The sequence below is a fragment of the Acidimicrobiia bacterium genome, assembly GCA_036271555.1.
Classification (GTDB): domain Bacteria; phylum Actinomycetota; class Acidimicrobiia; order IMCC26256; family PALSA-610; genus DATBAK01.
Genome location: DATBAK010000010.1, coordinates 230,687 through 287,603 on the forward strand (window position 1 = coordinate 230,687; position 56,917 = coordinate 287,603).

Sequence of the window (56,917 nt, forward strand, 5' to 3'; positions counted from 1 at the left end):
TGCCGTCGCGATCGTGCCGCTCGTCGTGATCCTCGCTTCGTTCTGGGTCGCGGTCGGCGCGTCCGTCGCGCGCTTCACGAGCCGGGGACTGCGCAACCCCGTGCTGCTGGCCGCGATCTGGGTACTCGCCGAGGCGCTCGTCGCCCGGTGGCCTTTCGGCGGCTTCTCCTGGGGTGAGGTCGGCTACGCGCTGCACGACTTCGCGCCGGCGCGGTCGGTCGCCGCGCTGGGCGGGCTCCCGCTCGTGTCGTTCGTCGTCGTCGCGCTCAATGCCGCGATGGTGGAGCTGCTCGCACCGCGGATGCACGTCGACCCGTCCGTCGCACGGCCCGCGCGCGCGGTCGCGGCCGCGACGATCGTGGGAGTGGTCGTCGTCACGGGCGGCGCGAGCGCGTTCGCGCTGCGACCCATCGCGACGGGACACCTCCGCGTCGCGATCCTGCAGGGCAACGATCTCGACCGCGATCTCACGAAGCGCGAGCTCGATGATCGCTACCTCCCGCGCAGCCACTTCCAGCTCGCGTCTCGGCTCACCGGTCACTACGACCTCGTCGTGTTCCCCGAGTCGAGCCTCGACGCCGACCCACGCAAGAGCCCGTACCTCTCGTCGAACCTCGTCGCGACCGCGACGCGACTCCACTCGGCCGTGCTCGCCAACGCGATCGCGGACGCGCCCGACGGTCGCGCGCTGAACCTCAACCTCCTCTATGGCCCCGACGGCCGGCTCGAGTCGACGTACGCGAAGCGCCACCTCGTGCCGTTCGGGGAGTACGTCCCGTTCCGTGACGAGCTGCGCTTCATCCATGAGATCCAGCAGCAGATCCCACGCGACTTCGCGCCCGGCGACCGACCGGGACTCGCGACCGTCGCCGGTCATCGCATCGCCGAGGTCATCTGCTTCGAGAGCGCCTTCGGCTACGAGGTCCGGCCGCTCGTGAAGGACGGCGCCCAGCTGATCGTCGTGTCGACGAACAACCGCTCGTACCGGACGTCGGCGAACTCGGCGCAACACGTCGCCATCGGCCAGATGCGCGCGGCCGAGACCGGGCGACCGGTCGTGCAGGCCGCGATCTCCGGCATCAGCGCGTTCATCGACGCGCACGGCAACGTCCACGACCCGACCCACCTCTTCCAGCGCACGACCGACGTGGCGACCGTGACGACGACGCGCGGCGAGACGCCGTATGTCCGATTCGGGGAGTGGGTACTGCTCGCGAGCATCATCGGCGTCGCCCTCGCGTCCGTGCGGGCCGCCATCGGCCGGCGGCGCGCCGGACCCGTAGACTCCGCGCCGGTGGAGGCACGCGCATGACCACGCCCGAGCACCTGGAACCGCCCTCCGGGTCGAGCACCGATCCGATCGCGCGTGCGCTCGAGCTCGCGATCTACGCGCCCATCGGGGTCACCGCGCTCGCGGTCGAGATGGCGCCCGACCTGCTGCGCATGGTCGTTGCGCGCGGGCGGGCCGAGGTCGAGGTCCGCCACGAGCAGGTGGAGCAGCGGGTCCAACACGCCAAGGGCGCGGGACAGGTCGCGATCGCGTTCGGTCTGCCGATGCTCCGCCGCAAGGTCGAGGAGCGACTCGCGTCGATGCGCCCGTCGTCACCACCGGCCGCGCGAGCCGAGCAGGAGGCGCGCCCGGCGCCTCGCGTGGTGTCGATCACGCCCGAGCCCGCCGCGCCGACCGCGTCGGTCGCGCCGGCGAGCGAGAACGGCCGCGGCGACTCCGACACCCTCGCCATTCCCGGCTACGACGCGCTGTCGGCGTCGCAGGTCGTGGAGCGGCTCGCAGGACTGAGCCGCGACGAGCTCACCGCGGTGCGTGAGTACGAGACCGGGCACCGCCGCCGGCGCACGATCCTGGGCAAAATCGAACAGCTCTCCGCGTAGGTATTCGCCACCGGTGGAAAGCGCACGCGTCGCGACCGACGATGACCTCGAGCAGATCGTGCTCCTCGCGCGCCGAGGCGTCGCCGAGCTGACACCGATGCGCGGCGGCGCGACCTGGGCCGCGCGCGACGCGCGGCCCGAGCCGCTCGACGAGGCGTTCGCGGCGTTGCTCGAGCGCGACGACGTGAGCGTCGTCGTCGGCACGATCGACGACGTGGTCATCGGCTTCGGTGTCGGCCGCGTCGAGCGGCTGCGCGACGGCCGCGACCACGGCGTGGTCGACGAGCTCTTCGTCGAGCCCGACGCCCGGTCGGTCGGGGTGGGGGAGGCCGTCGTCGAGCAGCTCCTGGTCTTCTTCGCGGAGCGGGGCTGTTCCGGGGCCGATGCCCTGGCGCTGCCCGGTAACCGGGCGACCAAGAACTTCTTCGAGCAACAGGGCTTCGTCGCCCGCGCGATCGTGATGCACAAGCGGCTCTCGGATGCCGATACCGAGAGTGGACCTCCATGAACCCGCCGAACCCGCCGAGGTGCGAATGACTGCAACCGATCTCACCGCCGAGGACGTCGCGTGGGACCTCGAGACGTTGCTCCCCGCCGCGGGTGACGCGGGCGTCGACGCGCTGCTCGCCGAGGCCGACGAGGTGACGACACGGGCCGCGAAGTTCCGCGGCCGCATCGCCGACTGCAGCACCGACGAGATCGTCGACCTCGTCGCGCTGCTCGCGTCGCTGCAAGATCTCGTCGGGCGCGCCGGCAACTACGCGAGCCTGCGGTTCTCGACCGACACGGCCGATCCTGCGCGCGGCGCGCTCATGATGCGCGTCGAGGAACGCGCAACCGCGATGAGCACGCAACTCGTGTTCTTCGAGCTCGAGTGGGCCGCGCTCGACGACGCCGCGGTCGACGCGCACCTCGCCGACCCGCGCCTCGAGTACGCGCGCCACCACCTGCGCTCCGTTCGCCGCTACCGCCCGCACCTGCTGAGCGAGCCCGAGGAGGTCGTGCTCACCGAGAAGACGGTGACGGGCACGAGCGCGTGGGTGCGGCTGTTCGAGGAGCTCGACTCCGCGATCACGGTCGAGCTCGACGGCGAATCGCAGCCCCTCGAAGCCGGGCTCTCTCGACTCGGCTCACCCGATCCCGATGTGCGGCGGACCGCGGCCGAAGCCGTGACCGCGGGGCTCGCTCCGGGCCTGCGCACCCGCGCCTACGTGTTCAACACGTTGCTCGCCGACAAGGCGATCGACGACCGGATGCGCAAGTTCCCGTCGTGGATCGCGGGGCGCAACCTCGCGAACGAGGCGAGCGACGAGTCGGTCGCGGCACTCGTCACCGCGGTGCAAGGTCGGTATTCGATCCCGCAACGCTGGTACCGGCTGAAGGCCCGGCTGCTCGGTGTCGATCGTGTCCGCGATTACGACCGCATGGCCTCGATCGCGTCGTCGGAGGCACAGTTCGGCTTCGGTGACGCGCGTGAGCTCGTGCTCGACTCGTACGCGTCGTTCTCGCCCGACCTCGCCGACATCGCGCGCAAGTTCTTCGACGAGCAGTGGATCGACGCGCCGGTGCGACCGGGCAAGCGCGGGGGAGCGTTCTGCGCGTACACCGTCCCGTCGCACCACCCGTACGTGCTCTTGAACTGGACCGCGCGCCGCCGCGACGTGCTCACGCTCGCGCACGAGCTGGGCCACGGCCTGCACGCGTACCTCGCGCGCCCGCAGGGCGTGTTCCACCAGAGCACGCCGCTCACGCTGGCGGAGACCGCATCGGTGTTCGGTGAGACCGTCACGTTCGGCCGGCTGCTCTCCGCGACGACCGATCCCGCAGAGCGCCTCGCGCTGCTCGCCGAGAACCTCGAAGGTCAGATCGCGACCGTGTTCCGCCAGGTCGCGATGAACCGGTTCGAGGACGCGGTGCACAACGCGCGTCGCGACTCGGGTGAGCTCGCGGTCGACGACTTCAACGAGCACTGGATCGCGACCCAGTCGGCGATGCTCGGCGACTCGGTCGAGCTCACCGAGGGCTACCGCACGTGGTGGTCGTACATCCCGCACTTCATCGCGACGCCGGGCTACGTGTACGCCTACGCGTACGGCCAGCTGCTCGCGCTGGCTGTGTACGCGCAGTACGAGGAGCGGGGCTCGGAGTTCGTGCCGCGGTACCTCGAGCTGCTCACGGCCGGCGGCTCGATGGCGCCCGAGGACCTCGGCACGATCGTCGGCGTCGACCTCTCGGACCCCGCGTTCTGGGACGGCGGTCTCGACATCGTCGAGCGCCAGCTGGCCCTCACCGAGGCGGCGGCCGCGGAGACCGGGCGGCTGTAGGCGCCATCCCTGCGGCTCCACATCGGCCACGGGAGACAACACCATCCACGTGCGTTGACGGGGGCCTCGCTACCGTTGCTTGGCGTGTCCCAGGCGTGCGAGCCGGGGGAGCGCTCGACGACTGCGGCGAGCGGATCCCCGTGCCGTTGGTGCGGCCGACCCTTGCCGCCCGCGGCGACTCGTGGACGGCCGCGGCAGTACTGCCGGCAGAGCTGCCGGCAGCGCCACTACGAAGCCCGCCAGCGCGCGGTCGAGCTGGGCCTCGGCGAGGACGAGCTCGTGCTCGCGCGCGCCGAGCTCGACGTACTGCGCGACCGGATCTACGTGCTCGAGTGCGCGGTCGGCGACGTCGAGCGTGACCTCGCCGCGGGGCTCGACCCGGTCGAGGTGCGTGAAGCGTTGTCGTGGCTGCTCGACGCGGCGCGCCCGCTCGTCCACGTGTGATTCCGGGACGCCCGGCCACGCTGGCTAGCGTGCCGGCATGAGCAGCATGGGCGACCTTGGTCGCGAGATCAACGAGATGCGCGACCACCCGAAAGCGGCGCCCGCGAACAACGAGCTCGAACAGCTCGAGGCGCGCTTGCACGAGTTCTTCGACTGGGCGCGTGGACGTGAGCACCCCGAGATCCGTGAGAAGTTCAAGGATGCGTTCTCCGCCGAGCCGCTCCACGACGACGTCGTCGACGCGCTGACGAGCGGGCGCGGCGCCGAGGTGCGCGCCGACCTGCCGGTGCCGCCTCCGGAGCCTTCCGAGTCGCCCGACGCCAACAGCTGACCCGCGATCGAGACCGCTCACCCTGACGCGGAGTCACTCTCCGTTGTATTCTCTCCGCTGAGAGTGGCACGGGAGGCCGCTCCACGGCACGGCGGGTCAGGCGGCATGGTCGGGGCGGACCGGTTCGACGAATCGGCAGGGGAGCGCGGCACGGTGACGTCGCTGCCGGACGACTCGTACTGGTCGAACATCGACTATCCCGAGCCGCGGCCTCGTCCGCCCGCGGCGGTCGGCTCGGTGGCGCGTGACCGGGGGAGCATCCGCCGTCGATTGAGCGCCGGGTTCGTCGCCGCGTTGCTCGTCGTCGCCGGCGGTGCCTACGCCGTCGGGCGCGCCAACGGCCACGCACCCGTACCGGGGTTGCATCGCCAGGTCGAAGCGCAGCGCTCCGAGCTCGAGCGGCGCGCCGCGACGATCGCGACCCAGGCGCGCGAGCTCACAGCCGACGAGGCTCGGCTGCGCGCTCTCCGCGCGCAGGCTTCGCACTCAGCCGCAATCCAGACCGCGTGCCAACACGCGATCAGCGTTGCGAATCGCGCGTTCGGCACCGAATCCGACGCGCTGCACGCGCTTGCCGCGACCGACTTCGCGGCCGCGAAATCGCTGACCGACCTCTTCGGCACCGAGCTCGACGAGTTCGCCGGCGCGCGCTCCACCTGTCTCGGCTCGACGACCGCGGTCTGACGCACGTCGACTCGGCGCGTCGCGGCGGGCAGACTTCCCCGTCGTGGGCAGGCGTGCCTGATCGCCCGAATCGGGGCCGAGACGTACCGGAATCGGCACGCTCGGGCGAGTGACTCGCAGTGAAGTCCGAGGGAACAGTGGGGCGCGAGGAGGTCGCCGACTTCAGCGCGTTCTTCGCGGCCGAGTACCGGACCGTCGTCGGTCTGGCCTTCGTGCTCTGCGGGCGACTCGACGCGGCCGAGGACCTCGCGCAGGACGCGTTCGCGGCGGCATTCCACGACTGGAACCGCATCGCCCGCTACGACGACCCCGGCGCGTGGGTGCGCCGCGTCGTCGCGAACCGGGCGGTGTCACTGCGACGGCGCCGATCGTCGGAGGGCCGGCTCGTGGAACGGCTCGCGTCGCTCGCGCCGGGCGCGGCCGCGGAACCACCCCTCATTGATCCCGAGCTCGGGCGCGCGATCCGCTCGCTGTCGCGCCGGCAGGCGCAGATCGTCGCGCTCGTCTACTTCGAGGACCTCAGCGTCGCGCGGAGCGCCGAGATCCTCGGGTGCAGCGAAGAGACCAGCCGCACCCATCTCCGGCGCGCGCGAGCTGCACTCGCACGGCGGCTCGGTATGCGTCAGGAGGAGGAGCCGGCATGAACGAGCTCGACGACCACCTGCATCACGAGTTCGCGGCGCTGCGCGAGCGTGTCGCGCAGCTGCCGCTGCCGCTGCCCGCATTCGACGACCGGCGATCCGCGCGTCGCCGCGTGCCGCTTCCGGTCGCGACCGTCGTGGCGTTCGCGGTCGTGCTCGCCATCGTGCTCGCGACGATCACGATCACGAACTCGTCGACGCACGCGCCGACCGCGACGACGCCGACGACCGCCGCGCCGGCACCGGCGCGACCGCCCGTTGCCGGCTTCCTCACGCTGCCGTTCCCGAACGACAAGCACACCATCGACGTGTGGAACTGGGCCGGGCAGCACATCGCGACGGTGCACCCGCAGGGCATCGCCGACTGCTGCACGACGGTGTTCCTTTCGCCCGACGGGACGCGCATCCTCGTGCTCGGCGTCTCGGACTCGGCGATGAAGCAGGGACAGATCCTGGACCTCCGCGGGCGCGTGCTCGCGCAGGGCGACTTCGAAGGCGTGTGGGCCGACGACAGCCGCCACCTCTGCGACATGCAGCCGCACGCGGGCACGCACGGCCTCTACAACGGGAAGACCCACCTCGTGCTCTTCGATCCCGGGCACGGCAGCCGTACCGTCGCCGCCGTCGGCTTCGCCGGGTCACACGGAGGACCGGAGATCCTCGGCTGCAGCGTCACGAGCGAGAACGCGTTCGTGATGAACGTCGAGATGGCGTTCCTCACCGGGCCCGTGATCCAGGTTCGACTCACGACCGGGCACACGTCGACCGCGGCGTGGTCGCCGGCGAACGGCGACGCGCGGCCGGTCGCGTTGTCGGGAAGTGGTCGGTACGCACTCGAGTTCGGCGCCGGGCCCGCGGGCCAGGTGGTCGACACGACGACGGGTCGCACCGTGGCGACGGTGGCGGGCCAGCCGCAGAGCGTCTCCTGGGACGGTCACCTCGTGGTATCGACACTCGAGACCGGCGACCTCGTCGTCACCGACTGGCGAACCCACCGTGTCGTGTGGCGCAGCGGCCACCACACCGGCGCACCCGAGATGTTCGCCGACGCCGCGGTGCGCGTGCGTCCGCACTCCGACGATCTCGCGGTCGACGTGCGCGAGCTCGCCGGGCAGCCCGACGGGTCGGGAGCGCTCTGGCTCGTCACGCCGGACGCACCGCCGCGACGCATCGCCGCGCCAGTCGTCGAAGGGATCGGCTGACCACCGTCACTGCAGTTGCGCGAGGTCGCGCCGTGCGTAGCGGTTGTGATGGAACTCCTCTTCGAAGACCGTGAAGAGGCACTCGCGCACGGGGTTGGGCCCGTTCTCGAGCACGACGACCTCGCGGTCGAGCTCACCCGAGTCGAGCCGGTCGACGTAGTCGCGCAGCTTGCCGGCGCGGTCGGCGCGCACCGCGAGCACCTCGGCGAAGGTCGGGTCCGAGGCGAGGTCGAGCCCGGGAAAATCGAAGTCGAGCGAGCCGGTGTTCGGGAGGCCCATCGGATCGAAGGGCTCGCCGAGGATCGGCGCGGTGAACCACTTGTCGATCGCCATGACGAGGTGCCGCAGGGTTTGCACGAACGAGAACTCGCCGGCGACCGACTCGTGCAGCTTCGGCTCCGGGAGTGCGCGCGCGGTCGCCATCGTCGTCGACCACGCGGCGTCGAGGGCATCGAGCGCGCGGCGCATGCCTGCGGGATCGTCGGGTCGCAGCATCGCCCGCAGCGGATACCAGGCGTCGTGCTCGTTGACGAAGTCGGTGACGTCGACACCGTTGATCGTCACGCGCTCGACGAGCGCGTCGATGTCGACGTCGACGAGCCACGCGTGCGACACCCGCACGCCGGTGAGGTTCACGTCGCGGAGCGTCGACCGGCTCAGGTCGGCGCCCCAGAAGACCGACTCGGTGAGGTCGCCTTCGAAGTCCTCGGGCATCACGGTCCTCCTCGTCGTTGTGCGGTCCAGCATCGCAGCCCAGCACGCGGCGCCGTTTCCCGGCGGCCTTCTCCCCGGCCGCCGATAATCCTCGTTATGTAAACTGCTCTGGGTTTGGCTCCGGGTGCACCGGCACGGATGCCGCGAGCCGCACCGGTCTCTACGATCCCCTGCGGTGAGCACGGCGGAATGGCGCAGAGCACGCATCGAGCACGACGGTGAAGTCCTCTACTACGAGGTGACCGGCGCACCCGACGCCCGCACGGTCGTGTTGACGCACGGCGCCGGCGGCACGCACGCATCCTGGTTCCAACAGGTTCCGGCGCTTGCGGCGGCCGGCTATCGCGTCGTCACGTGGGACAGCCGCGGCTTCGGTAACTCGACGTGCACGAACGGCACGTTGGGCGCCGACGGGGCGGCCGCCGACATCACGCGCATCCTCGACGAGATCGGTGTCGACCGCGTCGATCTCGTCGGTCAGTCGATGGGCGGCTGGTGGGTCAGCGCGTTCACGATCGCCCACCCCGACCGCGTCCATACGCTCACGCTCGCCAACACCATCGGCGGTCTGTACACGCGCGAGCTGCACGATCACTTTCGTCACGTGACACAAACGCTGCCGGCCGGACCACCGACGATCGGATCGCACGCGGCGGTGAGCACGAGTCTCGTCGCGCGCGATCCCGCGCTTGCGTTCCTCTACCAACAGCTCGACTCGTTCCACGAGCCGCCGTTGATCGCGGTCGCACGCGCGCTCACCGGTTGGGAAGTGACGCACGAGCAGATGAACGCGACCGGTGTGCCCGTGCTCGTCATCACCTCCCCCGAGGATCAGCTGTTCCCCGCCGGGCTCGTGCGCGACGGCGCGCGGCGACTGCGCGATGCGCGCGTCGTCGAGATCGACGGCGCGGGTCATTCGTCGTACTTCGAACGCGCGACGGAGTTCAACGCGGCGCTGCTCGCCTTCCTCGGCGCGCACCTTTTCCACAACCCGTCCACAGGTTGATCCTGCTTACGATCCACAACCTCTTCGTCGTACGGTGACCTCCCCCGACGAACGGAGCGCGCGATGGTCTTCGAGATCGTCACCACCGACGGAACGATCGAACGGGTCGACGGCGCCGACGCCTACGAGCTCGAAGGCCCGTTGACGACCTTCTTCACGACGAACAGCGGCATCCACCGGCTGTCGAGCTGGAGCGAACGCGTCGCGAGCTACCGCACCGACCGCGTTCTCGCCGTGCGGACGGTACCGGCCGTGCCCTTGGTACCGGCCGAGTCCTGAGCGACGACGGACTCGGAGCTCTGGCCGGAACGGGCGGTTCGCGTTGCGGGCGGCCCGACTTCTCGCGTGAGGCGTGAGGAGCGGCGAGCGCGCGAGCGCGACCAGAAAGCTCAGCGGCGAACGAACGGAGTCTCGACGACGGTCGCGTCGAGCGTGCGTCCGCGCACCGACAACTCGACGCGCGTCCCGATCTCGACATCGGGCCTCAGGAGTCCGAGCGCGATGCCGTGCCCGAGGGTCGGCGAGAAGTTGCCACTCGTCACCGTGCCCACCGCCTCCCCACCGCGCAGCACCTCCGCACCCTCGCGCGGGGGCTGCCGGCCCGTCGTCGCCATGCCCCGCAGCACGCGCGCGACACCTCGATCGCGTTCGGCTTCGAGCGCGGCGCGGCCGCGGAAGTCGCCCTTGTCGAACCGCACGACCCACCGCAGCCCGGCCTGCAACGGCGTGATGCCGGGACCGAGATCATGGCCGTGCAGCGGCAGCGCGGCCTCGAGCCGCAGGGTGTCGCGCGCACCGAGTCCTGCGGGCACGACGCCGGCGCCGAGCAGCGCATCCCAGAGTGCGGGCGCGTGCTCCGCGGGAACCTGGATCTCGACGCCGTCCTCGCCGGTGTAACCGGTTCCCGCGGCGACGCACCCGACGCCGTTCCAGATGAACGGCGCGACGTGAAACCGCTCCACCGCCGCCGCGTCGGGCGCGATCGGCGCGAGCAACGCGCGCGCTTGCGGGCCCTGGATCGCGAGCACCGCGCGGCCGCCGGTGACATCGTCGACCGTGTCGTCGGCCGCGCCGAACTGCGCGATCGCATCATGCAGCGCGGCGGCGAGCGGCGCGGTGTTCGACGCGTTCGGCATCACGAGCAGCTCCGTCGGCTCCAGCCACCACACGATGAGGTCGTCGACGACGTGCGCATCGCGTTCGTCGAGCAGATGCGTGTACTGCGCGCGACCCGGTGCGATGCGACCGAGGTCGTTGGTCAGCGCCCACTGGAGCGCATCGACCACTCCCCCGCCCGCGCACCGCAGCGTTCCGAGGTGCGAGACGTCGAAGACGACCGCGCGCTCGCGACACGCGCGGTGCTCCTCGAGCACGCCCGCGTACTGGAGTGGCATGTCCCACCCGCCGAACGCGGCGAAGCGTGCTCCGAGGGCGCGGTGGGCCGCGTCGAGTGGGCTGTGCCGGAGTGCTTGGTCCAAGACGGCGGAACTTAGGCGCTCTCGGCCGACGGCTGCTCGAAGGGTCGCGGGTCGGGACCGAACCGCAGCGCGGTACCCGCGCCGACCCCCGCGATCGCGAGCTGCGACGGCGGTTCGAGCCCGTACTTCACGAGCAGGTCGAGGTAGTCACGCTGGTAGAGGACGCGCACGTTGACGCCGTAGAGCTCCTGCACGAGCCGCGCCTTGCGGTTCTTCTTCGTGACGAGCTTCTGGTTGAGCGTCGTGATCTCGATGAAGAGGTCGTACGCGGGAAGGTAGAAGTCGGGGGTGAACGCCTGCACCGGGTTGCCGTCGCGGTCGGTCGCGAGCACGAACGTGCGCGGCTCGTAATCCCATGTGATCGCGTAGAAGTCGAGCAGCTTCGCGAACTGTCGCTCCGAGTTGTGCGCGAAGCGAACCTGTTCGTGCGGGAGCGGCGCGTCGTCGATTGCGCTATCTCCCCTGGACCGCGTGCCGTGCCGGCGCGTCGGATAACGACAGCTGTGGTTGCTGCGGCTCGGCGACGCGCGGCGCGAGCGCAAGGATCTCCGCGTCGAGCGCGTCGACGACACGCGCGAGCGGCACGATGTTCAGCACGCCCTGACCCCGGCGCACGAGGTCGACGATCTGCTCGCCGTCGAACGCGAGCACCGAACGGCTGCCGTCGAGCACGAGGCTCGCCGACGCGAGGTCTTCTCCGAGGTGCTCGCGCAGGTAGTCGATCGCCTTGCGCGCGGTCTGCAACGAGACGCCCGCGTCGAGGAGGCTCTTCACGACCTTCAACTCGACGAGGTCGCGGTAGGTGTAGAGGCGCTGGGTGCCGCTCCCCTTCGCGTCGTGGAGCGACGGCCGCACGAGGTCGGTCCGGGCCCAGTAGTCGAGCTGCCGGTAAGTGATGCCCACCACCGCACACACCTGCGGGCCCCGGAACCCTTCGGGATGCTCGGTCTGGCTCATGTCCATCGGGTTACGCACCGTTCGCCGGCGGCACCGGAGACCGGGCCGAGCGCGGACGAGGGCGACTCACACCCTCGTAACTACAGCGGTGACGGTAAACACCGGCCCTCTCGACGTCAACGTCAAGCTGCGGTCGAGGGTGCTCGACCACTGATCGAGGGTTATGCCGGGAACGGCGTCATTGTGCGAAATCCTCGGGCCGAACGTGCTCGATGAATTCGCGAAATTCCTCGACCTGCTCCTCTTCCTCGAGGGCGTCCTCGTCCTGATCGAACAGGACTCCGGCCTCGTCGAGGACCGCTTCGTCGGCGAAGATCGGCACCGTGCCCTGGTAGCGGACGGCCAGGGCAATGGCGTCGGAGGGACGGCTGTCGACCAGGGTGCGCTCACCGCCACGGTCGAGCGAGAGCTTGGCGTAGAAGGTGCCGTCGTGGAGCTCGGTGATCTCGACCCGCTCGAGCGTGACCTGCTGCTCGTCGAGGACCTGCTTGAACAGGTCGTGAGTCATCGGCCGCGGCGTGTCCATGTTCTGGAGCGCGTAGACGATCGCGGTCGCCTCGGGCGTGCCGATGAAGATCGGCAGGTAACGCTGACCTTCGTCCTCACGAAGGAGCACGATGGGCTGCGGCGGGTTCGTTCCCACCTCGACACGCACCCCGACGAGCGAAAGTCGGATCACGGCACCCTCCGCATCGGCCAGCAAGACCCTACCACCGGGTCACGCGCCGTTATCCCCGTCACGACGGCGTATCGACGCCGAGTAGAGGTCCTCCACGTACACGTCGGGCCGGCGCCGAACCTCGTCCCGATCACCCACGGCGACGAAGGGAAGATTGCGGTACAGGTCGCGATAGTGCAGGCCGTAGCCGAGCACGAACGCATCCTCGAGCCGCACACCGCGGTAGCGCACGGTCTCGGGCACGATGCGCCGCGACTCGCGATCGAGCAGCGCGCACGCGTCGAGCCGGCGGGGATCGCGCGCGCGGAGCTGCGTCGAGAGGTACGCCAGCGTGAGACCGGTATCGACGAGGTCCTCGACGATCACGACGTCGCGACCCGCGATGTCCATCTGCACGTCCTGAGTGATGCGCACGCGTCCGGAATCGGGCGCGAAGCGGGAGATGCTGATGAAGTCGACGGCGACCGGGATGTCGGGGATCGCGCGCACGAGGTCGGCGAGGAACAGCAGCGCACCCTTGAGCACGCCGATGAGCACGACGCCTTCGGGATGATCGGACGCGATCTCCTGCCCGATGCGCGTCAGCACCGCGCGCAGGTCGTCCGGGTCGAGCAGGATCGAGCGCGACACGGTCAAGCGACGGAGACGGTCGCGCGCGTCAGGGTCCGAACGAGCGGCGGACGTGCTGCTGCAACAGCGCCGCGCGCAGCTGGCGGCCGAGACCCGCGAGCTCGCCGATCGCTTCGATCTCGCGCGCGCGTGCATCGGGATTGCGCTGGCGACGGTATTGCAGCAACACCTGCTCGAAGAGGTTCGCCTCGCGCTCGACGAACGCGTAGTACATGCGGAGGTGGCGAGGCTCGATGCCGAACTTGAGGAACTGCTGCGCGACACGCGCGATTGCGAGCGCGTCCTCGTCGAAGAGCGCGCGGTCCCCCGTCGTGACCGACGCCTTCAGGAACCCGTACGACTCCAGCTCCGCGAGCCCGGCATCGTCGAGGCCCGCAAGGTGCGCGAGCTCGGCCCGGGTGAGGATCGCGTCACCGTTGTCGGCGAGGAACGGTTCGTCGCCATCGTCGGCGAGCGAGTCGGCGACGTCGTCGGCCTCACGGCGCACCGGACGGTCGTGCGCGCTCGCGAACAGCGCGTTCACCGCTTCGGTCGCCTCGGCCTTCGACTCCGGCGTCTCCTCGAACCCGCCGCTGCGGTCCATGTCCTCGAGCCGGTCCTTGATGACCTTCAGCGGCAAGAAGTGCTCGCGTTGCTCGCGCAGGATCCAGCGCAGGCGCTCGACGTCGTTCGCGTAGAACTTCCGGTAGCCCGACGGTGTGCGCTCGGGGTCGACGAGACCCTGGCTCTCGAGGAACCGGATCTTCGAGATCGTGACCTCGGGGAACTCGTCGCGCAGCTGGTTCAGCACGTCGCCGATCGAGACGTGCGCGCGCGCCATCGTGCTCACCGGGTCTCACCGACGAGGAAGCTGAGACGGAAGCGACCGATCTGCAGCTCGTCGCCGGTCTTGATCTTGGTCCGGTCGACCCGCTCGCGGTTCACGTACGTGCCGTTCAGCGAGCCCGCGTCGCGCACGGTGAAGCCCTCGGCGTCGCGATCGATCACTGCGTGCCGACGCGAGACGGTGATGTCGTCGAGGAAGATGTCGGAATCGGGATGCCGGCCCGCCGTGGTGCTCTCGGACTCGATGCGGTAGGAGCTGCCCGCGACCGGGCCGTCGCGGAGCACGAGCAGCCCGACGCCGGGCGGGAGCTCTTCGAGGTACTTGGCGAGATCCTCCTCGACGTCGGCGGCCTCGACGGCGCTCAACGTGAGGGTGGTCTCTTCGGGCGCGACCAGCGGCGCGCCGCACGAGGAGCAGAAGTTCGCACCCTCGGGATTGGGATGCCCGCAGCGGCCGCAGATCACAGTGGCGAGGCTACCGACGCCCGTGAGCAGCGGCAACGCCCGATCGAAGCCTCCAGTTGAGGTTCACACCCGGGCGGTTCGAGGTCACGCCTCGACGAGCGCGCGGTAGGCGGCGGCGTCCATGAGCGTGTCGAGGTCACCGGGGTCGGAGAGCTCGAGGCGGAAGATCCATCCGTCGCCGTAGGGCTCCGCGTTCACGAGCTCCGGCGTGTTCACGAGCGCCTCGTTCACCGCGGTCACGGTCCCGGCGACCGGTGCGTAGATGTCCGAGACCGACTTCGTCGACTCGACCTCCGCGCAGGTCTGGTCGCGCGCCAACGTCTCGCCGACGTCGGGCAGCTGGACGTACACGATGTCGCCGAGCGAGTCCTGGGCGAAGCTCGTGATGCCGACGACGGCGCTCGTGCCGTCGACGCGCACCCACTCGTGCTCCTTCGAGTACTTCAGATCGTCCGGGAAGTTCACGGCGGGCAAGTTAGTCGCGTGACCGGCCGAGCCCGCGAGCGGAGCGAGCGACCGGAAGCGCTACCTCGCGATCTCGGCGATGCGGCCGGCCTGCACGGCGACGAGGCGACGGGCCTCGCGCTCGGTGTCGCTCTCGGCCCACACGTGCGTGATCGGCAGCTCGGGATCGGGCAGCACGAGCACCCAGCCCTCGGGCCGGATGATCTTCACGCCGTCGACGAGCAGCATGTCCTCGCCCTTCGAGCGCTCGACGATCTCGCGCATCACCGCACCCTTGGCGTCCCACGACGTCGGCACGGTCTCGTGGACGACGAAGCTCGGCGGGATCGCGCCCACGACCTCGGAGAGCGTCTCCTCGGCACCCGCGAGCAGGTCGAGGAGATGGAGCAATGTCGCGATGGCGTCGTGGGCGGGGATCACGTCGGGCCAGATGAACCCGCCGTCGGGGGACGCGGCAAAGTCGACCTCGCCGCTGCCCGCGATCTCCATGAGGTGCGCGGCCGAGAGCTTCGTCCAGACGATCGACGCGCCGTGCTGCTCGGCGAGCCGCTCGGCCTCGCGACTGACCGAGACCGGGAGCGCGAGGCGTGCGTTCTTCTTGGTGCGACACACCAGGCTCACGAGCGCGAGCAGCACGCGGTCCGACGGCAGCACCTCGCCGCGGTCGTCGATGAAGGTCGCGGTCTCGCCGTCGGCGTCGAACACCACGCCGAGGTCGCTCCCCGACGAGCGCACGAGATGCGCGAGGCGCTCCGTCCTCGGGCCGTGCTCCTCGGCGGCCTCCGCCGCATACGCCGTGCTCGCGTACGGGTTCACGGACAGGACCTCGGCGCCGATCTTCGCGAGCACGTTCGGCATGACCGACGCGGTCGCGCCGAACGAGTAGTCGAGCACGACCTTGAAGTGGCGCGCGACGACCGCGTCGATGTTCACGCTGTCGACGAGCGCGCCCGTGTAGTACTCCATCGCACGCGGCGGGAAGACGATCTCGCCGATGTCGCCCGCGAACGCACGGCGGAAGTCTTCGCGGTAGTGCAACCGCTCGACCTTGCGCTGCGTGCCCTCGTCGATGTCGGCGCCGTGCGAGTCGAAGAAGCGGATCTCGACCGAGTCGGGATCGCCCACCGCGAGGCGGACGGTCATGCCGCCCTGTGCGCGTTCGGTGCGGACCTGGAAGCGCGTGAGGGGCACGGTCGCGAGCTCGAGGTCCATCACGTGGACCGAGGAGAGGTTGAGGCCGGCCATGATCGCCCGCTTCAACGCGCGCGCCGTGCGGCTCGTGTCGCGGCTGATCGTGACCATCGAGCCCTTCGGCAGCGACGTGCCGTACGCGAGGGCGAGGCGCACCGCGACCTCGGACGTGATGTCGACGTTCGCAAGCCCGCGCACGCCACGGCGTCCGAACAGGGTGCGCGCGCCGCGCGTCTCCCACACGATCGACGACGTGACCGCGGCGCCGGCCTCGACGCTCTTGAACGGATAGATCTTCACGTTCGGGTTGACGGTCGCGCCCTCGCCGACGAAGCAGTCGTTGCCGATGACGACACCCTCGTCGAGGTAGACGTTGCTGCGCAGGTCGCTCGCGCGCCCGACGACCGCACCGCGCACGCGCGACGACTCGCCGACGTAGACGTGGTCGTGCACAACGGTGCGCTCGATGCTCGCGTTCGCCTTCACCACGACGTCGCCACCGAGCACGGTGTAGGGCCGCAGCTCCGCGCCGGCCTCGACGCGCGTGTTGTCGCCGATGAGGACCGGGCCTTCGACGCGCGCGTCGGGCGAGATGTCGGACCCTTCCCCCGCCCACACGCCGTCGCGCAGCTTGAACCCGGGGATCTCGAGGTCCACGCGCTCCGAGAGCACGTCCTCGTGCGCGGCGCGGTATGCCTCGAGCGTGCCGACGTCCTCCCAATAGCCGTCGACCACGGTGCCGAGCAGCGGCAAACCCTGCTCGAGCACGGCGGGGAAGACGTCGCCCGAGAAGTCGACGACCTCGTCGGGCGGGATGAAGTCGAACACGCGCGGGTCGAGCACGTAGATGCCGGTGTTGATCGTGTCGGAGAAGACCTGGCCCCACGTCGGCTTCTCGAGGAAGCGCTCGATCGTGCCGTCTTCGTTCGTGATGACGATGCCGAACTCGACGGGGTTGGGAACCCGCTTCAACGCGATGGTCGCGAACGCATCGCGCTCCATGTGCGCCTTGACCACCGCGGCGAGATCGATATCGGTGATGACGTCGCCCGCGATGACGAGGAACGGCTCGTCGAGCTCTTCCCGCGCGTTGCGCACGGAGCCCGCGGTGCCGAGCGGCGAGTCTTCGGTCGCGTAGCGCATGCGCACTCCGAACTCGGCGCCGTCTCCGAAGTAGTTGCGGATCTGGTTGGCGAGGAAGGCGACGGTGACGACGATGTCGTCGAAACCGTGCTCCGCGAGCAATCGGACGACGTGCCGCATCATCGGCACGTTGGCGATCGGCAGCATCGGCTTCGGTTGGTTGCTCGTCAGCGGCCGCAGGCGGGTGCCTTCGCCGCCGGCGAGGATGACTGCCTTCATGTGATCGCCTCCCTCCTTCGTCGCGCCGGCCGCATCAGGTCGCGACCTTCGCCAGGCGCGCCGAACGCCCGTCGCGCAGCGCGAGCCTCGCGGCGGGCACGTACTTCGCGGCCGCGTAGTACCCGAGGGCGGTACCCGGGACACCGAAGCCCCAACCGCCGACGAGCAGCACCGCGTGCCAGAACCCGTCGACGTGCGCCGCGAGCAACAGCATCGGCAACGAGAACATCACCGCGAGCGTTCCGGCCTTGCCGACCCACAACACGTCGATGCGGCGCGCGCCGGCCGCCGCGAGCGCAAGCGTCGCCGCGGCGACGACCGCTTCGCGCACGAGCACGATGACGACGAAGATCTTCACGATGCCGGGCATGTCGACCGCGAGGATCGCGACCGTCGCCGCGAGCAGCATGAGCCGGTCCGCGGTCGGGTCGAGCACCTTGCCGAGCTCGCTCCCCTGGTGCAGGTGACGCGCGAGATACCCGTCGACCCAGTCGGTCGCGCCGAGCGCCGCGAGCAACCACGCCGCGATCGCGAAGTGGTCGGTGCCGACCACCAACCAGAGGAAGAGCGGCACGCAGAGGAGCCGGACGAACGTGACGACGTTCGGAATCGTGAGGACCCTCGACGATCCGGGGCTGAGGCGCTCCGGCTCGGACGCGGAGTCGGGCATGGGGCGCAGCGTAGTAACCGCGCGAGCGGTCGGGTCGCTTCGCGGACCGGCCGACCTGGGGCTGAGGCGTCAGGAGCGCCGGGCGCAGCGCGCGCCCAGAAAGGTCAGAGGCCGAGAACTGCGCCCTCGGCACGAGGGTCGGTGGCGGCGACGTAGCCGCCCGGGATGAGCTCGATCGCGTGAGCGTGACCCATGGTGTCGTCATAGTCACGGACCGAACGCAGGTCGTGGCCGCGACGACCGAGGTCGTCGACCCAGTCGGCGTCGAACCGGGGCTCGATCGCCACCCGCCACCAGTCGGGATCGACCATCCAACGGGGGGCGCTGATCGCGGCCTGCGGGTCGGCGCCGTCGACGACGATGCGCGTGAGCACCTGCGCGTGGGTCTGGATCTGCCCCTGCCCACCCATGCTCCCGAACACCAGCCACGGCTTGCCGTCGCGCAGGCTGAGCGTCGGGACGAGCGTGTGCATCGGCAGCTTGCGCGGCGCGATCACGTTCGCGCGTGCGCGATCGAGCGAGAACGACGCGCCGCGGTTCTGGAGATTGATGCCCCAGTCGGTGACGTGCACGCCCGAACCGATCGCGGAGAAGTTCGACTGGATCAGGCTCACGAGCAGGCCGTCGGCATCGGACGCGCACATGTACGCGGTGCCGCCATCGGGACCGGGCTGGCGCGGCAGGGTCGCGGCACGCCGCGGATCGATCTCACCGCGGCGCTTCGCGGTCCATTCGTCGGAGAGGAGCGACGCGGGGTCGATCGTCATCGCGTCGGGATCGGTCACGAACTCGTCGCGATCGACGAGCGCGAGCTTCACGGCCTCGATGATGAGGTGCTGACGGTCGGCACCGTCGACGCCGAGGTCGCAGCCGTCGAGGATGCGCAGCGTTTCGAGGGCGTTGACGCCCTGCGTCGGTGGCGGGAGCTCGTAGACGTCGACGCCGCGAAAGTCGACGTGCAACGGATCGACCCACGCGCTCTGGTGCGCGGCGACGTCGTCGGCGGTCATGAGTCCACCGTGCGCCTGCAACGTCTCCGCGATCGCGGCCCCGATCGGACCGCCGTAGTACGCCGCGGGGCCGTCGTCGCGCAGCGCCGCGATCGTGCGCGCGAGGGCGGGCTGCACGAGCGTTCCGTTCTCCTCCGCGGCGCGATAGCAGGCGTGGAAGGCATCGAACGTGCCCGTGAAGCGAGGCTCACGACCGAAGTACTCGTACATCGCGTGACAGCCGGCGAACGTGTTCGCGCCGCGACGCGTGAGCGGGAAGCCTTCGGCCGCGTAGCGCAGCGCGGGCTCGCACAGCTGCGCGAACGGGCGCGTGCCGAAGCGCTCGAGCAGGTCGAACCATCCGTGGATCGCGCCCGGAACGGTCACGGTGTGCGGACCGACGTGCGGCATCGTGTCGCTACCGCATGCGGCGAGCACCGCGTCCGCCGTCGCGGCCGCGGGCGAGCGGCCGGCCGACCGGTAGCCGAGCGGCTTCGCGTTCGCGTCGCGACCGTCGTACACGATCGCGAAGAGGTCGCCGCCGAAGCCGCAGAAGTACGGCGCGACGACACCGAGCGCGAGGTTCGCGGCGATGATCGCGTCGATCGCGTTGCCGCCGTCGGCGAGCACGCCGAGCCCGACCGCGCTCGCGAGGTAGTGCGGCGTCGCGACGGCACCCCGGGCGAAGCGATGACCTTCGATCGTCACGAGCGCTCCTCCGTCGAGGTCACAGCAGCTTGCCGGGCGGCGGGATGTCGACGCCGCAGGTGTGGTGGAGGTAGTTGTCGACCCGCTTCGTGCTCGTCGCGTACGCGCGCAGGAGCGACGGATCGGCCACGATCGACTTCGGATCGTCGGCGAGTCGCCGGCGGAAGCTGCTGATCGTGTGGAGGTCGCTCGCGACGGCCGGCGGGGCCGCGTCGGCAACCTTGTCGAACGCGGCGAGCGCAGTGTGCAGGTTCGACGCGTCGAGCGAGTTGAAGGCCGGGTCGCCCTGCTTGATCCGCGCGCAGAAGCCCGAAGCCTTGCCACTCGACCCGCACGCGGTGGCCGCGACGCTCGCGATCAGCGCGAACACGAGCGTGCCGACGACGCGGGACCGGGCCACGGATCGACGGTAGCCGAGCCGGCTGGCGACAACCCCCGGGACGTGCTGCACTGCACCGCCATGACGGAATCGACCGACGTCAACCCGATGCAGTTCAACCTCGCCGACCTCTTCGAACGGGTGGTCGACACCGTGCCCGACCGGCTCGCGCTCGTCGCCGGCGACCACCGCTACACCTACGCCGAGCTCGACGCGCGCGCGAACGCGTGCGCGCACTGGCTCCTCGACGCGGGCGCGGTCGCGGGCGATCACGTCGGTATCCACGCGCACAACCGCGCCGAGTGGGTCGAGACGATGATCGGTTGCTACAAGGCGCGCGTCGTACCGATCAACGTGAACTACCGGTACGTGGTCGACGAGCTGCGCTACCTGTACGACAACGCCGACCTCGTCGCGTTGTTCTTCGAGTCGCAGTTCGGCTCCCGCATCGAGCCGGCGATCGACGGACTGCCGCGACTGCGTCACGTCGTGCGGATCGCCGACGGCACCGACGTGAGCGACGGACTCGACACGGTCGCGTACGAGGACGCGATTGCCGCGGCGTCGCCGGAGCGTGACCTCGGGCCCCGTTCTCCCGACGACCGCTACATCCTCTACACGGGCGGCACGACGGGCATGCCGAAGGGCGTCATCTGGCGCCAGGAGGACATCTTCTTCGCCGCGATGGGCGGCGGGAACTACGGCGGTCCCGGGATCGAGACGCCCGAGGCGATCGCGCAGTCGGTTGCGCCGAATCCCGCGGTGACGCTCGCGCTCGCACCGCTCATGCACGGCAACGCGCAGTGGACCATGTTCAACAGCTTCTTCGGCGGCGGAACGCTCGTGCTCTCGACCGATCGCCGTTTCGAACCCGACCACATCTGGAAGCTGGTCGCCGACGAGGGCGTGAACACGATCAGCCTCGTCGGCGACGCGATGGCGCGCCCGCTCGTCGACGCGATCGCGGGCAAGGGCGCGCCGCCGTCGCTCTTCGCGCTCGTGTCGGGAGGCGCGATCCTCTCCCCCGCGATCAAGGACCAGATGCACGCGCTCATGCCGCAGGTGCTCGTGCTCGACTCGTTCGGTGCGTCGGAGACGGGCGCGAACGGCGTCGTCGAGACCACGCAGTCGGGACCGAAGTTCCACATGCAGGACACGACGACCGTGATCGACGACGACCACCGTCCGGTCGGGCCCGGTGAGACCGGTTGGCTCGCGCGCCGCGGTCGAGTGCCGCTCGGCTATTACAAGGACGAGCAGAAGTCGGCCGCGACCTTCGTCGAGGTCGACGGCGTGCGCTGGGCGGTGCCCGGCGATCGCGCGGTCATCGAGCTCGACGGCACGATCACCGTGCTGGGACGCGGATCGCAGAGCATCAACTCGGGCGGCGAGAAGATCTTCCCCGAGGAGGTCGAGGCCGCGCTCAAGAGCCACCCCGCGGTGTTCGACGCGCTCGTCGTGGGGGTGCCCAACGAGCGGTGGGGCGAGCACGTCGCCGCGGTCGTCGCGTTCCGCGTGGGTGAGGAAGCGACGCTCGAGCAACTCGTCGCGCACTGTCGCGAGTCGATCGCCGACTACAAGGTCCCGCGCGCGCTGTCGGTCGTCGCCGAGGTCGAGCGCCAGCCGTCGGGCAAGCCCGATTACAAGTGGGCGAAGGCGATCGCGCGGGCTTGACCGACCGGGGTCGAGACCGATGACGGAACCGACCGCGCCGCCGGGTCGGCGAGCGCTCCGCGGCGCGGCACCGACGACCGACCGGTTCCCGTGCATCGACGGCCTCCGGGCGATCGCGGCGCTCGCGGTGGTCGCGTTCCACTACCTCTTCGTCGGAGGGCCGGAGCCGCTCTGGTTGCGAGGACGGTTGCAGGCCGTGGCGTGGGCATTCGGCGGCCAGGGTGTGGCGATCTTCTTCGTCATCTCCGGCTTTCTGCTCTACCGGCCGTTCGCGATCGCACACTTCGCGGACCAGGCCGAGCCACCGTCCGTGCCGTTCTGGACGCGCCGAGCCGTTCGAATCTTCCCGGCGTATTGGGTCGCACTCTCGTTCGCGCTGCTCACGCTCGGCGTCGGAACCATCCGTGGGTTCGGCCGGTTCTTCGCCCTCTACACGTTGACCCAGGGCTACCACCGAGGGCTCGAGCTCGCCGGCCTCGGCGTCGCGTGGACACTCGTGATCGAGGTCTCGTTCTACGCGACCCTTCCGTTCATCGCACTCGGTTTGCGCGCGCTCGGCGGCGCCGACACTTCGCGCACGCAGCGGCTTCGGCGCGAGCTGCTCGCACTGGCGCTCTTGTTCTGCGTCGGCGCCGGCGCACGCGGGTGGTGGCTCTGGTCGGCGAACCCGCCGAAGTTCGTGCTCCAGTACACGATGATCTGGTATCTCGACGTTTTCGCGCTCGGGTTGCTGCTGGCGATCGCGAGCGCGTGGTGCACGGCGACTGGCCGCATCCCTCGCCTGCTCGACGCCGTCGGCAGGGTTCCGTGGCTGTGGTGGACGACGGCGCTCGTCGTCTACGTGTGGTCGTGTCCGTTGGCAGACGGCAGACCCGGGCACCCGCCGGTCTCGCGGCTCGTCGCGTTGACGCTGCCGATGCTGCGCGGTGCGATCGCAGTGTTGCTCATCACACCCGCCGTCCTCGGAGACCAGCATCGCGGCGCGATCCGCGCGTTGCTCCGGAGCCGACCGGCGACGTACCTGGGCACGATCTCCTTCGGCATCTACCTCTGGCATCTGACGATGATCAGGTTGATCGCCCGGTGGATCTCGCACGGTTCGTTGACTCCCGACCCTTGGGTCAGGTTGATCACGACCGCTGCGTTGACGGCGACGGCCGCAACCGCGAGCTTCTATCTCGTCGAACGGCCGGCGATCGCGCGGGGCCGACGCTGGAGCGCACGGGCGGAACGGAGCCGCGCGCTCGTGTGACCACGGCGCCCGCTTCAGAGCTCGTGCTGGACGGCGGCGCGGGAGGCGAGGATCGGGCGGATGAAGCGCGCGATCAGGTCCTGGTGCACGGGGTGGTCGCGGTAGACGGCGTAGTCGGCGACCGTGTCGAAGTCGGCGACGATCGCGAGGTCGGAGTTGCCGTCGCCGCCGACACCCGCGTCGACGCCGAGCGCGTAGCTGCGGATCTCGGGGATCGCACCCGGTAGCTCGCGCAGGGCCGCCGGCACCGCGACCCGCTGCTCGGGCGTCGACTCGTCGGTCCAGCGCAAGAGGACGATGTGTCGGAACATCGGGCGGCCTCCTCGGCTACATCAAGGCGGCGTCGGAGCCGCCGTCGACCGGGATCGCCGCGCCGGTGATGTAGCGGGCGTGCACAGAACAGAGGAACGCGGCGACCGCGCCGAAGTCGTCGGCGGTGCCGAGGAAGCCGACCGGAATCCCGTTCGCGAGGCCGTCGAGCGCGGCGCCATCGCTCAAACCCGTGAGGCGCTCCGTCGCGTGCAGACCCGGCTGCAACGAGTTGACGGTCACACCGTCGCGTGCGACCTCGCGCGCGAGCGTCTTGAGGAAGCCCGTCACGCCGGCTCGCGCGGTGTTCGAAAGGATGAGGTTCGCGATCGGCTGCCGCACCGCGATCGACGTGATCGCAACGACGCGGCCCCACCCCTGCTCGCGCATCGCGGGCAGGGCCGCCTGGCACATCGCGATCGTCGAGCGGCAGTTGAGGTCGAACGCAGCCGCGTACTGGTCGATCGTCGCGGTCTCGAACGTCGCCGGCGGCGGTCCACCCGCGTTCGCCACGAGGATGTCGACGCCACCGAGCGCGGCGCGCGCCGCCTCGACGAACGCCGACGCGCCCTCCGGCCCACCGACGTCGGCGACGATGCCGACCGTGTCGCCACCCAGCTTCGCGACCGCGGCGTCGACCGCGTCCTGCCGCCGCGCGCAGATCGCGACCTGCACCCCGGCCGCGACGAGCGCCTGCGCGGTGCCGAAGCCGAGCCCCTGCGACGCCGCGGCGACCGCGGCCCGCTTGCCCGAGATCCCGAGGTCCATCCGTCAGACACTACGGCCGGTTCGCGGCGACCACGACCACACGCGAACATGGAGGCGTGTTCCTGGAGGTACCGATCGGACGGCGATGCGCCCGCCGTGTGGGCACGACGATTGCGCTCACCATCCTCGCGCTCGTCACCGCGGCCTCGCTCTCCGTCTGGGCGTCGTTCGCGTTCGGCGTCACGGCGTCAGTGGATCGGGCCCATCGCATCGCGTAGTGACGGCGCGGCCCGTCCGGTCCTCCGGGCGATGATCTCGGCGCAGATCGACACCGCGGTCTCCTCGGGAGTGCGGGCACCGAGGTCGAGGCCGATGGGCGACATGACGCGCGCGATGTCGTGGTCGTCGAGGCCCGCCTCGCGCAACCGCACGACCCGCTTGTCGTGGGTGACGCGCGATCCCATCGCGCCGATGTAGCCGACCGTGGTCGCACACGCGGAGACGAGCGCGGGCACGTCGAACTTGGCGTCGTGCGTGAGCACGCAGATCGCGTCGCGCGGGCCGAGCTGGTCACCGACCTCGTCGAGGTAGCGGTTCGGCCAGTCGTTCACGACCGCGTCGGCCATCGGGAACCGTGCGCGCGTCGCGAACACCGAACGCGCGTCGCAGACGGTGACGTTGTAGCCGAGCAGCTTGGCGTTCTTTGCGAGCGCGGCGGTGAAGTCGACGGCGCCGAAGATGATCATGCGCGGCGGTCGCACGAACGACTCGATGAACACGGAGACCGTGCGCTCTCGCGCCTCGCCGTGCTCGCCGTAGTGGCGCGTCGACGTGAGCCCGGCTTCCAGCTCGCCCGCGGTGTCGCGGCCGACGACGCGGTCGAGGTCGGGATCGCCGAGAGTTCCGATCGAAGCCTGGCCCGGTTCGACGAGCAGCTTCGCGCCGACGTGCGGGCCGCTGACGACGGTCGCGAGCGCGACCGGTCGCGTCTCGCGCAGCGCGTCGCGCAGTCGCTCGTAGACCCCCGCCATGGTCGCCGACCGCTACCAGTCGAGCGGCTCGACGAAGACGTGGATCGTGCCGCCGCAGGTGAGCCCCACCGCGAAGGCCTCGTCGTCGGAGTAGCCGAACGTGACGATGCCGCGCTCGCGCGCACCGCTCAGGACCTCGAGCGCGGCGCTCACGACGGCACCCTCGACACAGCCGCCCGACACCGAGCCCGCGACCTCGCCCGCGTCGCTGACAACCATGGTCGCGCCCGCATCGCGAGGGCTCGAGCCTTCGGTACCGACGACCCGCGCCACCGCGACGCGCGAACCCGCGGCACGCCAGCGCTCGATGTCGTCGAGGACTTCCTTCACCGGCGCGCTCCCTTCTGCATCCGCGCCGGCGACTCGCCGACGACCGCGACGAGCTCCTCCAGCGCCGCGAGTGAGTGACCCTCGACGAATTCGTCGACGTACGGCAGCGCCGCGGCCATCCCCTGGGCGAGGGGCGCGTATCCCGGCGACGCCTTGAGCGGGTTCACCCACACGATCGCGTGCGCAACCCGGTGGAGTCGCTGCATCTGCTCGGTCAGCGCTTCGGGTGCACCCCGGTCCCATCCGTCAGACAGGATCACCACGGTCGCGCCGCGCGCCATGCCCCGCACGCCCCACGTGTCGTTGAACTCGCGCAGGCACGCACCGAGTCGCGTGCCACCCGACCAGTCGACGACGCGCCGCGCCGCGGCCGCGATCGCGGCGTCGGGGTCGCGCGCCGCGAGCTCGCGGGTGACGCGCGTCAACCGGGTGCCGAGCGCGAAGGCCTCGACGCGTGTGCGACCCACGACGGCTGTGTGCAGGAAGCGCACGAAGGCGCGCGCGTACGGCTCCATCGAGCCGCTGACGTCGAGCAGCAGCACGAGCCGTCGCGCGCGAGTGCCGCGCTCGCGCGTCGGACGCGCGATCGGCTCGCCACCGGTGCGCAGCGCGGCGCGGACCGTGCGCCGCAGATCGGGCGTGCCGCGCGGGCGGTGCGACGGCCGCATCCGGCGCGATCGACGCAGCGCGGCCGCGAGCCGCAGATCGGCCATGAGCCGTCGCGCTTCGTCGAACTCGGCCGGCGAGTAGGCCGCGAAGTCGCGGCGGCGCAACGACTCGGTCGCACTCCAGCGCACCGCGATCGTCGGCCCGTGGGCGCTCTCGCCCCCATCGTCGGCGGTGTTCGCGTCACCGGCATCGAGCCCGAGCGCGATGTCGACGACCGGCGCGACGCTCCGCAGCTCGACCCACGCGCCCGTGAAGAAGGTGGCGAACGCGCGGTCGTAGGTCGCGAAGTCCTCCGGACGCGTCACGAGCGTGGCGCGACCCGCCCAGTAGACCGCTGCGGGTCGCGTCAACCCGACCGCGGCCAACGCGCGCGCGTAGTCGACCACCGAACCGACGGGCACCGACAGCCCGCTCCCCCGCAGGATCCGCGCGAACGCGACCGCGATCCGATCGGGCTCGTGTTCGACGTCCGGCGCGACCGCCGATTCAGGCACTGCGCGCGACCGCCGCGTCGACGAGCTCGGAGACACCGTGCGCGCGCACGCGCTCTTGGTCTTCGCGGTACTTGAGGATCGTGCCGAGCGTGACGTCGACCGAGCGCTCGTCGAGGTGCGCGCGGCCGAGCGCGGCGAGCGCCTGCGCCCAGTCGATCGTCTCCGCGACACCCGGCGGCTTGTACAGCTCGAGCCCGCGCAGCGCCTCGACCGCGGCGGCGACCTGGCGCGCGAGCGCAACCGGCACCTCGGGCGCGCGCACGCGCAGGATCGCGAGCTCGCGGTCGAAGTCGGGATGCGAGATCCAGTGGTAGACGCAGCGGCGCTTCAACGCGTCGTGCACGTCGCGCGTGCGGTTCGAGGTGAGCACCGCGATCGGCGGCACCGCGGCGCGCACGACTCCGAGCTCGGGCACCGAGATCGCCCAGTCGGAGAGGATCTCGAGCAGGAACGCCTCGAACTCGTCGTCGGCGCGGTCGACCTCGTCGACGAGCAGCACCGGTGGCGCACCGACGAGCGGCGACTCGAGCGCGCGCAGCAGCGGCCGGCGCACGAGGAAGCGCTCGGTGTAGAGCTCGTCCTCGCTCACGGCCCCGCCGCTCGCCTCGAGCGCGCGCAGGTGGAGCAGCTGGCGCGAATAGTCCCACTCGTAGACGGCCTGCGCGGCGTCGATGCCCTCGTAACACTGGAGCCGCAGCAGCTCGCCCCCGGTCCAGCGGGCGAGCACCTTCGCGACCTCGGTCTTGCCGACCCCGGCCTCGCCCTCGAGGAGCAGCGGCCGGTGCAGCGTCATCGCGAGGAAGATCGAGGTCGCGAGCCCTTCGTCGGCGAGGTACTCGTGCGCCGCGAGCGCCGCCACCACGTCGTCGACCGTCTCCGGAGCGCTCGGCACACCGGAACGGTACCGCCCGGTACTTGTGGTTGGGCTCGCACGCTTCGCCCTCCTCGACGCCTCGGCCGCAGGATCGGGCGGCCCGCCAAGCGAGCCGCCCGTTCACGCGGGAACGATGCGGTGAGACGCCTACGCTGCCCGGGTCGCGTGTCCGAGGGGGAACCATGCCGCACGACCTGGTCATCAAGGGCGGGACGATCGTCGACGGCAGCGGCGCCGAGCGCTTCACCGGCGACGTCGCGATCGACGGCGACCGCATCGTCGAGGTCGGCCGGGTCGGCGGTCGCGGCCGCCGCACGATCGACGCCGACGGGCTCGTCGTCACGCCCGGATTCGTCGACATCCACACGCATCTCGACGCGCAGCTCTCGTGGGATCCGGTCGCGACCTCGTCGTGCTGGCACGGCGTCACGTCGGTCGTGCTCGGCAACTGCGGCGTGACCTTCGCGCCCTGCCGGCCCGCCGATCGCGCCTACCTCGCCGAGCTCATGGAGTCGGTCGAGGACATCCCCGCGGGCAGCATCCTCGCGGGCCTCTCGTGGGAGTGGGAGACCTACGGCGACTACCTCGGCGAGATCGACCGGCTGCCGAAAGGCGTGAACGTCGGTGGCATGGTCGGCCACTGCGCGGTGCGCCATCACGTCATGGGCGAGCGCGGTCTCGACGACCGGCCCGCGCCGGCCGAGGACGTCGCGGCAATGGCCGACGCGGTCGACGAGGCGATGGCCGCGGGCGCACTCGGCTTCTCGACGTCACGCACGTTGCTCCACCGCGTCCCCGACGGCCGCCCCGTCCCCGGCACGTGGGCCGACACCGACGAGCTCTACGCGATCGGCGACGTGCTCGGCCGCCGTGAGCGCGGCGTGTTCGAGGTCGCGCCGCGCTTCGAGCAACCGGGTCCCGACTACGCGGGCACGCGCGCCGAGGTGCACTGGATGGCGGAGATCCAGCGCCGGACCGGTCGTCCGGTCACGTTCGGTGTTGCGCAGAGCGACCTCGGACCCGAGCTCTACAAGCGCATCTACGAGTGCGTCGACGAAGAGGCTGCGGCCGGTGGCGTGCTGCGGCCCCAGACCACCGCGCGCGGCATCGGTCTCCTGTTCGGGCTGGCGAACCGCACGTTCTTCGGCGCGTCGCAGGTCTGGCGCGATCTGCAGAAGCTCGACCTCGACGCGCGGGTCGCCACGCTCGAGGACGCGTCGCGCCGCGAGCTGCTGATCGAGGAGGGCCGGCGCCACAAGCCGATCGGTCTCGACTTCCGCGGCGTCTACGTGATGCGCGGTCCCGACGCGCACTACGACTACACGGAGGCCGACAGTCTCGAGCACCACGCGCGCGTCGCGGGCGAGGACGTCGTGGAGGCCTTCGTGCGCATCTCGCGCGAGACGCGCGGCCGCGCGCTGTTCAGCTTCCCGTTCCTCAACCAGCAGATGACCGCGGTCGAGGAGATGCTGGCGCACCCCCAGACCGCGATCGGGCTCGCCGACTCCGGCGCGCACGTCGGGCTCATCATGGACGCGGGCCTGCCGACGTGGTTCCTCTCCTACTGGGTGCGCGACCGCGAGCGGTTCACGCTCGAGGACGCGGTACGGCGCATGACGTCCGACACCGCGTCGATCTTCGGTGTCGCCGATCGCGGCGCGCTCACGCCCGGTGCGTTCGCCGACGTGAACCTCATCGAGCTCGACGCGCTCGCGCTCCCGCTGCCCGAGTACGTGCACGACTTCCCCGCGGGCGCGGGCCGCTACATCCAGCGCGGTCGCGGCTACGAGGCGACGGTCGTGAACGGCGAGGTGTTCATGGAGGGCGGCGAGCACACCGGTGCGCTCACGGGTGTGACGCTGCGCAGCGGCCCCGACGTCCGTTAGGTATTACCGCGCGTCGCCGGCGTGGCGAACGCGGATCACCGGGTCGCCGAACGGCTCGTCGCGCGCCTGCACCGCGGCCGCCATGCCTTCCTCACGCGCGACCCGGCCGAACTCGCGCATCGAGCGCGCTTGATGGCCGCGCACGTCGATCTCCGCGGCGAGCCGTTGCATCGTGCGCGCGCCCATGAGCTCCAGCGCGAGGTTGACCTGGCGCTTGTTTGCCGCGAGCAGGTGATGATCCGTGAGCGCGATGCGGCGCGCGAGCGCGAGTGCCTCGTCGGCGAGCTCGGCGGCCGGTACAGCATCGAGCACGAGCCCGAGGCGCGCCGCGTCGGCGCCGGTGAGCAGATCGCCGGTGAGCAGCATGCGCTTCGCCCACTGCGGGCCGAGCAGGTAGGTCCAGAGGTGATGCGGCGGGCACCCCATCGTGCGCACCGGCGGGAAGCCGAACAACGCGTCGTCGGCCGCGAGCACGAGGTCGCACGCGAGCGCGAGATCGGTACCGCCGGCGACGCAGTAACCCTGCACCTGCGCCACGACCGGCTTGTGCAGATCGAAGATCGCGAGCACGCGCCGCTGACCCTGCTCGACGCGCCAGAGGTCGTCGTCGATCGCGTTCGACGAGCCTCGGCCGTGCTCCGCGTCGACGCGATAGGGCCCGTAGTCGGAGCCCGCGAGGTCGTAGCCGGAGCAGAACGACGGGCCGTCGCCGCGCAGCAGCACGACGTGGACCCGGTTGTCGTCGTCGGCGCGGATCATCACGTCTTCGAGCTCGACGAGCATCTGCGGCGAGATCGCGTTGCGGCGCTCGGACCGGGCGAGCGTGACGATGCCGACGCGGTCGTCGCGCTCGTAGCGGATCGTGGTGAGATCGGTCATGCGGGCAGCCTCGCGCGCGGCCGCGGATAGCGTCCGTCGTCCGTGAGGACGTTCTCCGCCGCGACCGCCCGACGCATCGCGCTCGGGGCACAGGGATTCGGGCGCGCCCGTCCCGACGGCCGCGTCGACCGCCGCCACCTCCGGCGGCTCTTCGACACCGTCGGCGTCGTGCAGATCGACTCGGTGAATGTGATCGTGCGGTCGCAGGAGCTGCCGTTGTGGGCGCGCCTCGGACCGCACCGGCGGGACCTGCTCACGAACATGGTCGACGATCACGAGCTCTTCGAATACTGGGGGCACGAGGCGTCGTTCGTGCCCGTCGAGCGGCACCCGCTGCTGCGCTGGCGCATGGAGAACGCCGCGCTCGACGAGATGTGGCCCGTGCTCACGATCCTCGCCCACGAACGTCCGCAGTACATCGAGGACATCTACGCGCAGGTGCGCGACCGTGGGCCGCGCTCCGCGAACGACCTCTCCGACGGAAGCGCGAAGACGCAGCCGTGGTGGGGTTGGACCGACGCGAAGATCGCGCTCGAATACCTCTTCTTGTGCGGGCGGCTCACCGCGCGCCGGCGCGGCAACTTCGAGCGCGTGTACGACCTCACGGAACGGGTCATCCCTGCGGCGGTGCTCGCGCTGCCGACGCCGAGTGAGGACGACGCGAAGCGCGCGCTGCTCACGCTCGCGGCGCGCAGCCTCGGCATTGCGACCGCGCGCGATCTCGCGAACTACTACCGCACGGGGATCACCCGCTCGCGACCGCTGGTGCGCGACCTCGTCGAGTCCGGTGAGCTCGTGCCGGTCGCGGTCGACGGCTGGCGCGACGCCGCGTTCCTCCATCGCGACGCCGCGATCCCCCGCCGCATCGACGCCGCGAGCGTGCTCTCGCCGTTCGACTCGCTCATTTGGGCCCCACGCGACCGCACCGAGCGGCTCTTCGACTTCCGCTACCGGATCGAGCTCTATACACCGCAGACGAAGCGCGTCCACGGCTACTACGTGCTGCCGTTCCTGCTCGGCGATCGGCTCGTCGGGCGCGTCGATCTCAAGGCCGACCGGAAGGCGGGCGCGTTGCTCGCACCGGGCGTCTTCTGCGAGGAGGACGTCGAGCCCGAGTCCGTCGCCGGGCCGTTGGCGCGCGAGCTGTCGGCCCTCGCGGCCTGGCTCGGGCTCGAGCGGGTCGTCGTCGGTGAGCGGGGCGGCCTGGCCGGACCGCTCCGGAGGGTTCTCGCGCCCCGTGGTACTGCGTTATCGGCGTATCGCCGCCGAACGCAGTACCACGGGACCGGGGCGAGCGCCTGAACCGGGCGAACCGATTCGGCGCGTCGAGCGTCGTAGCTGTCGGAACCGTGGGAACGGGGGACGACATGGGGCGCCGGCACGACGAAGACGATCTCGCCGACTGGTTGGCCGCGGGCTACGCCCGTGCGTACCGGACCGCCTACCTCCTCGTGCGGGACGCGCGCGATGCCGAGGAAGCGGTGCAAGAGGCGTACCTGCGCGTGTGGCGGTTCCGCGCCTCGCTCCCGGAAGGTGCGGGCCGCGAACCCTGGCTCTACCGGGTGCTCGTGAACACCTGCTACTCGTTCCTGCGCCGTGAGGTCCCGCGCCGCGCGCGCACTGCGGGGTCGCCCTACGAGCCCGATGACTCGGACGCCCCGGCCGCGGCGGAACGGTCGCCCGAGGCCGCGGCCGAAGCCGCCGAGACGGCCGACGTCGTCGAAGCCGTGCTCGCCGACCTGCCCGAGCACCTGCGCGCGCCGGTCATCCTGCGCTACTGGACCGGACTCTCCGAGCGCGAGATCGCGACCGCGATCGCGCGCCGGCCCGGCACCGTGCGCTCCCGATTGCACGAAGCGCGGCGGCGGCTCGCGATGGATCCGCGCCTGACCGCGCTGGTCACGCCGATCGCGGAGGAGGTCCGATGATCGAGGAAGACACCCTCGCCGACCTGCTCGCCGAGCACGCGCTCCGGATCCCGGTGCCCGCCGCCGGCGTCGACGCGCTCCTCGTGCGCGCGCCCGAGGTGGAGCGCCGGGCGCTCGCACGCCGGATGCCCCGACCGTCGGCCCGCGTGCTCGCGGGTGCAGCCGCGTTGTGCCTCGCGGCCGGAGGGTGCGTCGCGCTCGTCCGGTCGGGTGGCGGCGCGTCGTCGTCGGGGTCGACCGCGGCCGGCGGGATCGCGGGCCTCGCGACCTCCTCGCCGCCGACATCCGCGGTGGGGTTGCACGGCGCCGCCCTGCCGTCGCAACGGGGGATCGACCGCGTCGCCGGCGACACCGTGCAGAAGGCTGATGTGCCGGCTGCGACCTCGGCCACGCGCACGACGGCGAACAGCACCGTCACCGCGCCGACCGACACCGCGAAGGTGATCCGCACCGCGACCGTCGACCTCCGCATCGCGCGGCATTCGTTCGGCGGTGTAGTGGCGCGCGTGACGACGATCAGCGCGTCCGAGGGTGGCTTCATCGCGAACGCCGACACGAACGAAGCCGCGTCGATCCCGAGCGGGTCGATGACCGTGCGCGTGCCGTCGGCGCGCTTCAACGACACGGTCGGAAAGCTGCGCGCGCTCGGCACCGTCGAGCGCGAGACGACGCACGGAAACGACGTGACCGGTCAGTACACCGACCTCCGCGCCCGCCTGAACGCGGCGACCGCGACGCGCGACGCCTATCTCGCGATCCTCCAGCACGCGACGAACATCGGTGACGTGCTCGCGGTGCAGGACCGTATCCAGGGCGTGCAGACGCAGATCGACCAGCTCCAGGGTCAGATCAACCAGCTCGACAACCAGACGACCTACGCCACGATCGCCCTGTCGATCACCGAGCCACAGCCGAAGGCCAAGCCGATCGTGAAGGCGCACAAGCCGTCGGGCATCTCCACCGCGTGGGACAACGCGCGCAACGGCTTCTCGCGCCGCATCGAGGGCCTGATCTCGCACTCCGGTTCCGCGCTCGTGATCCTCCTCTCGCTCGCGCTGCTCGCCGTCGCGCTCCGGCTCCTCGTCCCCCGCGCCCGCCGCCTGCTCGTCTAACCGCAGTCAGTGGTACTGCGTTCTCGCACCATGACGCGCGTACGCAGTACCACCGGACGCGCGTGGCTAGCGCAGGATCAACTGCGTACAGCGGAAGAGCGCGACCACGGCCTCGTCGGCGGCACGGGAGGCGCGCGCGTCCCAGACCTGGGTCGTGCGGCCACCGTGCACGAGTCGCGCTTCGCACAGGAGCACGCCCTCGGTGAGCGTTCCGAGGAAGTTCGACTTCAACTCGATCGTCGTGAAGCCCTTCGCACCCTCGGGCAGGCACGTCCGCACGCCGTAGCCGCACGCCGTGTCGACCAGCCCGACGACGACCGCCGCATGGAGGTAGCCGTTCGGCGCGAGCAGCTGCTCGTGCACCTCGAGTCGGGCCCGCACGAGTCCGCGCTCGATCTCGGTGACCTCGAATCCGATGAGGCCGGGGAACCGGCCGGGGCTCATCGCGTTGAACGCGTCGATCGTCATGTCGGGTGTGGCCACGGCGCGATTCTGTCGCGCCGCACGACGCACGCGCGTCGGGGACAATAGGAAGGTGCCGCTGCTCATCGTCGTCGCCGCGCTGATCGTCGCGGGCGTCATCTGGCGGGCCCGTGTGACCCGGCGGCTCACGATCGAGGAATCGGTCGACCGCTACCGCCGCACGCTGACCGCGATGCACGACGCAACCGCCCGCTCGAAGGGCGACGAGCCCACGGCGACGGTGACGACGGCGACGCCGTTCACGCCGCGGACGCCGCGGACGCCTCGCGTGCTCGGGCCGGCGTCGCGGCGCGTCGTCGTGGGTGCGCTCGCCGCCGCCGTGGCGTTGGTGGTCGCGGCGCTCGTCGCCACCCATCACGGCGGCGACGGGGGGCAACCGCGCGCGCAGGCGTCGACCACGACGCGCCCGCGTCCGGAGCCCACGACGACCACGACCGTCGCGGCGCCGACGACGACGGTCCCGCTCGTCCGTCCCGCCGATGGGACCGGCACCGCGTTCACGATCGCGAAGGCGAGCTACACGCTCCAGCTCCACTCGACGAACGGTGAGTGCTGGGTCGAAGCCCGCGATCCCGCGGGCGCGTCGCTGTGGACCGGCTTGCTGTCGAACGGAGCGTCACAGGCGATCACCGCGTCGAGCGCGACCCTTCGGCTCGGCAACCCCGGAGCGGTCACGGTCACCGTCGACGGCGCGCCGGTGCCGTTCCAGACGCACAACGGCGCGCCGGTGACACTGCACTTCCAGGGCGCGACCGTCTGAGTGCCCAGAGGATCAGGCCACGCGCTCGATCTCGACGTCGACCTCGACGACATCGGCGGCCGCACCGTGGTAGATGCCTTTGAGCGGCGTGACGTCGCCGTAGTCGCGGCCCCGGCCGACGATGACGTGCCGCTCGCCGACCGCCACGGCCGTCGTCGGATCGACCGCGCGCCACGAGCCCGTCCACGCTTCGAGCCACGCGTGGCTCTCCCCCGTGTAGCTCTGGCCGATCACCGCGTCCGGCGTGGGATGCAGGTAGCCGGAGACGTACCGGGCCGGGATCCCGATCGCGCGCAGCAGCGCGATTCCGAGGTGCGCGAAGTCCTGGCAGACCCCGTGACCCGCGTGCAGCACTTCGTCCGCCGTCGTCGCGACGGTCGTCGTCCCCGGCTCGTACGTGAACGCCTCGTGGATCCACGCCGTCGTCGCGTCGACGGCCTCGTCGGGTGTCGTGCCCGCGCGGATCTCGAGCGCGGCGCGCGCGATCGCGTCGGTCGAGACCACACGCGACGAATCGCACAGGTACTCGCAGTAGTCGTCGCGCGTGTCACCGTCGAGATCGCTCCACGCGGCCCCGCCCTCCGTCGACCGCGGATCGGCCGAGTCGACGAGGGACGACGCCGCGACGACGAGCTCGTCGTGCGTCTCGTGGACGTCGAACGCGTGCACGAGCGTCTGCCACGCGTCCGTGTACGCATAGAGCTGACTCCGCGGTGCCGTCTCGATCTCGTGCGTGATCGCGAGCTGCCCGTCGCGCGTCCGCGGCGAGATGCGCACCTCGTTGTACGACGCGTGGACCGGGCCCGAGTACCGCAACGTCGTGCGATGCCGGACGCGCAGTCGCCACGACATCAGGCGCTCCACTCGATGGTGTACGGATCCGGGAAATAGCGCTCGGCGACGGCGGCGTGCACTCGCGCACAGGTCGTCTGGAGGCTCTCGATCTCGGGCCCGAGGTTGGCGACGACGTCGGCGACGCGGAAGTAGGCCAGCTCCGCGCACTTACGGCCGAGGAGCCGGCGCGCCTCGCCGTGGTGCACGCCGCGCGTCGCGGCCGGCTCGAGATCGGCAAGGCAGGTCTCCGCCGAGCTGAGCGCATGGAACACCGACCGCGGGAACTGGCGGTCGAGCACGAGGAACTCCACCGCCGACGACGCGTCGACCGCGCGGTGGTACGTGCGCAGGTACGCCTCGTAGCCCGAGCACGCTCGGAGCAACGTCGTCCATCGGCTCGGACCGAGGCTGTCGCCGCAGTGCACGCTCAGCAGTCGCGTCGTCATGTCGACACGCTCGACACTGCGCCCGAGGGCGAGGAACTGCCACCCCTCGTCGCGGCTCAGCGTCGAGTCGGCGAGCCCGGCAACGGTCGCGCCGCGCTCGCGGATCCACGCGAAGAATCGGTGCTGCGCGGGGCCGGCCGGCCGCAAGGCGCCGGGTGCGATCGCCCGGTACGTCGTGTTCAGCGTCTCCCACATCTCCGACGAGATCGCTTCCCGCGCGCCGCGCGCGTTCTCCCAGGCGCCGCGCACCGACGACGCGATCGAACCCGGCGCGGTGAGATCCCACGCCAGGAGATCCGTGACGATCGTCGCGTCGGGCGCATCGGGTACCGCCGCCGCGTCGACACCCATCACCTCGAGGATCCCGCGGCTCGCGGCGTGCTCGTCGACGCCGCGTTCCTCGAGGAGAAGATGTGAGAACACGTCGAGCAGCCGCGCAGTGTCCTCCGACCGCTCGCAGTACCGACCGAGCCAGTAGAGGGACTCCGCGATACGACTCAGCACGAGGGCGCCGCGCTCACTGCTGGGATTCCTGCGCGGCCGCGGGCGCGTCGGCCGGCCGCCGCAGATGGCCCGACGGCATCGCGACGCGGGTCGGCGGCGCGCGGCCCGAGTCGGTCGGCTGCTGCACCGCGACCGCTGCGGCCGAGCCGACGTCGGACAGCACCCAGGTGTCCTTCGACCCTCCGCCCTGGCTCGAGTTCACGACGAGGCTGCCCGCGCGCAGGGCGACGCGCGTCAGCCCGCCCGGCAGCACCCACACATGCTTTCCGTCGTTCACGGCGAAGGGCCGGAGATCGATGTGGCGCGCGTTCATCCCGTCGCCCGTGAACGTCGGCGACGTCGAGAGCGCCACCGGCTCCTGCGCGATCCATCCGCGCGGGTTCTCGTCGATCTTGCGACGGAGCGCGGCGAGCTGCGCGTCCGACGCGTGCGGACCGATCACGATGCCGTACCCGCCCGAGCCGTCGACGGGCTTCACGACGAGGCGATCGAGGCGCCCCGTGACCCACGCGCGTACGTCGGGGTCCTCGAGCTCGAACGTGTCGACGTTCGGCAGCACGGGTTCCTCGCCGAGGTAGTAGCGCACCATCGCGGGGACGTGTTGATAGATCGCCTTGTCGTCGGCGACCCCGTTGCCGACCGAGTTCGCGATCACCACGTTGCCGGCGCGGGCCGCGTTCACGATGCCCGCGCAGCCGAGGGCCGACTCGGGACGGAACTGCAGCGGGTCGAGGAACTCGTCGTCGATGCGCCGGTACACCACGTCGACGCGCCGCTCCCCCGCGGTCGTGCGCATGAACACGTGATTGCCGTGACACACGAGATCCCGGCCCTCGACCAGCTCGACGCCCATCCGGCGGGCGAGGAAGGAGTGCTCGAAGTACGCGGCGTTGTGCACGCCCGGAGTCAGGACGACGACCGTCGGATCGGCGAGGTGCGGCGCAGACACACGCAGCGCCTCGAGCAGACGCGCCGGATACTCCGACACCTGCCGCACCCGGTGACTGGCGAAGAGCTCGGGAAAGACGTGCGTCATCGCGGTGCGGTTCTCGACCACGTACGAGACGCCGGACGGAGTGCGCAGGTTGTCCTCGAGCACGCGGAAGCGGCCGTCGGCGCCGCGCACGAGGTCGATCCCGGCCACGTGCACCCGGACGCCGTTGCGCGGCTCGACGCCCCACATCGCCCGGTGGTAATGCGTCGACGTCAGCACCAGACGGCGCGGCACGACGCGATCGCGGAGGATCTCACCGGGCCCGTAGACGTCGGCGAGGAACGCCTCGAGCGCGCGCACGCGTTGCCGCACCCCGCTCTCGATGACCCGCCATTCGCTCCCGCTCAGCACCCGCGGCACGAGGTCGAGCGGGAACGGCCGCTCCTCGCCCGAGAGCGAGAAGGTGATGCCCTGGTCACGGAACGCGTGGTCCCGCGCGCTGCAGCGCTCCTCGAAGTCGGGCCGCGACAGCGTCTGCAGCGCGCCGAACAGCGCGCTGTAGTGGTCCCGCGGCCGCCCGCCCCCGTCGAACATCTCGTCGAAGGTGCCGCCCAGCTCGTAGTCGTCCAGGAGATCGCCGATGGCGCATTCTGGGCGGCCTACGTTTCGGGATGGTTACGGGCGGTTGAACCGCGGCGGGCAGCCGGCGTCAGCGATCCGTGAACAGCAGGATGTGGCCCTCGTAGCACGACACCCACACGTCGCGGGTCGCGCGGTCGTAGGTGATGCCGATCGGATGGTGCGGTGTGTGCACGGTCTGGATCAGCGACAGGTCGCTCGCGCGCAGCTTCGTCATCGTGTCCGACGCGTAGTTCACGACGTAGAGCGCGGTGCCGTCGGCCGAGATCGCCATCGACCGCGGTTCCGATCCCGTGTGCACGCGCGCGACGACTGCGCGATTCGCGAGGTCGATCTTGGCGATGCTGCCCGCGCCGTTCAACGTCACGTAGAGATAGCGACCCGACGGGCTGATCACCACGTGGCGCGGGCTGCTGCCGACGCCGTTCATCCACGACACCCCGAAGGTGCGGAGGTTCACGGCCGCGACGTTCGTCGAGCCCATCACCGCGATGTACGCGGTGACCGAATCGGGTGAGACCGCGATGCCGCGCGGGTAGCGACCGAGCGGGATGGTGCGCACGGTGCGGCCGGCGGCGCGGTCGATGATCGACAGGTCGTACCCGCACCAGTTGGTCACGAGGACGTAGCGACCGTCGGGTGTCATCGCGACGTACTTCGGCACGGGGCCGACCTGGATCACCTGGTCGATCGCGAGCGACGTCGTGTCGATGCGGTACACGTAGCTGTCGTCGTAACCGGAGCTCGGCGAGCACGTGTCGGTGCCCTCGGGCCCGAAGCCCGCGCCGTACATCGAGTAGTTCGACACGTACAGCTTGCGACCGTCCGGACTGAACGCGCCTTCGACGGGCGCGCCGCGCGAGATGCCGGGATGACCCGCGATCCCGAACTTCGACAGGTCGACCGAGTCCGGGATCGTCGCGACGAGATCGCCGGTCGGCGAGTACACGGTGATCGTGTGGCGATACATCATGTTCTGGGCGAAGACGCGGCCCGTCGCCGCCGCGTCGACCGACTTGGGCGAGATCTCACCCTGGATGTCGCGCGCGAGCGCGAGGTGGGTCGTGTCTGCGGGTGGAAACGGTGATGTCGTCGTGGGCGACACCGTTGTGGGAGACACCGTTGTGGAGGACACCGCAGTCGACGTCGTCGTCGTGCTCGTCGCACGCTGCGGCGCGCGCGTCGTGGACGACGAAGACGCGCGTGGCGAAGCGTCGTGACTCGACGAGCACGCCGCAAGCGCCAGCACGACGACCGCGGTGACGATGGCGCTCGGCACGCGGCGCACCCGTCGTCCTCGCATCGGCGCGACGCTACCGTCAGACGTCGAGCGCAACGGGTTTCGACGAGACCGACAGCACACCCTCGAGGTCGCTGAGCTCCGACGTGATGTCCGAGACCGCGGCCTTGCCCGTGACGGTCAGTGTGACCGCGACCGTGCCGTCCTCGCCCTGCGCCCGGTCCAGATCGATGTCGGAGACCGACCAGCCTCCGTCGGTCAACACGCGCAGCACGTCGCGCAACACACCGTGGCGATCGGTGTAGACGATGTCGATCTTCGTCGGCGAGAACGGGAGTCGCGGCGAGCGCTTGATGACCTCCGCGAAACCGACGGTCACGATGAAGTGCGCCGCCGTGGCACCGACCGCGAGCAGGAAGAGACCCGCACCGCACGCCATGCCGATCATCGCCGTGAGCCACACGATCGCCGCGGTCGTGAGTCCCGAGACGGAGTCGCGGTGCACGAAGATCAGGCCCGCGCCGAGGAAGCCGATGCCCGAGACGATCTGCGCGGCGACCCGGGACGGGTCGAACGACACGGGCTTCGCGGTCATGTCGGCAAAGCCGTACTTGCTGACGAGCATCGCGACCGCGGCGCCGATGCCGACGATGGTGACCGTTCGCAGCCCCGCGGACTTGCGATGGATCTCGCGCTCGAGACCGATGGCCGACGAGAGCGCCAACGCGAGCGCGAGTCGGCCGAGCAGGATGCCAGCCGGCATCTCGTCCTCCCGATGTGGCCGCCGAACCCCGCGGAGGTACCCGGTCGCGACGCGCGCGAAACGACGACGCCACCGCTAGGTTGCGCGGCGTGCGGAGGGTCCTCTGGATGATGTCGGTGTCGCTCGACGGTTTCATGTCGGATGTCGACGGCGGTCTGGATTGGCAGACCATCGACCACGAGCTGCACCAATTCTTCAACGACGATCTGCGGACGATGGGCGCGTTCCTCGACGGACGCGTCACCTACGAGCTCATGACCGAGTACTGGCCGACCGCCGACCAGGATCCGGAAGCACCGCCGCCGGTGCGCGAGTTCGCCGAGATCTGGCGCACGATGCCGAAGATCGTGTTCTCGCGCACGCTCACGCACGCGGAGTGGAACACGACGATCGTCCGCGACATCGATCCCGCGGCGATCGCACAGTTGCAGGCAGACACGGACGGCGACCTGATGGTCGGCGGCGGAGAGCTCGGCGCGAGCTTCATGCGACTCGACCTGATCGACGAGCTCCGGATCTACGTCCACCCGGTCGTGCTCGGTCGCGGGCGACCCGCGTTCCACCCCCTCGACGCGCCGATGCCGCTCCGGCTCGTCGAGAACCGGCGCTTCGGCAGCGGTGTCGTGCTGTTGCGCTACGAACGCTCGAGCCCGCGCTAACGGCGGCCGCGGTAGTAGAAACCGCCGCCGCCGAACAGCAGGATCACGATGATGATGATGAGCAGCACGGTGAGCATCTCGGTGTTGTGCCCGCGCGACGGCAGCGGTGACACGACCGCGTCTCGATTACCCCGATCGGGGGAGCGCCGGCGCGGGAGGCGCCGAGCGCGAGACGCGGGCCGCGCACGATAGACATGGCCGGGCCGGAGCGTTCGCCGTACGCAGGCCGCCATGGAGGCGCCGATGAAGCGCAGGATCTCGATGCTGGTCGCCGCGGCGGGGCTCGTCGCCCTCGCGTTTCCCACGATGGCGAACGCGGCATCCTCACCCTCGGTTCGCGTCGGTCCGCACGACAACCTCACGAACGGGGAAACGGTGACCGTGCGATGGAAGGGCTTCCATGCACACGCGGAGCGGTTCATCACGATCTACGAGTGCCGACCGGACTTCGACACGGTCGGCTGGATCGCGTGCTCGCAGCTTTACGGCGACACGACCCGCGGCCGGCGGGAACAGAGGACCATTCAGGTGTCGACGGGGGTCATCGGACTCGATGACGGCACGTGCGGCACGAGCGCGACCGACCGCGACTGCCTCATCATGGTGAGGGCCTCGCGGCTGCGCGCATCCGGCGGATCGATCGCATCCACGCCGATCAAGTTCGCGGTTCCTCAATAGCGCCTCGCGCCGAACGCGGCGCGTCGCGGCGACGTTCCTCGTTCGACTGAAGTTGCAGCGCGTTTGCGCGCCCGCGCGTGGGGTACGGCGTCGCGCGCTCGACCCCCCGAACGATGGAGCGCGTGATGCCGCCGAGGAAGAAGGGCCCGTCGCCGAGGTCGACGCGCAAGCCGACGCGCGCCAACGGTCAACAAGGCGCGCAAGGCCGACTCACGGAAGGTTTCGCGAGCGAACCCGTCCTCGTGCCCCGTGTCAGCAAGGTTCCCGCGCAGGACAGCGACTTCCTCACGACCGGATACGGCCAACGCCTGTCGCACACCGACGACTCGCTGAAGGCCGGCGCGCGCGGCCCGACGTTGATGGAGGACTTCCATCTGCGCGAGAAGGTGATGCACTTCGATCACGAGCGCATCCCCGAGCGCGTGGTGCACGCACGCGGGGTCGGCGTGCACGGCGTCTTCGAGGCGTACGGCAACGTCGGCGACCTCACCGGTGCAGGCTTTCTCCAACCGGGTCGCTCCACTCCAGTGTTCGTGCGCTTCTCGACCGTGGCCGGATCGCGCGGCTCCGCGGACACGGTGCGCGACGTGCGCGGCTTCGCGGTGAAGTTCTATACGGACGACGGCATCTTCGACCTCGTCGGCAACAACATGCCGGTCTTCTTCATCCGCGACGGCATCAAGTTCCCCGATCTCATCCACGCGGCGAAGCCGGAGCCCGACCGCGAGATCCCCCAGGCCCAGACCGCGCACACCACCTTCTGGGACTTCGTGTCGATGATCCCGGAATCGCCGCACATGCTGATGTGGGTGATGTCGGACCGCGCGATCCCGCGCTCGCTGCGGATGATGGAGGGCTTCGGGGTCCATACGTTCCGGCTCGTGAACGACGCGGGCGACACGACCCTCGTCAAGTTCCATTGGAAGCCGGTGCTCGGCGTGCACGGGCTGGTTTGGGACGAGGCCCAGACGCTCGCCGGCGTCGACCCGGACTTCCACCGGCGCGACCTCTACAACGCGATCGGCGCGGGCGCGTTTCCGCAATGGGAGCTCGGCATTCAGGTGCTCCCCGACACCGACGACCAGAGGTTCGAGGGCATCGACCTTCTCGACGCGACGAAGATCGTGCCCGAGGAGCTCGCGCCGGTGCAGACGATCGGGCTCATGACGCTCAACCGCAATCCCACGAACTACTTCGCCGAGACCGAGCAGGTCGCGTTCCATGTCGGCCACCTCGTGCGCGGCATCGACGTCGTCGACGACCCCCTGCTCCAGGCACGGCTGTTCTCGTACCTCGACACGCAGCTCACCCGGCTCGGAGGCCCGAACTTCGAGCAGATCCCGATCAACCGCACGCGGGCCGCAGTGAACGACAACCTCCGCGATGGCTCTCACCAGATGGCGGTGCACCACGGGCGCACGCCGTATCTCCCGAACGCGGTCGGCGGCGGCTGCCCGTTCCTTGCGAGCGGCGAGGACGGCGGGTACGAGCACGTCCCGCGCGCGGTGAACGGCGAGAAGACGCGCGAGCGCGGCCCCGACGACGAGTACACGCAGGCCACGCTGTTCTGGAACAGCATGAGCGAGGTCGAGCAGGACCATCTCGTCGACGCGTTCACGTTCGAGCTCGGGAAGGTCGACGTGCCCGCGGTGGTCGACCGCATGGTCACGCGACTCGCCCTGGTCGACCGTGAGCTCGCGCAGCGCGTCGGCGTCGGGCTCGGCCTGCGCGTCGACGCGCCGAGCCGCAACGGCCGCGGTGGCCGCGCCGATCAGACGCACACCGTCGACTCCTCGCCCGCGCTCGCGATGGTGACCGAGGAGCCGTGGCCCATCGACGGCCGCGTCGTGCACGTGCTCGCCGCCGACGGTGCCGATCTCGGAGGCATCGACGAGTTGCGCGAGATGCTGGTTGCCGCCGGCGTGGCCGTGCAGGTCGTCGCAACGCACAAGGGTGCGATCGTCACCGGCGACCGCGAACTGACGGTCGATCGCTCGTTCCACACGTCGTCGTCCGCCGAGGCCGACGCGATCGTGGTGGCCGGCGGTGCCGCGCTCGCCGACGATCCCATCGCGCAGACCTACGTGCAGTCCGCGTACCGCCATCACAAGACGATCGGCGCGTGGGGCGACGGCGTCGCGCTGCTCGCGGCCGCGGGATGCGACGACGACGCACCCGGAGTGATCGTCGGCGAGGCCGCCGGCGCGACCCTCGCGGAAGCGCTGGTCGCCGCGCTGGCCCGGCACCGGCACTGGGAGCGGGCCGCGACCCATCCGACGCGCGAGCTCACGGGAGCCAAGCGATGAACGGAATCGACCTCATCCTCGCCGACCACGAGCGCGTGAACCTGCTGTTCGCACGCTTCGACGACACCGGCGACGCCACGCTGATCGGCGAGATCGTCGACGCGCTCGTCGCGCACGACCAGGCCGAGCAGGCCACGCTCTACCCCCTCGCCGGCTCCGTGCTGAACGACGCCGAGGCCATCGAGCACTACGACCGCGCGCACTCCGCGATCAAGAAGGCGATCGAGCATCTCGTCGGGCTGGAAGGACCGCCGCTCGTCGAAGCCGTCGCGGTGCTGCGCACGCGGGTCGAGGAGCACGTCGCCGAGGAGGAAGCCGACCTCCTGCCCGCGCTCACCAAGGCTGCGACGATCGCGCAGCTCGACGGCCTCGGTGCGCGCATCCTGCAGAACAAGCAGCGCGCCGGCTGACGCGCCGAACCGTCGGGCCGCGCATCATTCGGTCCGGGGCGCGTGGTCCGACTCGAGCGACGCGCCGAGCGCCTCGAGATCGCGTTCCGCGTGACATTGCCGGCGGTAGATCGTGAGCGCGTCGAATCGCTCCGCCACCGCGAGGTTGCCGACGAACGCGCGTGGCCCGAGCACGCGTCCGAAGCGGTCCTGGATCTCGCGACACGCGTCGTCGACGAGATGGCGCACGACGAGCGCGCGTCGCTGCGCCGCGGATGCACCGTGCGGGTCGTCGTCCACGTCGTCGCCCGCACGGTCCAGGATCGAGCGGAGCAGCCATCCCGCGGCCCCGAGGGCGCCGACGTGCACGCGGGCGTGCGCGTCGCCGCGACCGGCCCGCATCGCTTCGTCGACGAGACCGAGCGCGGCGCCCGCCCAACACGCCGCCGGACCGATTGCGCCGTGCCAGAAGCCCACGCGGTCGAGGTACCACCCGGGCGGTCCGACCTCGGCGTTCGCGTCGAGGTCGATGTCGTCGAAGCTCACCGTTGCCGTGTTCACGTCTCGGAGTGCGAAGGCCTTCCACGTCGTGAGGTCGACGCGATCCGGTGTGATCAGCGACGCCGGAACCGCGAAGAGCCCGACCGCGGAGTCGTCGCGCGTCGCAGTGACGAGCGCGAGGTCGACGGTCCCGGCGCCACTGCAGAACGCCTTCGACCCGCTGAGCACGACACGCGAGCCCTCGCACCGCGCGACCAGCCGGTCGTTCGGGCTCTCCGACGCCCATACGCCGACGAGCTCGTGGCGCGCGCGGGTGCGGCCCGCTTCCCGGAGGATCTGCACGCCGTCGACGTGGGCTTCGGCCAGCCGGGCGACGGAGACATTCGTGCGGGCGAGCTCGGCGAGGGCGCTCCATCGATCGCGCGTCGAACCGCCTCCGATCGGCGGAAGGTCGAGCGCGCCCGCGACCAGCAGCTCGCGCACTCGCGTCGCGGCAGTCACGAGCGCGTGAGGTCGAGCCCGGCTTCCAACCGGTTCAGGTAGCTCGCGAAGCCGTCGGGCGCGCGACCACGACGGCGCGCACTCGTCCATACCGGAGCGCGGTTCGAGGGGACGACGCGGTACCCGGCCTCGACGAGTCGGAGCCAGAGGTCGCGATCCTCGCCGGTCGCGTACCTACTCCATCCACCCACGCCTGAGAACGCATCGGCTCGGACTCCGAAGTTCGCGCCGTGAACGTGGGGCACGTGGCCGTCGGACCCGCGCGCGTAGGCCGACTCGTATCGATCCCGCAGCCTTGCAGCGCGCGTCGAGAACGATCGCACGCGCACGGTTCCGGCCACGGCGTGAGCACCAAGGTCGGCCGCGTCGCGGTGCGCGCGGATCCAGTCGCACGGAACCATCGAGTCGGCGTCGGTCGCCAGCAGCCAGACGCGCTCGAGCGGCCGGTGCGCGAAGCGTTGCAGCACGCGCCGGCAGCCGAGCTGCCTCGCGGCCCCGACCATTCCCCAGCGCGACACGACGACCTCGCCGCAACCGCCGAGAGCGCGCCGCGCGCGTGCCGCCGTGTCGTCTCGACATCGGTCCGCCACCACGACCAACCACGCGTCGAGACGCTCACGTGCGAGCGCGCGTCGAACCGACAGCACGCAGTCCTCGATCGAGCGCGACTCGTCGCGCGCCGGGATGACCACGCCCATCCCCCACGGCGGTCTCACCGACGACACCAGACGTCGACGACGTAGTCGGTTCGCACCGCGTGACCGATGTGATCCCACGCATCGCGCAGGCGCGCCGCGAGCACTTCGTGCACGACGCCACCGGGGAGTCGGTGGTCTTCGCTCGAACCGGTCCAATGACACGCGAGGAGCTCGCCACCCGGTACGACCGCGCCGGCGAGGCGGTCGACGATCTCGCCGAGGCGGGTGGTATCGAAGTAGTAGCCGATCTCCGCGAACACGACGAGGTCGAGATCACTCGGCGGGTCGTCCTCCACGGAGCCGACGCAAACCCGAACCCCGGGAAGTCCTGCGCATCGGTCGCGCGCCCATTCGGCAGCGGTCGGCGACACGTCGACGGCGTCGACGCGCGCGCAACGACGCGCGAGACGTTCGGTCAGTGCGCCGACCGCGCAGCCCGGTTCGTACGCGTGCTCGTAATGCGCACGCGGGAGGCACTGCATCAGATCGTCGTAGCGCGCCTGCTCGAAGGCCGAGTGCGCAAAGTCCCACGGGTCACCCTCGGTGCGGTATCTCGCCTCGAACGCCTCCGGGCTCCACGGCTCAACGGACACGCGCGACGACCTCGCACGGCCGACGGAAGCGCGCGAGCGCGTGCTCGTCGACGATCACGGCGCCGAACCGCTCGGTCGTCTGCGACGGGAAGCACTCGAGCGCGGCCGACTTCGCCCGGCGCGCCGGCGCCGCGATCTCGAACGTCGACCAGCGATCCTCGTCGAGCTCGGAAGGGGTGGCCCACTGCCACGCCCAGACGGGGTACTCGAGCAAGGCGCAGCCGCAGTGCTCGGCCACCGCTTCGGCCGCGGCTCCGCACGCGTCGTGGTCGGTGTGACCGTCGCGCGACCACGGGGCGATCAAAACCGTGTGGCCAGAGACCAATGTCTGAAGCCGCGCTCGTAGTTGCGACGCGTGACACGCGACCGACGCGTCCGGCAGTCCGAGACGGATCGGCGGACCCCGATGACCGAGCGCGTGCAAGGCGCGGCGCTGCTCGATGCGACGAACCGCGGCGAGCTCGGCGACCTCGGGATGCGAGCCCTCGCCGTCGGTCACCGCGACCACCGTGAGACCGATACGTCGAGCGACGAGCTCCGCGATCAATCCACCACACGCCAAGGTCTCGTCGTCGGGATGCGGACTCACGACGACGACGCGTGTCGCACGCGCGAAGGTCGCGCTCCAATCGAGCGCCGGCAGTGCACGCATCCAATCCAGCCACGCGCGCTCGCCGGTCGGTGCGTGCTGCGGAAAGGCGCTCGGTTTCGTGTTGGTCGACACGGCGGCTTGTCCCTACCCCGCCGGTGCGCTCGGCACGCCGTCGGTTCCCTGCGCGCCGCGGCGGGTACGGCTGGCGCCGACCGGCGATCCGAAGCGGAGGTCTTGTGCGCGACGAGCCGAGCGAAGCGAAGCTCACGGCAGTGGCGTTGAACTGCACGCTGAAGGCGACCGACGCGGCGTCCAGCACCGACAAGCTGCTGCACGAGGTGATGGCTGCGCTTGCCTCGGAAGGTGTCGCATCCGACGGGATCATCCGCCTCGCCGACGAGGACGTCCGCGCGGGCGTGACCTCCGACGAAGGACCGGGCGACGCGTGGCCCGCGATCCGCGCTCGCATCCTCGCTGCGCAGATCCTCGTGCTCGGCACGCCGATCTGGCTCGGGCACCCCTCGAGCTACGCGCAGCGCGTGCTCGAACGGCTCGATGCGTTCCTCGGCGAGAAGGCCGATGACGGACGGCTCATCTCACTCGACCGCGTCGCGATCGTCGCCGTCGTCGGGAACGAAGACGGCGCGCACCACGTTGCGGCGGAGCTCTTCCAGGCGCTGAACGACGTCGGTTTCACGATCCCGGCCGCGAGCATGACCTACTGGGTCGGCGAGGCGATGCACACGACCGACTACAAGGACCTTCCCGACGGCAGCGACAAGACCACGGCGGCGACGAAGAACGCGGCACGGCGCGCCGCGCATCTCGCGCGCGTGTTGCGTTCGGAGCCGTATCCCCCGGACCCGTAGCCCGCGGACGGACCGACCGGATCAGCCGTCGGTGAACACGTCGGCGACACCCGCGCTCGCGGCACCGCCGACGGCGTGCTTCGACTCGCCCGCGACGACCGTCGCGCCGGACGCGCCCACCGTCGACGCGAAGCCCGTGTGACGTGACCCGGGATCGTGCGGCGCGTCGATCTCCGCGGCCGGCGTCCAGCTCGCGCCGGCCGCGTGATACGGATAGACCGCGCCGAAGGCGAACGCGGTGCCCGCGTTGCGGCCGGGCGCGCCGATCACGAGCGTGCCGCTCGCGAGCGAGATCGCGCTCCCGAACTCGTCGCCCGGCGCGCCGTTCGCCGCGGTGAGCTCGTTGCGGTACGTCCATACGCCGGTGGTGTCGTTGTGCGTGAAGCGGTACGCGGCGCCTTCGCCGCCGGCTTCCGTCGCGTGATTCGGCGCGCCGACGACGACGGTCGCCTGCGTGAGCGCCATCGCGGCGCCGAAGTTGTCGCCGGGTTCCAGGTCGGGCGGTTCGAAGTCGGTCGTGTGCACGTACGACCCGCCCGCGCGGTCGAAGATGCTCACGATGCCGCCGTTCGAGTCGCCCGGTTCCGCGACGAGGACGAGGTCTTCCTTCACGATCACGCTCAGCCCGAACCGCCCGTCCTGCACCGGGTTCGGTGGCGGCACCGTCGCGGTCTGCTTCCAGACCTTCTTCACCCGCTGGTACACGTACGCGGTTCCCGCGCGCTTGAGGTCAGCCCAGTTGCGGCCGGGCGCGCCGACGGCGACCTCCGTGCCGATCGCCGCGATCGACAGCGACGCGCCGAAGTGGTTCTGCGGCGACAGAAACGTGGGCGTCAGCTCCGCGGTCTGAGTCCACGTCGTGCCCGTGCGATCGAACACGTAGAACGCGCCCGATGCCTTGCGGCCGAGGACCGACTTGAAGGGCGCGCCGATCGCGAGCGTCGAGCCGTCGGCCGCGACTGCGAGCGCGGAGCCGAACCCGTCACCCGCGACGGGATCGCTCGGCGTGAGCGTCGCCTGATGTATCCACGCGTCGCCGTCGTGCACGTACACGTCGACCGCGCCGGCGCTCGCGTTCGCGCCCGCCGAGCCCACGACGATCGTCGAACCGTCCTGGGAGATCGACGTCTTGGTGCCGAACCGGTCACCGGCCGTCGGCGCGGGCGCCTGCAGCACCTGGCGCGTCGACACTCTGGGTGCGGCCGCGGCCGTCGACGCGAACAACGCCGCCGCCATCACACTCGCAAACACGAACGATCCGTACTTTGCGCGCGTCAGAGCGCACTGCGAACGTTCCATCGTCGCGTCTTCCTGCTAGCTCGCGGGCGCGGTCGTGAAGTGTTGGAGCTTGCCGATCGACGTGCCGAGCGGGTTGTTGGCGACCGCTTCGAAGTAGTACGTCGTGTTCGGCTGTAGATCGCTGAGGTCCCACGAGATCCCGGTGATGAGGTTGTGCGTGCCGATGTCGCGCGGTGTCGTCGTGTTCTCGACGTCGGTCGTGAGGCCCCAGCGGAACCACGCCGTCGACCTCGAGCCGTTCGGTTCGACCTTCGCCTTGATCTCCCCGGAGTCCGCGGTGATCCGCTTCGGTTGCATCGGTCCCACGCCGGGCTTGCGCAACGCCGAGATCAACGTGTTCGCGCGAACGACCGACGAGTTGCCGTCGGTGTCGGTGACGGTCAAGGTCGCGGTGTAGAACCCGACCGCCGAGTAGGTGTGGTCGACGTCCGAGGGTGGCACACCGGTGCCGCTGATCGGGTCCGAGCCGTCACCGAAGTCGATCGTCCAGTCGCCCGCGTCGCTCTGCGACGCGTCGAAGGTCACGTTCGCGCGCGTGAACGCGGTGACCGGGCTCCCCCAGATCCACGCCTGGGGTCGCTTCGGGCTCACGTTGACCGTCTGCGTGGCGCGCGCGTGTTGTCCGTTGCCGTCGGTCGTGACGAGCGCCGCGGTGAAATCGCCGGCCGTCGTGTACGTGTGCATGAGCGACGCGGGTGGGTCATCGGTGCCGGTCGCGTCGGGCGAGCCGTCGCCGAACGAGAGCCGCCAGCGCGTGATCCCCGCATCGGAGTGACTCGCGGAGCCGTCGAACTCGACGTCGAACGGCGCGGTGCCCGCGAGCCGCGCTTGCAACGGCTGCCGGCGCGCCTGCGAGCGGGTCTTCGGAACCGCCGGCATCGGCTGTGCGAGCTGCGCACCCGACTTCACGGTCGGCAGGATCAACGGCGCGGGCGGCGTCTGCGTGAAATCGAACGCGTTGCGTATGTCACCGGTCACGGGGGCGATCTCGCGCACCGTCGGGCGCGGGTCCGGCCGGCCGTCGGTCGTCGGGTCGAGGCGCGTCCCGTCGGTGAAGCGGTCCTCGATGAACCTGATGATGGAGTCGAACGTGTAGGTCGAGTGGTCGATGACACCGTGGCGCGCGTACGGGCTGATCACGATCATCGGCACGCGGATGCCGGTGCCGTTCTGGTCGACGCGCGGTGGCACCTCGTGGTCGTAGAAGCCGCCCCAGTCGTCCCAACCGAAGAAGATCGCGGTCGAGCCCCAGTCGGGGCTCTTCATGATCTGGTCGATGACGTAGGTCGCGTACTTCTGGCTGTCGGCGACCGATGCCGGCGGGTGATCACTGACGGGCTGGGTCGGGATCACCCACGACACCGCGGGCAGATTGCCGGCCTGCGCGTCACCGATGAAGTTCTGGATCGGCTGGATGTTCTCGGTCTCCTTGTCGTGCTTCACGTCGGTGAAGCGCGGCAGCGGGTTCCAGAAGCTCGCGGTCTTCGAACCCTGCGGCGCAGGGATGCAGTCGATGTCGTCCGGGTTGTCGCAGTCGGGCTGCGTCCCGTCGAACACGTAATAGCCCCACGACGTGCGCGCCTGCTTCAACAGGTACGTGAGGTCGGTCCAGTCGTAATGGGCCGGACCACCGGAGGCGGCCTGGTTGATGTCGGGCGACTCGGCGTCGTTCTCGCACGACATCGGATCGTTGGCCTGGTAGCAACGCGCCGACCACGACGACACCATGTAGAGGTGCTCGGGCGCGCTCCACGAGTCCGACGGCGTGAACATGTGGTCGAGCAGGGTGTAGCTGTCGGCGTACGCCCAGTAGTTCGGGATGTCGGCGCGCGTCCGGTACCCCATCACGTCGGGCACCGGCTTCTGCCCTCCGCAACGCGTCTCGCCGACTCCGCAACGGCGCTCCCACGACGCGATGAAGCCGTCCATCTTGCCGTCGTCGACGTCCTGTGAGTACGACGTGATCGAGTGGCCGGCGCCGTAGTCGACGTCCTCCGTGTCGTGGAACACGGGGACGCACGCGTTGCCTTGGCGCGGGTCGGGCGCGCAGTTCGTCGGCTGCCCGTCGTCGTCGAGCGTGAAGCCGTCGGCTCCGGGATACATCCCGAAGTACTCGTCGAAGCTGCGGTTCTCCTGCATGAGCACGACGACGTGGTCGATCTTGTTGATGTCGGAGGCCGGGCTCGTCGCCGTCAGCACCGCGGCCGGCGACGCGGCCTCGGCCGACGGGACTTGGCCCCGGCCGAGCAACGCGACGACGAGGAGCGCTGCGAATGCGCTCCAACCGACGCGTCGCGCCCACCCGTTTGCGACTTTCCGTGCTCCCACCGTCGCCCAGAGTACACGGGACGGCCGGCGATGCCACGGGCGCGCACTCCGCTTTACGGAGGGGTCTCGACACCTGGCACGCGATGAGCGAGCGCGTCTCGGACCGGCACGATCGGGTGTCGTCCCCCCAGCCGACGGCCCGCTTCGGCGTGTACCGTCACGTCGCGCCGCGGCGGTTTGTCACGGATTGACACCCTCCCGGGGACAGCGCGGTTCGTTCGGCGGATGCCCGAGCGAGCGCTGCGCCCGAGGAACGAGACTTCAGGAGCGAGATGTTCGTTCGGCCTGCACGTGCGTTGGTGGTCGTGATGATCGCCATGTCCTGGCTGACCGCGGCGGGTGCCGTCGCGAGCGCGGCGCCGGGACCGGGAACCTTCACCAAGATCACGACGCCGAGCGGCACGACGACGTTCGACCTCGGCGGCGGAACGAACGAGTTCACGGTGTCCGGTCAGGCCTCGCTCGATGTCACGAGCGTCGACATCGACTGCATCTACACGACGCTGGACGGCACCCGTTCCGTGGCCGCCTTGGCCGGCGGCGCGCCCGTGTCTCCCGGCGGCACCTTCAGCGTCGCCGTGGACTACACGCACCCGGCGGTGAACTGCCGGCTGCGCGCCATCCCCACCGGCACCGATGCGACGACCGCCTATCTCGGGTCGTACGCCGGCCCGATCCTCTACACCGACGCGTTCGTGCCGCTCGGCAACGGTTCGACCGAGTACGGATACAGCGCGTTCGCCGAGGAATCCGACGGGATCTCGCTGCTACAGGACGCGGGCGCCTGCGGCGTGGGGTTCATGGCCACCGTCGCCACGCCGGGCATGGAATTGCAGGGCACGGATACTGGTGGGTGCAAGTTCGCATTGCCCGCGCGGTTCCCCGACCCGAACGCCACCGCGAGCGCGATCAAGGTGAACGGGCACAACGCCTACCTTCCGTCCGGGGTCCACGACTTTCTCGTCGGCACACTGGCACTTCCCGTGGCGCAGTCGACGTTGACCACGACCTCCACGATCGCCGGAGACGGCGACGTGACGATCACTGAGTCGGCCCGCCTCATGCGGTGCAGTGTGAGTGATGCCTATCCGCCGACGCCGACGTCGTGTCCCAGCATCGTCTCCACGGGCGTGAAATTCGAACGCGTGAGCCAGGTCGTCCGCGGCGCGCACCAGGTGGCCGTTCGCGACACCTTTTCCTCGACGGATGGCGCCGCGCACACACTGACGCTCGACTATCAGCAGACGGTTCACCAACCGCAGACCGGAGCCGCCGGCTACGTGTTTCCCGGACACGGCAGCGCGTTCGCGGCCGCCGCACCCGATGAGGTCGTCTCCGGCTTGGGAACCAAGGCCGCTTCGATGCTCGTTCGCTCCGATCTGTACTCGACGAACGGCGATCCCAGTGCCGACACCCTCGCGCTCACGTGGTCGAGGGCGCCCGACGACATCACCTTTGCGCACTTCGCCGCCAGCGAGTTCGCCATGCCGTACGCATTGACCGTTCCTGCGGGTGATTCCGTCTCGCTCGGATTCGCGGAGAGCGAGGACATTCTCACGCCGGCCGCGCGGAGCCTCGGCAACCTCGCGAGTGGCGACATGATCAACGCGCCGACCATCACCTCGCCGTCCGACGGCGCGGTACTCGGCGCGATGAAGACCACGGTCAGGGGCACGCTCACCGCGGGCGCCAACGGTCTGCCCGTGTCGGTCGTCGTCGCCGGCCACGACGCGACGATCACGAAGACGAGCGCGACCAGGGCGACGTACAAGGTGACCTTCACCGAGTCGGTCGGCACGCACACGCTGAACGCCACCGCGACCGACGTGGCCGGCAACGCCAAGGCGTCCGCATCGATCACCGTGCAGAACCAGTAGCGGTCACGCCCTCGCGTTCGACGGCGCGCGCGGTGGTCACAAATCGGGCGCCGGTACAGTCGCGTCGCACGCCAGCCGGTCGCGAGCTGGAGACGCCCGCATGCCCACGAATCAGCACCGTCAGCTGCGCGAGGCACTCAGCGACCTCCTGACGGCCGAGCGCGCGCCGGTCGCGGTGCGCTCCGAGATCGCGGAGTCGTGGAGGCGCTCGGTCGCCGCCGATCTGCATCCGGAACGCTTGAACGTGCCGTACGCGACCTTGACCGACGAACCCGAGCGTCTGCGTTCGGTCGCACTGCCGATCCTCGAACAGGTCGTCAGCGACTTCGCGTCGACATCGATGAGCCTCGTCCTCACCGACCGGCACGGTCTCATCATCGAACGCCTCGTCGCCGACACCGGGCTGAGCGCGCGACTCGACGCGATCAATCTCGCGCCGGGGTTTCTCTACACCGAGCAGCGCGTCGGCACGAACGCGATCGGTGCCGCGCTGGAGGCGCGAGCGGCGGCGTCGGTCGTCGGCGGCGAGCACTTCGCCGACGCGCTCACGCGGATGGCGTGCGCCGCCGCCCCGGTCGTCGACCCGACGACGGGATCCATGCTCGGAGCGGTCGACCTCACCTGCACGGTCGAGCATTCGCAGTCGCTCATGCTCGCCATCGCGAAGCACGCGGCACGCGACATCGAGCGCGTGCTCGTGGGCGGCAGCCCCGTGGCCGCGCGCGCCTTCCTCGAGCAGTTCTTGCGCGCGCGTCGCGGAGCACGCGGACCGCTCGCCGCGATCAACGAACGCGTGCTGTACACCAACGCGCCGGCCCGCCCGCTGCTCGAAGGCGCCGATCGAGCCTTGCTCTGGGAGATCGTGACCGCGGCGCTCCGCGATCGCGGCGGCACGGTCGACCTGCCGCTCGCGCCGGGACTCGACCGGGCAGTCGCGATCGAGCCCGTCCGCGACGGCAGCGACCTCGTCGGCGCGTTGCTGCGATTTCGCGCATCGGACCCGGCACCGGGAGCACCGGCACCGGCGAAGCCGCGGAGTCGACGCCCCGACTTCGGTTGGGCGAGCCTCACCGAGACCGAGAGCCAGATCGCGTCGCTCGTGAGCGAAGGCCTCACGAACCGCGAGATCGCGGCTCGGCTCTTCATCTCGACGCACACCGTCGGATTCCACCTCCGCCACATCTTCCGAAAGCTCGACATCAACTCACGCGTCGAGCTGACCCGGCTCCTGGTCGAGCGGGACGGCGAGGCGGCGCGCGCCTGACCACGACTCCGTCGTGCGCTCGCGAACTACTCGGGCGCGTGATGTCCGGTGCGGTCCGGAAGCGGACACTCATGACAGGGCGCGGCAGAGCGTGCTCGCCCATGAGCGTCACGTCGGAGGAGGACCATGGAACGCGCGCGGCTCGGCAGGACAGATCTCGAGATCTCGCGGATCGCGTTCGGCACTTGGGAGCTCGGAGGGGAATGGGGCACGGTCGGCGCCGACGCCGCGATCGACGCGATCCGCAGAGCATGGGAGCTCGGCATCAACGTCTTCGACACCGCGCAGGGCTACGGCTTCGGCGCGTCGGAACGTCTCCTGGCGACCGCGCTGCGCGAGCCTCTCGATCACGTTCGATCCGAGGTCGTCGTCGCGACCAAGGGTGGCCTCCGGCAGACCCCCGATGGCTTGGTGCGTGACTCGAGCCCGCTCTGGTTGCGGCTCGGTGTCGAGCAGAGCCTGGTCGCGATGGGCATCGACCACATCGACCTCTACCAAGTGCACTGGCCCGATCCGCGAGTGCCGCTGGCCGACACCGCGGGCGCGCTCTTGGATCTGGTGGACGAGGGACTCATCCGGCACGTCGGGCTGTCGAACTTCGACGTCGAGCAGATCGCGGAGTTCGCTCGCGGTGGTGCGGTCGAGACGCTGCAGCCCCCGTACCACCTCTTCCGCCAAGATGCCGCGAAGGTGCTCCTGCCGTTCTGCCGTCAACACGACATCGGCGTCCTGGTTTACGGCGCGTTGGCACACGGGCTGTTGAGCGGTGCGCTCAGCGAGACGACGATGTTCGCACCCGACGACTGGCGGCGAAGCAACGCCATGTTCCAGGGGGAGCAGTTCGCCACGAACCTCGCCGTCGTGCGCGAACTGCAGACAATCGCGGCCGACCTCGCGATCAGCGTGAGTCAGCTCGCCGTCGCGTGGGTGCTCGGCAACCCGGCCGTCGACGCCGCGATCCTCGGCACGAGGAACGCCCGGCACATCACGGAGATCGTCGCCGCGGCCGGTGTGATGCTCGACGTCGAAACCCGCGCGCGCATCGACGCGGCCGTGACGCACGGCGTACCTGTCGGCGGACCGGCGCCGGAGTCGATGCCATGACCCCCACCGAACCGAACCGACCGACCGTGTTCGCCGTGCTCGGCCTCGGCCTCATGGGTCACGGCATCGCGCTCAACGCACGGCGCGCCGCACTGCCGACGATCGTGTGGAACCGCTCACCGGCGCGTACGGAAGATCTGGAGACGATCGGCGCGGTCGTCGCCGACAGCGCGTCTGAGGCCGCCGCGCTCGCCGACGTCGTGGTGACGATGGTCACCGACCTCGGCGCGGTGCTCGCCATCGCGATCGACCAGGGCATGCTCGACGCGATCAGACCCGGAGCGATCTGGGTGCAGATGAGCACGATCGGACTCGGTATCGACCGGGTCGCCGAGCTCGTCGCCGAGCGACGCCCCGACGTCACGCTGATCGATGCCCCGGTCTCCGGCAGCAAGGTGCCGGCCGAGCAGGGCACGCTCACCATCTTCGGCTCCGGGCCCGATGACGCCCGACCGCGCGTCGAACCGTTCTTCGACGCCGTGGGCCGACGCACCGTTTGGGTCGGCGCCACGGGAACGGGTTCGCGCATGAAGCTCGTCAACAACACGCTGCTCGCGCTCACCGCGGAAGGTCTCGCCGGCGCCGTGCGGCTCGCTCGACGGCTGGAGCTCGGCAACGAGGCGTTGCTGAGCGGACTCGATGACAGTCCCCTGCTCTGCGCGTGGGCGCGAGCGAAGCTCCTGCGCATCTCGAACAACGACTACTCCGCGGAGTTCTCCCTCGCGAACGCGCGCAAAGACGTGCGGCTCGCGATGGCTGCGTTCGCGCCGAGCGAGCCCGCGATCCTGCGGACACTGGGAGCGGAGTGGGACGACGTCGTCGCGCGCGGTTTCGGCGACGACGACGTGACCGTCATTGCCCGCGATCGACCATCAACGGGGGTGGAGAAGTGAACGGTCCGACACGAGCTGATGCTCCCGCACTGCTCGCGCCGACGCTCCTGCTGCTGACCGCGACGACGGGCCTGGTCGACGCCGTCAGCTTCCTCGGCCTCGGGCGCGTCTTCACCGCGAACATGACGGGGAACGTCGTCTTCCTGGCCTTCGCGGTGGCGGGAGTCAAGGGGTTGTCGGTCAGTGCTTCGGTGCTCGCGCTCGTCTGCTTCTTGGGCGGCGCACTCGCCGGTGGCCGGTTCGCGTTCGCGATGGAAGGCCAGGCGAGTCGCCGATGGCTGACCACTGCGACGGGCGGCGAGGCCGTACTGCTTGCGGGCGCGACGATCGCGGCGATCGGTGTGCCCGTGAACGGAACGTTCGGCCAGCGGTGGCCGATCGTCGCGCTCACGGCGCTGGCAATGGGCACGCGCAATGCCACGGTGCGAAAGCTCGGCGCCGCCGACCTCACGACGACGGTGCTCACGCTGACCCTCACCGGCCTCGCCGCGGACTCGTCGTTCGCAGGGGGAGACAATCCGCGCCCCGGGCGGCGCGCCGGTTCCGTCGTCGCGATGTTCGCGGGCGCGCTGCTCGGAGCGAC

General features: G+C 70.5%; 60 protein-coding genes (1 of these 60 only partly in view). 28 read left to right on the top strand and 32 right to left on the bottom strand.

What is annotated here, in order from left to right:
• From lnt to VH914_04660, 9 genes are all read left to right on the top strand, one after another.
• Positions 1-1,312 carry the 3' portion of an apolipoprotein N-acyltransferase gene (gene lnt, locus VH914_04620; GenBank protein HEX4490473.1) on the top strand. It extends 221 nt beyond the left edge of the window, so 1,312 of the gene's 1,533 nt are visible here — the last part of the coding sequence; its start codon lies off the left edge, out of view; its stop codon occupies positions 1,310-1,312.
• Positions 1,309-1,890 (top strand): hypothetical protein, encoded by a 582-nt coding sequence (locus VH914_04625; GenBank protein ID HEX4490474.1) that lies wholly within the window; start codon positions 1,309-1,311, stop codon positions 1,888-1,890. Before lnt ends, VH914_04625 begins: the two co-directional genes overlap by 4 nt.
• Positions 1,891-1,903: 13 nt before the next feature.
• Entirely contained in the window at positions 1,904-2,398 is a 495-nt protein-coding gene (locus VH914_04630) for a GNAT family N-acetyltransferase (GenBank protein HEX4490475.1), read from the top strand.
• A 25-nt stretch (positions 2,399-2,423) separates the two neighbouring features.
• Positions 2,424-4,214 (top strand): M3 family oligoendopeptidase, encoded by a 1,791-nt coding sequence (locus VH914_04635; GenBank protein ID HEX4490476.1) that lies wholly within the window; start codon positions 2,424-2,426, stop codon positions 4,212-4,214.
• 84 nt (positions 4,215-4,298) lie between these two features.
• Positions 4,299-4,658 carry a hypothetical protein gene (locus VH914_04640; GenBank protein HEX4490477.1) on the top strand — a complete coding sequence of 120 codons (360 nt, stop codon included), beginning with the start codon at positions 4,299-4,301 and terminating at the stop codon, positions 4,656-4,658.
• Between the two features lie 37 nt (positions 4,659-4,695).
• The gene (locus tag VH914_04645) at positions 4,696-4,989 is read left to right on the top strand and encodes a hypothetical protein (GenBank protein ID HEX4490478.1); all 294 of its coding nucleotides are present in this window, start codon (positions 4,696-4,698) and stop codon (positions 4,987-4,989) included.
• Between the two features lie 105 nt (positions 4,990-5,094).
• A complete protein-coding gene (locus tag VH914_04650) occupies positions 5,095-5,673 on the top strand; it encodes a hypothetical protein (GenBank protein ID HEX4490479.1) in 579 nt (192 codons plus the stop codon).
• A gap of 137 nt (positions 5,674-5,810) precedes the next feature.
• Complete coding sequence (locus tag VH914_04655; GenBank protein ID HEX4490480.1) at positions 5,811-6,317, top strand: sigma-70 family RNA polymerase sigma factor; 507 nt, start codon at positions 5,811-5,813, stop codon at positions 6,315-6,317.
• On the top strand, positions 6,314-7,516 hold the full coding sequence (locus VH914_04660; GenBank protein HEX4490481.1) for a hypothetical protein: 1,203 nt from the start codon (positions 6,314-6,316) through the stop codon (positions 7,514-7,516). Before VH914_04655 ends, VH914_04660 begins: the two co-directional genes overlap by 4 nt.
• Positions 7,517-7,522: 6 nt before the next feature.
• On the opposite strand, the gene VH914_04665 is transcribed toward VH914_04660, so the two are convergent.
• Entirely contained in the window at positions 7,523-8,230 is a 708-nt protein-coding gene (locus VH914_04665; GenBank protein HEX4490482.1) for a DinB family protein, read from the bottom strand.
• A gap of 175 nt (positions 8,231-8,405) precedes the next feature.
• On the opposite strand from VH914_04665, the gene VH914_04670 reads away from it, so the two are divergent.
• Both VH914_04670 and VH914_04675 read left to right on the top strand, forming a co-directional pair.
• A complete protein-coding gene (locus tag VH914_04670) occupies positions 8,406-9,236 on the top strand; it encodes an alpha/beta hydrolase (GenBank protein HEX4490483.1) in 831 nt (276 codons plus the stop codon).
• A gap of 63 nt (positions 9,237-9,299) precedes the next feature.
• Positions 9,300-9,515, top strand: a complete 216-nt coding sequence (locus tag VH914_04675) for a hypothetical protein (GenBank protein ID HEX4490484.1) — start codon at positions 9,300-9,302, stop codon at positions 9,513-9,515.
• Positions 9,516-9,625: 110 nt separating this feature from the next.
• Here VH914_04675 and gcvT read toward each other — a convergent pair whose 3' ends face one another.
• From gcvT to VH914_04735, 12 genes are all read right to left on the bottom strand, one after another.
• The gene (gene gcvT, locus VH914_04680) at positions 9,626-10,714 is read right to left on the bottom strand and encodes a glycine cleavage system aminomethyltransferase GcvT (protein HEX4490485.1); all 1,089 of its coding nucleotides are present in this window, start codon (positions 10,712-10,714) and stop codon (positions 9,626-9,628) included.
• Between the two features lie 11 nt (positions 10,715-10,725).
• Positions 10,726-11,256 carry a hypothetical protein gene (locus tag VH914_04685; protein ID HEX4490486.1) on the bottom strand — a complete coding sequence of 177 codons (531 nt, stop codon included), beginning with the start codon at positions 11,254-11,256 and terminating at the stop codon, positions 10,726-10,728.
• Entirely contained in the window at positions 11,168-11,671 is a 504-nt protein-coding gene (locus VH914_04690; protein ID HEX4490487.1) for a MerR family transcriptional regulator, read from the bottom strand. The genes VH914_04685 and VH914_04690 overlap by 89 nt, the downstream gene beginning before the upstream one ends.
• Before the next feature lie 178 nt (positions 11,672-11,849).
• Entirely contained in the window at positions 11,850-12,350 is a 501-nt protein-coding gene (locus tag VH914_04695) for a bifunctional nuclease family protein (GenBank protein HEX4490488.1), read from the bottom strand.
• Positions 12,351-12,389: 39 nt separating this feature from the next.
• Positions 12,390-12,980 carry a phosphoribosyltransferase family protein gene (locus VH914_04700; GenBank protein HEX4490489.1) on the bottom strand — a complete coding sequence of 197 codons (591 nt, stop codon included), beginning with the start codon at positions 12,978-12,980 and terminating at the stop codon, positions 12,390-12,392.
• 28 nt (positions 12,981-13,008) lie between these two features.
• On the bottom strand, positions 13,009-13,800 hold the full coding sequence (locus VH914_04705) for a MerR family transcriptional regulator (protein ID HEX4490490.1): 792 nt from the start codon (positions 13,798-13,800) through the stop codon (positions 13,009-13,011).
• Between the two features lie 5 nt (positions 13,801-13,805).
• Positions 13,806-14,306, bottom strand: coding sequence for an FHA domain-containing protein (locus VH914_04710; protein ID HEX4490491.1), 501 nt, complete (start codon positions 14,304-14,306; stop codon positions 13,806-13,808).
• Positions 14,307-14,354: 48 nt separating this feature from the next.
• Positions 14,355-14,735, bottom strand: coding sequence for a glycine cleavage system protein GcvH (gene gcvH / locus VH914_04715; GenBank protein HEX4490492.1), 381 nt, complete (start codon positions 14,733-14,735; stop codon positions 14,355-14,357).
• Positions 14,736-14,795: 60 nt separating this feature from the next.
• Positions 14,796-17,288: a sugar phosphate nucleotidyltransferase gene (locus tag VH914_04720; GenBank protein ID HEX4490493.1), complete on the bottom strand. Its 2,493-nt coding sequence runs from the start codon at positions 17,286-17,288 to the stop codon at positions 14,796-14,798.
• Between the two features lie 34 nt (positions 17,289-17,322).
• Positions 17,323-17,958 carry a CDP-alcohol phosphatidyltransferase family protein gene (locus tag VH914_04725; protein ID HEX4490494.1) on the bottom strand — a complete coding sequence of 212 codons (636 nt, stop codon included), beginning with the start codon at positions 17,956-17,958 and terminating at the stop codon, positions 17,323-17,325.
• Between the two features lie 104 nt (positions 17,959-18,062).
• Entirely contained in the window at positions 18,063-19,655 is a 1,593-nt protein-coding gene (locus VH914_04730; GenBank protein ID HEX4490495.1) for a gamma-glutamyltransferase family protein, read from the bottom strand.
• 19 nt (positions 19,656-19,674) lie between these two features.
• Complete coding sequence (locus VH914_04735; protein HEX4490496.1) at positions 19,675-20,055, bottom strand: hypothetical protein; 381 nt, start codon at positions 20,053-20,055, stop codon at positions 19,675-19,677.
• A 60-nt stretch (positions 20,056-20,115) separates the two neighbouring features.
• On the opposite strand from VH914_04735, the gene VH914_04740 reads away from it, so the two are divergent.
• Both VH914_04740 and VH914_04745 read left to right on the top strand, forming a co-directional pair.
• A complete protein-coding gene (locus VH914_04740) occupies positions 20,116-21,708 on the top strand; it encodes an acyl-CoA synthetase (GenBank protein ID HEX4490497.1) in 1,593 nt (530 codons plus the stop codon).
• Between the two features lie 19 nt (positions 21,709-21,727).
• On the top strand, positions 21,728-22,960 hold the full coding sequence (locus VH914_04745) for an acyltransferase (protein ID HEX4490498.1): 1,233 nt from the start codon (positions 21,728-21,730) through the stop codon (positions 22,958-22,960).
• A 14-nt stretch (positions 22,961-22,974) separates the two neighbouring features.
• Here the strand turns inward: VH914_04745 and VH914_04750 are convergent, their stop codons facing one another.
• From VH914_04750 to VH914_04775, 6 genes are all read right to left on the bottom strand, one after another.
• Positions 22,975-23,271, bottom strand: a complete 297-nt coding sequence (locus VH914_04750) for a Dabb family protein (protein HEX4490499.1) — start codon at positions 23,269-23,271, stop codon at positions 22,975-22,977.
• A gap of 16 nt (positions 23,272-23,287) precedes the next feature.
• The gene (locus VH914_04755; GenBank protein HEX4490500.1) at positions 23,288-24,037 is read right to left on the bottom strand and encodes an SDR family oxidoreductase; all 750 of its coding nucleotides are present in this window, start codon (positions 24,035-24,037) and stop codon (positions 23,288-23,290) included.
• A 188-nt stretch (positions 24,038-24,225) separates the two neighbouring features.
• Positions 24,226-25,008, bottom strand: coding sequence for an XdhC/CoxI family protein (locus VH914_04760; GenBank protein ID HEX4490501.1), 783 nt, complete (start codon positions 25,006-25,008; stop codon positions 24,226-24,228).
• A gap of 12 nt (positions 25,009-25,020) precedes the next feature.
• Complete coding sequence (locus tag VH914_04765; GenBank protein HEX4490502.1) at positions 25,021-25,338, bottom strand: XdhC family protein; 318 nt, start codon at positions 25,336-25,338, stop codon at positions 25,021-25,023.
• Positions 25,335-26,501: a VWA domain-containing protein gene (locus VH914_04770; protein HEX4490503.1), complete on the bottom strand. Its 1,167-nt coding sequence runs from the start codon at positions 26,499-26,501 to the stop codon at positions 25,335-25,337. The genes VH914_04765 and VH914_04770 overlap by 4 nt, the downstream gene beginning before the upstream one ends.
• On the bottom strand, positions 26,494-27,393 hold the full coding sequence (locus VH914_04775; protein ID HEX4490504.1) for a MoxR family ATPase: 900 nt from the start codon (positions 27,391-27,393) through the stop codon (positions 26,494-26,496). The genes VH914_04770 and VH914_04775 overlap by 8 nt, the downstream gene beginning before the upstream one ends.
• A gap of 164 nt (positions 27,394-27,557) precedes the next feature.
• Between VH914_04775 and VH914_04780 the strand changes: the two genes are divergently transcribed.
• Positions 27,558-29,261 carry an amidohydrolase family protein gene (locus VH914_04780; GenBank protein HEX4490505.1) on the top strand — a complete coding sequence of 568 codons (1,704 nt, stop codon included), beginning with the start codon at positions 27,558-27,560 and terminating at the stop codon, positions 29,259-29,261.
• A 3-nt stretch (positions 29,262-29,264) separates the two neighbouring features.
• Here the strand turns inward: VH914_04780 and VH914_04785 are convergent, their stop codons facing one another.
• Positions 29,265-30,140, bottom strand: coding sequence for a crotonase/enoyl-CoA hydratase family protein (locus VH914_04785; GenBank protein ID HEX4490506.1), 876 nt, complete (start codon positions 30,138-30,140; stop codon positions 29,265-29,267).
• 42 nt (positions 30,141-30,182) lie between these two features.
• Here VH914_04785 and VH914_04790 point away from each other — a divergent pair, with 42 nt between their 5' ends.
• The 3 genes from VH914_04790 to VH914_04800 are packed head-to-tail and all read left to right on the top strand — an operon-like array spanning position 30,183 to position 33,180.
• Complete coding sequence (locus VH914_04790; protein ID HEX4490507.1) at positions 30,183-31,442, top strand: crosslink repair DNA glycosylase YcaQ family protein; 1,260 nt, start codon at positions 30,183-30,185, stop codon at positions 31,440-31,442.
• A 47-nt stretch (positions 31,443-31,489) separates the two neighbouring features.
• Entirely contained in the window at positions 31,490-32,068 is a 579-nt protein-coding gene (locus VH914_04795) for an RNA polymerase sigma factor (protein ID HEX4490508.1), read from the top strand.
• A complete protein-coding gene (locus VH914_04800) occupies positions 32,065-33,180 on the top strand; it encodes a DUF4349 domain-containing protein (protein ID HEX4490509.1) in 1,116 nt (371 codons plus the stop codon). Before VH914_04795 ends, VH914_04800 begins: the two co-directional genes overlap by 4 nt.
• A 66-nt stretch (positions 33,181-33,246) precedes the next feature.
• Here VH914_04800 and VH914_04805 read toward each other — a convergent pair whose 3' ends face one another.
• The gene (locus VH914_04805; GenBank protein HEX4490510.1) at positions 33,247-33,648 is read right to left on the bottom strand and encodes a PaaI family thioesterase; all 402 of its coding nucleotides are present in this window, start codon (positions 33,646-33,648) and stop codon (positions 33,247-33,249) included.
• Between the two features lie 67 nt (positions 33,649-33,715).
• On the opposite strand from VH914_04805, the gene VH914_04810 reads away from it, so the two are divergent.
• Complete coding sequence (locus VH914_04810) at positions 33,716-34,423, top strand: DUF4115 domain-containing protein (GenBank protein HEX4490511.1); 708 nt, start codon at positions 33,716-33,718, stop codon at positions 34,421-34,423.
• Between the two features lie 12 nt (positions 34,424-34,435).
• Here VH914_04810 and VH914_04815 read toward each other — a convergent pair whose 3' ends face one another.
• The 5 genes from VH914_04815 to VH914_04835 form a co-directional block, all read right to left on the bottom strand.
• Positions 34,436-35,275, bottom strand: a complete 840-nt coding sequence (locus tag VH914_04815; protein HEX4490512.1) for a transglutaminase family protein — start codon at positions 35,273-35,275, stop codon at positions 34,436-34,438.
• Complete coding sequence (locus VH914_04820; protein HEX4490513.1) at positions 35,275-36,207, bottom strand: alpha-E domain-containing protein; 933 nt, start codon at positions 36,205-36,207, stop codon at positions 35,275-35,277. Before VH914_04820 ends, VH914_04815 begins: the two co-directional genes overlap by 1 nt.
• 13 nt (positions 36,208-36,220) lie before the next feature.
• The gene (locus tag VH914_04825) at positions 36,221-37,735 is read right to left on the bottom strand and encodes a circularly permuted type 2 ATP-grasp protein (GenBank protein ID HEX4490514.1); all 1,515 of its coding nucleotides are present in this window, start codon (positions 37,733-37,735) and stop codon (positions 36,221-36,223) included.
• Between the two features lie 115 nt (positions 37,736-37,850).
• Entirely contained in the window at positions 37,851-39,083 is a 1,233-nt protein-coding gene (locus VH914_04830; protein ID HEX4490515.1) for a YncE family protein, read from the bottom strand.
• Positions 39,084-39,099: 16 nt separating this feature from the next.
• A complete protein-coding gene (locus VH914_04835; protein ID HEX4490516.1) occupies positions 39,100-39,783 on the bottom strand; it encodes an MgtC/SapB family protein in 684 nt (227 codons plus the stop codon).
• 89 nt (positions 39,784-39,872) lie between these two features.
• Here VH914_04835 and VH914_04840 point away from each other — a divergent pair, with 89 nt between their 5' ends.
• The 4 genes from VH914_04840 (at position 39,873) to VH914_04855 (ending at position 43,836) form a co-directional block, all read left to right on the top strand.
• Positions 39,873-40,442: a dihydrofolate reductase family protein gene (locus VH914_04840; protein ID HEX4490517.1), complete on the top strand. Its 570-nt coding sequence runs from the start codon at positions 39,873-39,875 to the stop codon at positions 40,440-40,442.
• A gap of 243 nt (positions 40,443-40,685) precedes the next feature.
• Entirely contained in the window at positions 40,686-41,120 is a 435-nt protein-coding gene (locus VH914_04845; protein HEX4490518.1) for a hypothetical protein, read from the top strand.
• Positions 41,121-41,245: 125 nt separating this feature from the next.
• Positions 41,246-43,426 (top strand): catalase, encoded by a 2,181-nt coding sequence (locus VH914_04850; protein HEX4490519.1) that lies wholly within the window; start codon positions 41,246-41,248, stop codon positions 43,424-43,426.
• On the top strand, positions 43,423-43,836 hold the full coding sequence (locus VH914_04855) for a hemerythrin domain-containing protein (protein HEX4490520.1): 414 nt from the start codon (positions 43,423-43,425) through the stop codon (positions 43,834-43,836). The genes VH914_04850 and VH914_04855 overlap by 4 nt, the downstream gene beginning before the upstream one ends.
• Before the next feature lie 24 nt (positions 43,837-43,860).
• On the opposite strand, the gene VH914_04860 is transcribed toward VH914_04855, so the two are convergent.
• From VH914_04860 to VH914_04875, 4 genes are read right to left on the bottom strand one after another with little or no spacing between them, the layout of a single operon-like run.
• The gene (locus tag VH914_04860) at positions 43,861-44,817 is read right to left on the bottom strand and encodes an acyl-CoA dehydrogenase family protein (GenBank protein HEX4490521.1); all 957 of its coding nucleotides are present in this window, start codon (positions 44,815-44,817) and stop codon (positions 43,861-43,863) included.
• Positions 44,814-45,533: a glycosyltransferase gene (locus VH914_04865; protein HEX4490522.1), complete on the bottom strand. Its 720-nt coding sequence runs from the start codon at positions 45,531-45,533 to the stop codon at positions 44,814-44,816. The genes VH914_04860 and VH914_04865 overlap by 4 nt, the downstream gene beginning before the upstream one ends.
• Positions 45,530-46,108 carry an SAM-dependent methyltransferase gene (locus VH914_04870; protein HEX4490523.1) on the bottom strand — a complete coding sequence of 193 codons (579 nt, stop codon included), beginning with the start codon at positions 46,106-46,108 and terminating at the stop codon, positions 45,530-45,532. The genes VH914_04865 and VH914_04870 overlap by 4 nt, the downstream gene beginning before the upstream one ends.
• The gene (locus tag VH914_04875; GenBank protein ID HEX4490524.1) at positions 46,098-46,832 is read right to left on the bottom strand and encodes a PIG-L family deacetylase; all 735 of its coding nucleotides are present in this window, start codon (positions 46,830-46,832) and stop codon (positions 46,098-46,100) included. The genes VH914_04870 and VH914_04875 overlap by 11 nt, the downstream gene beginning before the upstream one ends.
• Positions 46,833-46,936: 104 nt before the next feature.
• Here VH914_04875 and VH914_04880 point away from each other — a divergent pair, with 104 nt between their 5' ends.
• Positions 46,937-47,569 carry an NAD(P)H-dependent oxidoreductase gene (locus VH914_04880; GenBank protein HEX4490525.1) on the top strand — a complete coding sequence of 211 codons (633 nt, stop codon included), beginning with the start codon at positions 46,937-46,939 and terminating at the stop codon, positions 47,567-47,569.
• Between the two features lie 21 nt (positions 47,570-47,590).
• Here VH914_04880 and VH914_04885 read toward each other — a convergent pair whose 3' ends face one another.
• Positions 47,591-48,820 carry an FG-GAP repeat protein gene (locus VH914_04885; GenBank protein ID HEX4490526.1) on the bottom strand — a complete coding sequence of 410 codons (1,230 nt, stop codon included), beginning with the start codon at positions 48,818-48,820 and terminating at the stop codon, positions 47,591-47,593.
• Positions 48,821-48,883: 63 nt separating this feature from the next.
• The gene (locus tag VH914_04890; GenBank protein ID HEX4490527.1) at positions 48,884-51,196 is read right to left on the bottom strand and encodes an alkaline phosphatase family protein; all 2,313 of its coding nucleotides are present in this window, start codon (positions 51,194-51,196) and stop codon (positions 48,884-48,886) included.
• Between the two features lie 317 nt (positions 51,197-51,513).
• On the opposite strand from VH914_04890, the gene VH914_04895 reads away from it, so the two are divergent.
• The 5 genes from VH914_04895 to VH914_04915 form a co-directional block, all read left to right on the top strand.
• Positions 51,514-53,073: a hypothetical protein gene (locus VH914_04895; protein ID HEX4490528.1), complete on the top strand. Its 1,560-nt coding sequence runs from the start codon at positions 51,514-51,516 to the stop codon at positions 53,071-53,073.
• Between the two features lie 100 nt (positions 53,074-53,173).
• Positions 53,174-54,337 (top strand): LuxR C-terminal-related transcriptional regulator, encoded by a 1,164-nt coding sequence (locus VH914_04900; protein HEX4490529.1) that lies wholly within the window; start codon positions 53,174-53,176, stop codon positions 54,335-54,337.
• A 126-nt stretch (positions 54,338-54,463) separates the two neighbouring features.
• Positions 54,464-55,441 (top strand): aldo/keto reductase, encoded by a 978-nt coding sequence (locus VH914_04905; protein ID HEX4490530.1) that lies wholly within the window; start codon positions 54,464-54,466, stop codon positions 55,439-55,441.
• The gene (locus VH914_04910; protein HEX4490531.1) at positions 55,438-56,334 is read left to right on the top strand and encodes an NAD(P)-dependent oxidoreductase; all 897 of its coding nucleotides are present in this window, start codon (positions 55,438-55,440) and stop codon (positions 56,332-56,334) included. Before VH914_04905 ends, VH914_04910 begins: the two co-directional genes overlap by 4 nt.
• The coding region (locus VH914_04915; GenBank protein HEX4490532.1) for a YoaK family protein at positions 56,331-56,917 on the top strand (587 nt) is incomplete at its 3' end. The genes VH914_04910 and VH914_04915, both read left to right, overlap by 4 nt.

Excerpts from the sequence above, each read along its gene's own strand:
- VH914_04625 (HEX4490474.1), top strand. The coding sequence starts at position 1,309 with ATGACCACGCCCGAGCACCTGGAACCGCCCTCCGGGTCGAGCACCGAT.
- VH914_04635 (HEX4490476.1), top strand. The coding sequence starts at position 2,424 with ATGACTGCAACCGATCTCACCGCCGAGGACGTCGCGTGGGACCTCGAG.
- VH914_04645 (HEX4490478.1), top strand. The coding sequence starts at position 4,696 with ATGAGCAGCATGGGCGACCTTGGTCGCGAGATCAACGAGATGCGCGAC.
- VH914_04650 (HEX4490479.1), top strand. The coding sequence starts at position 5,095 with ATGGTCGGGGCGGACCGGTTCGACGAATCGGCAGGGGAGCGCGGCACG.
- VH914_04660 (HEX4490481.1), top strand. The coding sequence starts at position 6,314 with ATGAACGAGCTCGACGACCACCTGCATCACGAGTTCGCGGCGCTGCGC.
- VH914_04665 (HEX4490482.1), bottom strand. The coding sequence starts at position 8,230 with ATGCCCGAGGACTTCGAAGGCGACCTCACCGAGTCGGTCTTCTGGGGC.
- VH914_04675 (HEX4490484.1), top strand. The coding sequence starts at position 9,300 with ATGGTCTTCGAGATCGTCACCACCGACGGAACGATCGAACGGGTCGAC.
- VH914_04690 (HEX4490487.1), bottom strand. The coding sequence starts at position 11,671 with ATGAGCCAGACCGAGCATCCCGAAGGGTTCCGGGGCCCGCAGGTGTGT.
- VH914_04705 (HEX4490490.1), bottom strand. The coding sequence starts at position 13,800 with ATGGCGCGCGCGCACGTCTCGATCGGCGACGTGCTGAACCAGCTGCGC.
- VH914_04720 (HEX4490493.1), bottom strand. The coding sequence starts at position 17,288 with ATGAAGGCAGTCATCCTCGCCGGCGGCGAAGGCACCCGCCTGCGGCCG.
- VH914_04725 (HEX4490494.1), bottom strand. The coding sequence starts at position 17,958 with ATGCCCGACTCCGCGTCCGAGCCGGAGCGCCTCAGCCCCGGATCGTCG.
- VH914_04740 (HEX4490497.1), top strand. The coding sequence starts at position 20,116 with ATGACGGAATCGACCGACGTCAACCCGATGCAGTTCAACCTCGCCGAC.
- VH914_04745 (HEX4490498.1), top strand. The coding sequence starts at position 21,728 with ATGACGGAACCGACCGCGCCGCCGGGTCGGCGAGCGCTCCGCGGCGCG.
- VH914_04750 (HEX4490499.1), bottom strand. The coding sequence starts at position 23,271 with ATGTTCCGACACATCGTCCTCTTGCGCTGGACCGACGAGTCGACGCCC.
- VH914_04755 (HEX4490500.1), bottom strand. The coding sequence starts at position 24,037 with ATGGACCTCGGGATCTCGGGCAAGCGGGCCGCGGTCGCCGCGGCGTCG.
- VH914_04760 (HEX4490501.1), bottom strand. The coding sequence starts at position 25,008 with ATGGCGGGGGTCTACGAGCGACTGCGCGACGCGCTGCGCGAGACGCGA.
- VH914_04780 (HEX4490505.1), top strand. The coding sequence starts at position 27,558 with ATGCCGCACGACCTGGTCATCAAGGGCGGGACGATCGTCGACGGCAGC.
- VH914_04785 (HEX4490506.1), bottom strand. The coding sequence starts at position 30,140 with ATGACCGATCTCACCACGATCCGCTACGAGCGCGACGACCGCGTCGGC.
- VH914_04800 (HEX4490509.1), top strand. The coding sequence starts at position 32,065 with ATGATCGAGGAAGACACCCTCGCCGACCTGCTCGCCGAGCACGCGCTC.
- VH914_04805 (HEX4490510.1), bottom strand. The coding sequence starts at position 33,648 with ATGACGATCGACGCGTTCAACGCGATGAGCCCCGGCCGGTTCCCCGGC.
- VH914_04815 (HEX4490512.1), bottom strand. The coding sequence starts at position 35,275 with ATGTCGTGGCGACTGCGCGTCCGGCATCGCACGACGTTGCGGTACTCG.
- VH914_04825 (HEX4490514.1), bottom strand. The coding sequence starts at position 37,735 with ATGTTCGACGGGGGCGGGCGGCCGCGGGACCACTACAGCGCGCTGTTC.
- VH914_04830 (HEX4490515.1), bottom strand. The coding sequence starts at position 39,083 with ATGCGAGGACGACGGGTGCGCCGCGTGCCGAGCGCCATCGTCACCGCG.
- VH914_04835 (HEX4490516.1), bottom strand. The coding sequence starts at position 39,783 with ATGCCGGCTGGCATCCTGCTCGGCCGACTCGCGCTCGCGTTGGCGCTC.
- VH914_04845 (HEX4490518.1), top strand. The coding sequence starts at position 40,686 with ATGAAGCGCAGGATCTCGATGCTGGTCGCCGCGGCGGGGCTCGTCGCC.
- VH914_04850 (HEX4490519.1), top strand. The coding sequence starts at position 41,246 with ATGCCGCCGAGGAAGAAGGGCCCGTCGCCGAGGTCGACGCGCAAGCCG.
- VH914_04855 (HEX4490520.1), top strand. The coding sequence starts at position 43,423 with ATGAACGGAATCGACCTCATCCTCGCCGACCACGAGCGCGTGAACCTG.
- VH914_04895 (HEX4490528.1), top strand. The coding sequence starts at position 51,514 with ATGTCCTGGCTGACCGCGGCGGGTGCCGTCGCGAGCGCGGCGCCGGGA.
- VH914_04900 (HEX4490529.1), top strand. The coding sequence starts at position 53,174 with ATGCCCACGAATCAGCACCGTCAGCTGCGCGAGGCACTCAGCGACCTC.
- VH914_04905 (HEX4490530.1), top strand. The coding sequence starts at position 54,464 with ATGGAACGCGCGCGGCTCGGCAGGACAGATCTCGAGATCTCGCGGATC.
- VH914_04910 (HEX4490531.1), top strand. The coding sequence starts at position 55,438 with ATGACCCCCACCGAACCGAACCGACCGACCGTGTTCGCCGTGCTCGGC.